Annotated in this window: 39 protein-coding genes and 2 pseudogenes; 14 read left to right on the top strand and 27 right to left on the bottom strand. The window is 72.5% G+C overall.

From position 1 onward, the window contains the following. The 13 genes and pseudogenes from FGF04_RS42115 to FGF04_RS26220 form a co-directional block, all read right to left on the bottom strand. A pseudogene (locus FGF04_RS42115) lies at positions 1–128 on the bottom strand (FHA domain-containing protein); the annotation flags it as partial. Between the two features lie 115 nt (positions 129–243). After that, the gene (locus FGF04_RS26280; protein ID WP_149513699.1) at positions 244–1590 is read right to left on the bottom strand and encodes a vWA domain-containing protein; all 1347 of its coding nucleotides are present in this window, start codon (positions 1588–1590) and stop codon (positions 244–246) included. A gap of 163 nt (positions 1591–1753) precedes the next feature. Next, the gene (locus FGF04_RS26275; protein ID WP_149513698.1) at positions 1754–2950 is read right to left on the bottom strand and encodes a PP2C family protein-serine/threonine phosphatase; all 1197 of its coding nucleotides are present in this window, start codon (positions 2948–2950) and stop codon (positions 1754–1756) included. Positions 2951–3416: 466 nt separating this feature from the next. Further along, entirely contained in the window at positions 3417–6239 is a 2823-nt protein-coding gene (locus FGF04_RS26265; protein WP_149513696.1) for a serine/threonine-protein kinase, read from the bottom strand. Continuing rightward, positions 6236–7558, bottom strand: a complete 1323-nt coding sequence (locus FGF04_RS26260) for a hypothetical protein (protein WP_149513695.1) — start codon at positions 7556–7558, stop codon at positions 6236–6238. The genes FGF04_RS26265 and FGF04_RS26260 overlap by 4 nt, the downstream gene beginning before the upstream one ends. A 44-nt stretch (positions 7559–7602) precedes the next feature. Next, entirely contained in the window at positions 7603–8511 is a 909-nt protein-coding gene (locus FGF04_RS26255; RefSeq protein ID WP_328596408.1) for a glutamate ABC transporter substrate-binding protein, read from the bottom strand. Positions 8512–8608: 97 nt separating this feature from the next. Continuing rightward, on the bottom strand, positions 8609–10057 hold the full coding sequence (locus tag FGF04_RS26250) for a hypothetical protein (RefSeq protein ID WP_149513694.1): 1449 nt from the start codon (positions 10055–10057) through the stop codon (positions 8609–8611). Between the two features lie 362 nt (positions 10058–10419). Next, the gene (locus FGF04_RS26245; RefSeq protein ID WP_149513693.1) at positions 10420–11427 is read right to left on the bottom strand and encodes an N-acetylglucosamine kinase; all 1008 of its coding nucleotides are present in this window, start codon (positions 11425–11427) and stop codon (positions 10420–10422) included. Continuing rightward, a complete protein-coding gene (locus tag FGF04_RS26240; protein WP_149513692.1) occupies positions 11418–12683 on the bottom strand; it encodes a 6-phospho-beta-glucosidase in 1266 nt (421 codons plus the stop codon). Before FGF04_RS26240 ends, FGF04_RS26245 begins: the two co-directional genes overlap by 10 nt. A 2-nt stretch (positions 12684–12685) precedes the next feature. Beyond that, complete coding sequence (locus tag FGF04_RS26235) at positions 12686–13588, bottom strand: carbohydrate ABC transporter permease (protein ID WP_149513868.1); 903 nt, start codon at positions 13586–13588, stop codon at positions 12686–12688. A gap of 5 nt (positions 13589–13593) precedes the next feature. Continuing rightward, on the bottom strand, positions 13594–14562 hold the full coding sequence (locus FGF04_RS26230; protein ID WP_149513691.1) for a carbohydrate ABC transporter permease: 969 nt from the start codon (positions 14560–14562) through the stop codon (positions 13594–13596). 6 nt (positions 14563–14568) lie between these two features. After that, positions 14569–15906, bottom strand: a complete 1338-nt coding sequence (locus FGF04_RS26225) for an ABC transporter substrate-binding protein (RefSeq protein ID WP_149513690.1) — start codon at positions 15904–15906, stop codon at positions 14569–14571. A 126-nt stretch (positions 15907–16032) separates the two neighbouring features. Continuing rightward, positions 16033–17247, bottom strand: coding sequence for an ROK family transcriptional regulator (locus FGF04_RS26220; RefSeq protein WP_149513689.1), 1215 nt, complete (start codon positions 17245–17247; stop codon positions 16033–16035). Positions 17248–17743: 496 nt separating this feature from the next. Between FGF04_RS26220 and FGF04_RS26215 the strand changes: the two genes are divergently transcribed. The 3 genes from FGF04_RS26215 (at position 17744) to FGF04_RS26205 (ending at position 19100) form a co-directional block, all read left to right on the top strand. Beyond that, complete coding sequence (locus tag FGF04_RS26215; protein WP_149513688.1) at positions 17744–17959, top strand: DUF6243 family protein; 216 nt, start codon at positions 17744–17746, stop codon at positions 17957–17959. A 125-nt stretch (positions 17960–18084) separates the two neighbouring features. Next, positions 18085–18612: a DUF6584 family protein gene (locus tag FGF04_RS26210; RefSeq protein ID WP_149513687.1), complete on the top strand. Its 528-nt coding sequence runs from the start codon at positions 18085–18087 to the stop codon at positions 18610–18612. Between the two features lie 62 nt (positions 18613–18674). Continuing rightward, positions 18675–19100: a hypothetical protein gene (locus FGF04_RS26205; RefSeq protein ID WP_235882495.1), complete on the top strand. Its 426-nt coding sequence runs from the start codon at positions 18675–18677 to the stop codon at positions 19098–19100. Positions 19101–19342: 242 nt separating this feature from the next. On the opposite strand, the gene FGF04_RS26200 is transcribed toward FGF04_RS26205, so the two are convergent. Both FGF04_RS26200 and FGF04_RS26195 read right to left on the bottom strand, forming a co-directional pair. Beyond that, positions 19343–19969: a Uma2 family endonuclease gene (locus FGF04_RS26200; protein ID WP_235882494.1), complete on the bottom strand. Its 627-nt coding sequence runs from the start codon at positions 19967–19969 to the stop codon at positions 19343–19345. Positions 19970–20281: 312 nt separating this feature from the next. Beyond that, complete coding sequence (locus FGF04_RS26195; protein WP_149513686.1) at positions 20282–21409, bottom strand: mechanosensitive ion channel family protein; 1128 nt, start codon at positions 21407–21409, stop codon at positions 20282–20284. Positions 21410–21638: 229 nt separating this feature from the next. On the opposite strand from FGF04_RS26195, the gene FGF04_RS26190 reads away from it, so the two are divergent. After that, on the top strand, positions 21639–22175 hold the full coding sequence (locus tag FGF04_RS26190) for an HNH endonuclease (protein ID WP_149513685.1): 537 nt from the start codon (positions 21639–21641) through the stop codon (positions 22173–22175). Positions 22176–22232: 57 nt separating this feature from the next. Here FGF04_RS26190 and FGF04_RS26185 read toward each other — a convergent pair whose 3' ends face one another. Then, positions 22233–22415, bottom strand: a complete 183-nt coding sequence (locus FGF04_RS26185) for a hypothetical protein (RefSeq protein WP_149513684.1) — start codon at positions 22413–22415, stop codon at positions 22233–22235. Between the two features lie 243 nt (positions 22416–22658). Here FGF04_RS26185 and FGF04_RS26180 point away from each other — a divergent pair, with 243 nt between their 5' ends. The 4 genes and pseudogenes from FGF04_RS26180 (at position 22659) to FGF04_RS26170 (ending at position 25252) form a co-directional block, all read left to right on the top strand. Further along, positions 22659–22928 carry a hypothetical protein gene (locus FGF04_RS26180; protein ID WP_149513683.1) on the top strand — a complete coding sequence of 90 codons (270 nt, stop codon included), beginning with the start codon at positions 22659–22661 and terminating at the stop codon, positions 22926–22928. Further along, a pseudogene (locus tag FGF04_RS42110) lies at positions 22928–23140 on the top strand (4-alpha-glucanotransferase); the annotation flags it as partial. The gene FGF04_RS26180 and the pseudogene FGF04_RS42110, both read left to right, overlap by 1 nt. A 43-nt stretch (positions 23141–23183) precedes the next feature. Further along, positions 23184–24884 carry a 4-alpha-glucanotransferase gene (gene malQ / locus FGF04_RS26175; RefSeq protein ID WP_235882492.1) on the top strand — a complete coding sequence of 567 codons (1701 nt, stop codon included), beginning with the start codon at positions 23184–23186 and terminating at the stop codon, positions 24882–24884. A gap of 68 nt (positions 24885–24952) precedes the next feature. After that, a complete protein-coding gene (locus FGF04_RS26170; protein ID WP_149513682.1) occupies positions 24953–25252 on the top strand; it encodes a hypothetical protein in 300 nt (99 codons plus the stop codon). 202 nt (positions 25253–25454) lie between these two features. Here the strand turns inward: FGF04_RS26170 and pepN (FGF04_RS26165) are convergent, their stop codons facing one another. Further along, on the bottom strand, positions 25455–28040 hold the full coding sequence (pepN, locus tag FGF04_RS26165) for an aminopeptidase N (protein ID WP_149513681.1): 2586 nt from the start codon (positions 28038–28040) through the stop codon (positions 25455–25457). A gap of 231 nt (positions 28041–28271) precedes the next feature. On the opposite strand from pepN (FGF04_RS26165), the gene FGF04_RS26160 reads away from it, so the two are divergent. Beyond that, entirely contained in the window at positions 28272–29096 is an 825-nt protein-coding gene (locus FGF04_RS26160; RefSeq protein WP_149513680.1) for a DUF7537 family lipoprotein, read from the top strand. A 96-nt stretch (positions 29097–29192) separates the two neighbouring features. Here the strand turns inward: FGF04_RS26160 and FGF04_RS26155 are convergent, their stop codons facing one another. After that, entirely contained in the window at positions 29193–30233 is a 1041-nt protein-coding gene (locus tag FGF04_RS26155) for an aspartate-semialdehyde dehydrogenase (protein ID WP_149513679.1), read from the bottom strand. A gap of 215 nt (positions 30234–30448) precedes the next feature. Here FGF04_RS26155 and FGF04_RS26150 point away from each other — a divergent pair, with 215 nt between their 5' ends. Both FGF04_RS26150 and FGF04_RS26145 read left to right on the top strand, forming a co-directional pair. Then, on the top strand, positions 30449–31009 hold the full coding sequence (locus FGF04_RS26150; RefSeq protein ID WP_188114228.1) for an RNA polymerase sigma factor: 561 nt from the start codon (positions 30449–30451) through the stop codon (positions 31007–31009). A gap of 1 nt (position 31010) precedes the next feature. Continuing rightward, complete coding sequence (locus FGF04_RS26145) at positions 31011–31829, top strand: hypothetical protein (RefSeq protein WP_149513677.1); 819 nt, start codon at positions 31011–31013, stop codon at positions 31827–31829. A gap of 97 nt (positions 31830–31926) precedes the next feature. On the opposite strand, the gene FGF04_RS26140 is transcribed toward FGF04_RS26145, so the two are convergent. Continuing rightward, positions 31927–35247, bottom strand: a complete 3321-nt coding sequence (locus tag FGF04_RS26140) for a S8 family serine peptidase (RefSeq protein ID WP_149513676.1) — start codon at positions 35245–35247, stop codon at positions 31927–31929. Between the two features lie 231 nt (positions 35248–35478). Here FGF04_RS26140 and FGF04_RS26135 point away from each other — a divergent pair, with 231 nt between their 5' ends. Together FGF04_RS26135 and FGF04_RS26130 are read left to right on the top strand one after the other, a co-directional pair. Then, positions 35479–35949 (top strand): NUDIX hydrolase, encoded by a 471-nt coding sequence (locus FGF04_RS26135; protein WP_149513675.1) that lies wholly within the window; start codon positions 35479–35481, stop codon positions 35947–35949. Between the two features lie 264 nt (positions 35950–36213). Continuing rightward, complete coding sequence (locus FGF04_RS26130; protein ID WP_149513674.1) at positions 36214–37977, top strand: TIGR03767 family metallophosphoesterase; 1764 nt, start codon at positions 36214–36216, stop codon at positions 37975–37977. 115 nt (positions 37978–38092) lie between these two features. Here FGF04_RS26130 and FGF04_RS26125 read toward each other — a convergent pair whose 3' ends face one another. Both FGF04_RS26125 and pepN (FGF04_RS26120) read right to left on the bottom strand, forming a co-directional pair. Next, positions 38093–39139, bottom strand: a complete 1047-nt coding sequence (locus FGF04_RS26125) for a hypothetical protein (RefSeq protein WP_149513673.1) — start codon at positions 39137–39139, stop codon at positions 38093–38095. A gap of 284 nt (positions 39140–39423) precedes the next feature. Beyond that, entirely contained in the window at positions 39424–42033 is a 2610-nt protein-coding gene (gene pepN, locus FGF04_RS26120) for an aminopeptidase N (protein ID WP_149513672.1), read from the bottom strand. A 176-nt stretch (positions 42034–42209) separates the two neighbouring features. On the opposite strand from pepN (FGF04_RS26120), the gene FGF04_RS26115 reads away from it, so the two are divergent. Beyond that, a complete protein-coding gene (locus FGF04_RS26115; RefSeq protein WP_149513671.1) occupies positions 42210–42866 on the top strand; it encodes a mycothiol-dependent nitroreductase Rv2466c family protein in 657 nt (218 codons plus the stop codon). 70 nt (positions 42867–42936) lie between these two features. Here FGF04_RS26115 and FGF04_RS26110 read toward each other — a convergent pair whose 3' ends face one another. From FGF04_RS26110 to FGF04_RS26085, 6 genes are all read right to left on the bottom strand, one after another. Then, the gene (locus FGF04_RS26110) at positions 42937–43842 is read right to left on the bottom strand and encodes a TauD/TfdA dioxygenase family protein (RefSeq protein ID WP_149513670.1); all 906 of its coding nucleotides are present in this window, start codon (positions 43840–43842) and stop codon (positions 42937–42939) included. A 26-nt stretch (positions 43843–43868) separates the two neighbouring features. Continuing rightward, positions 43869–45176, bottom strand: coding sequence for an LLM class flavin-dependent oxidoreductase (locus FGF04_RS26105; protein ID WP_149513865.1), 1308 nt, complete (start codon positions 45174–45176; stop codon positions 43869–43871). Between the two features lie 35 nt (positions 45177–45211). After that, positions 45212–46123 carry an ABC transporter ATP-binding protein gene (locus FGF04_RS26100; RefSeq protein WP_235882491.1) on the bottom strand — a complete coding sequence of 304 codons (912 nt, stop codon included), beginning with the start codon at positions 46121–46123 and terminating at the stop codon, positions 45212–45214. Further along, the gene (locus FGF04_RS26095; protein ID WP_408055660.1) at positions 46099–47034 is read right to left on the bottom strand and encodes an ABC transporter permease; all 936 of its coding nucleotides are present in this window, start codon (positions 47032–47034) and stop codon (positions 46099–46101) included. Before FGF04_RS26095 ends, FGF04_RS26100 begins: the two co-directional genes overlap by 25 nt. A gap of 5 nt (positions 47035–47039) precedes the next feature. Further along, positions 47040–48107, bottom strand: a complete 1068-nt coding sequence (locus tag FGF04_RS26090) for an ABC transporter substrate-binding protein (RefSeq protein ID WP_149513668.1) — start codon at positions 48105–48107, stop codon at positions 47040–47042. Between the two features lie 332 nt (positions 48108–48439). Next, the gene (locus tag FGF04_RS26085; RefSeq protein ID WP_149513667.1) at positions 48440–49684 is read right to left on the bottom strand and encodes an ROK family transcriptional regulator; all 1245 of its coding nucleotides are present in this window, start codon (positions 49682–49684) and stop codon (positions 48440–48442) included. Between the last annotated feature and the right edge of the window lie 212 nt (positions 49685–49896).

Genomic DNA, 49896 nt, shown 5'->3' with positions numbered 1-49896 from the left:
GGGTAGCCGTAACCGGCCGCCGGGGGCGGCGGCGGAGGCGGCGGGGGTACGGCACCGGCCATGCGGTGACCGCAGACCTCGCACCAGTCGTCGGAACCCGACTGGTGTCCGTTCGGGCAGGTCGGCATGTCGGCGCTTCCCCCTCTCCTCGTCCGGCCCACCGGGGACCGTAAGTCGTGCAAAAAGTCGTACGGAACGCGCGCTCGGTGCTCGCGTACCGCTACGAACCGTGTACGTAACGCTCTACTTCTTCACGCGGACGGTCTTCGTGGACCGGGTTTCGAGAGTCATCTCGTCGGCCTCCTCGACCTTCGCCTTCAATCGCACAGTACCTGCCGCGGCGTCGACCACGTCCACCACCTTCGCAAGCAGTTTCGCCGTATCCGCGTTTCCGGAGGCGCTCGCGAGCTGGACCGCCCGTCCCAGTTTGGCCGTCGCCCCGTCCGCGTCCCCCGCTTTGCGTGCGTCCAGGCCCTGTTGGATGACTTGTGCCAGTTCCGCCTGACCCGTGTAGTGCGCGACCTGCGGATTGATCGACGTGGACGCCACCATGTCGTCCGTCCACACAGCCCGTACGAGCCCCTGCGCGCCCAGCGTCCGCGCGGTGCCGTCGTCCTGCGGGATCACCAGGGAGACCCGGGCGGCGAGCATCTCCTGCCCGATGCCGGCCTCGGGGACCTCCACGCACACGTGGTAGTCGCGGGACTCGTCCCCCCAGGAACCGGTGGGGTAGTCCCCGGCGCGCGGGCCCGCCTCGGTGCGGCGGCCGGTCAGCTCCTCGACCGTCGGCGCGACCTGCTTGACGAACTTGACGGAGGTGTCGACCGGGGTCCACAGCCGCAGCGCGACGTCCGCGACCTCCTTGCCCATGGCCGTCTCCATCATCTGCGTGAAGTCGGCGGCCAGGCCCGCCGGGTCGGCCACGATGTCGGCGGTGCCGAGCAGCGCGGACGCGATGCCAGTGACCTCCTTCACCTCCCAGTCCGTGCCGACGCCCCGCGCGTCGGCGGTGAAGCGGCCGGCGGCGGCCTCCAGGGCCGCCTTCAGGTCCTCGGGCGACTCGTGTTCGTTGCGGCCGTCGGTGAGCAGGATGCCGTGCCGGATGGTGACGTCCGCCGAGGACAGCAGGTGGTCGGCGAGCCGCAGCCAGGTGCCGATCGCGGTGCCGCCGCCCGCGCTGAGCTTGCGCAGCGCCTGCTTCGCCTGCTCACGGGTCTGCGCGTTCGCCACCGCGAGGGCGCCGCCGCCCGGATAGACCTCCTTGGCCACGTGCGTCCCGCCGATCACCGCGAAGTGCACGCCGTCGCGCAGCGCGTCGATCGCGGCGGCCGTCGCGTCCCTGGCGCCGCGCATCTTGGTCGGCGGGTAGTCCATGGACCCGGAACAGTCGACCATGATCGCCACGGCCGCGTCCGGGCCCTGTCCCGGTGTGTAGAGGTGGGGCGCCGCGACGGCGCTCCCCACCGTGCCGCCACCCGTGGAGGTGACGGTCACGATCGCGTTGACCTCGCGGCCGCCTTCCGGCAGGTACTCGTTCTGGTAGACCTCCACCGAGAACTGCGGCACGTTCGACTTCGAGAAATTGGCCATGCCTTCTCTGCTCCCCCTCAGGACTCCCACAGGACGTGGGTGATGGCGGTAGGCGGACCGGTCCCCTCCGGTCCAAGCCGCGCCGAGGCCGTCACGGTCTCCGCCGTCACTCTCGCCTCTGCTGTTCCTGCCCGTCCCTACCGTTTCGTACCGCTTGGGCCTCTTAGGCCGATCCTGCCCCCTGCGACGGCGCCGGGAACGGAAGGACGGCCACTGTTACGTTGTCGTGGCCCCCGCCGTCCAGGGCGTGGCCCACCAGGACCCGGGCACTGTGCAGCGGCCGCTGCGCGGCGTCGTGCGGGACGACCTCGGCCATCTCGTCCGCGCCCTCCGCGTAGTTCCACAGCCCATCGGTGCACACGATCACCACACCGGGCCGGTCCGGCTTGAAGGACGCGGTGTGCGGCTCCAGTTCGTACGCGTCGGCGCCGAGCCAGCCGGTGATGGCGTGGGCGCGGTCGTCGGCGTACGCCTCCGCCTCGTTCATCAGGCCCGCGGCGACCATCTGGGCCGCCCAGGAGTCGTCCTCGGTGAGCCGGGCCGGCGGTGCCGAGCGGTCCACCGGCACCCAGTAGGCGCGGCTGTCCCCGACCCAGCCGACGACCAGCAGGCTGGGGGTGACGACGGCGCCGACGATGGTGCAGGCCGGGGCGTTGACGTGCGGCTGGTGCTCGTGGTCCGCCGGGGCGTGGTCCGCCAGGGAGTTGACCGCGTCCGAGGCCGCGAGGATCGCGTCGTGCATGGCCTGCTGCGGGTGCGTACCGCGGGGCAGGGCCGCCAGGAGCGACTCGCCCGCCGCGCGGGAGGCGGCCAGGGAGGCCTCGTCGGGGCGGGTCGCCGAGGAGACGCCGTCGCAGACGACGGCGACGACCGCGGGGGAGTCGTCGGACAGCGCGGTCGAGGACACGGCGAACGCGTCCTCGTTGCGGTGGTGGCGCAGCCCGCGGTCGCTGACCGCGGCGACCGCGTCCAGCTCCTGCTCCATGTGGTCGCGCTCGCGCGGCTGCGCGTGCCCGCAGTTCTCGCAGTAGCCGTCCCGGTCGACCTGTCCGGCCCGGCACGCCACGCAGAACTTGAGCCCCGCGGGGGGTGTCGCGAGGTCGGCCGTCCGCGGATCGGCGGGCGGCGCCTCGGGCGGCAGCGGGGCGGCGAGCGGGTACTCGTCCGGCTCCGCCGCGGGCCGGGCCGCCGGGGCCGGCGCCTGGACCTGGGCCTGGGTCTGGACTTGGGCCTGGGTCTGGACTTGGGCCTGTGTCGCGTCCTGGTCCGGTGCGGGGGACGGCGGTTGTGGTTGCGGCTGGGCGTGCGCGTGGGGCGCCGGCGGGGCGTGCGGCGGCGTGGGCGGCTGTGCGTGCGGCACGGCGGACGCCTCGGTGTGCGGCGCCGACTGCTGGGCGTACGGCGGGCCCTGCGGGGCGTGTTGCGGGGGCTGCGGGGCGTGCGGTGCCGCCGGGCGGTCGAAGCGTACGCCCGGGCCCTCGGGGCCGGACGGCGCGCCCGGACCGCCCGGACGCGCGTCCGGGCTCTCGGAGCCGCCCGACTGGGCTCTCGGAGCCGCCCGACTCGCGGCCCTCCAGGTCCGTCGGCAGCACCATGGCCGCCGGAGTGTCCGTGCCGGCCGGCTCGGGCGCGKCCGGCCACTCCACGGAGGCAGCGGCCGAAGGGGGCCGCGGCGCCGAGCCGTTCATGGTGATCGTGGGCTGGTCGTCGGGCGGTGCGGGCACGGCCGACAGGTCGTATCCGCACGCACCGCAGAAGCGGTCTCCCGACTCCAGCGGTTCCTCACAGCTGGGGCAGGCGGCCAGTTGGGGCATCTGCGACATGAATTACACCCACGTCCGGGGGCGGTAGCGGTTGGCGCGCTCCACCAGATCGATCCTCTCCTCGCCACCTGTGGCGAGCCTGGCCAGTGTCCGGTACGACCGCTCCAGACCGAAGCGCAGGCCCCGCTCGTCCAGGTCGCTGCCGAGCAGCACGGTCCGCCCACCGGTGGCCGGCGGGGCGGAACCCTGGCTACCGGAGAGTACCCAGTCCAGGGCGCAGCCAAGGACCTCTGTGGACAACTGCTCGCGGCGCACCGCGTCCAGGCCGTACCCGTCCAGCGCCTCGACCTGGGCCGCGGCCGAGGTCAGGTCGTCCAGGAAGGGCGTCCCGGGCGGTCCCGCCGCCGTCGGGGCGGGCGGTGGCGCGGCATGGGCCAGGCGCTGCCGCAGCCGGGCCCGGACGGCGGCGACCCGCGCCGCCGTGTAGTGGATGGAGGACTCCGGCACCGACTCCAGCGTCCGTACGGCGCCGGGGCGGTCGCCCGCCGCGAGCTGGACGCGGGCCAGCCCGAACGCGGTGCTCACGTAGCTCGGGTCGGTCGTCCACACCAGCCGGTAGTACTCGGCGGCGTTGTCCAGCTGGCCGAGGACCTCCGCGCACAGGCCGAGGGCCAGCTTGGGCGCGGGCTCGCCCGGGAAGGCGTCGTAGATCGCGTCGAAGGACACCGCCGCGACCTCGTGGTCCCCGGTGGCCAGCGCGGTCACGCCCCGGTACCAGACCACCCGCCAGTCGTCGGGGTGGTCCCTCTCCAGGGCCTCCAGCGTCGCGGTCGCCTCGCCGAACCCGCCCATCTCCAGGCGGGCCCGCAGCTCGCGCAGCCGCAGCTCCAGGGAGCCGGCCGGCGCCGCGCCCAGGGCGGCGATCAGCTCCGCGGGCGCGGAGGTCATGAGCCCCGCCAGGAAACCGGCGTTCGGGTCGGCGGGGTCGACGTGGGGGACCGGCAGGGCGAGCGCGGCGGTCGCGGTGTCCAGCGGCTTGACGAGGGCGTCCGGAGCGGGGGCGAGGGCCACGGCCCCGCCCGCCCCACCGGCCTGCGCCACGACGCCGCCGGCCGTGCCCGCCTGCGCCGCGCCAGCACCGGCCACGCCCGCCTGCGCCACGGCACCGTACGCCGTACCTGCCTGCGCCGTGCCCGCCTGAGCCACCGCGCCGTACGCCGTACCCCCCTGCGCCAAGACGCCGTTCGCCCCGTTCGCCCGGGTCACGGCCCCGTTCGGTCCGGCGGTCCGCGGCCCGGCGCCGTTCGCGCGGCCGGTCGGCGAACCGTTCCTCCGTGTCGCCGCGAACCGGCCTCTTCGCGCCCGCACGGGCACGGACCGCACGCCCAGGCGGGACACGTCGCCGGTCAGCCGGCCGAACAACTCGGTGTCGGTGACCCGCAGTTCGGGCCCGAACAGGGTGGACAGCGCGGGCCGCGGACGCCCCGTCTGGACGGCGACGACCTCGCGCAGCACCCCGGTGAGCTGCTCGGACATCTCCTGCGCGGAGGCGAACCGGCGGGCCGGGTCGGGGTCGGTGGCCCGTACCAGCAGCCGGTAGAACGACTCGTAGGTGCGGAAGACCTCGATGTTGTCCGGGTCGGGCAGGGAGTCCACGAACACGTTCGTGTAGCCCTGGAAGTCGAAGGACAGGACCGCCAGCGTACGGGCGACGGTGTAGAGGTCGGAGGCGACCGACGGGCCGACGTCGGCGACCTCGGGCGCCTGGTAGCCGACCGTGCCGTAGATGGCCGACTCGTCGTCGTCCATCCTGCGCACCGCGCCCATGTCGATCAGCTTGAGCTGGTCCTCGGTCTGTATCGCGTTGTCGACCTTGAAGTCGCAGTACAGGAGGTTGCGGCTGTGCAGGTGGCCCAGCGCCTCAAGGGCCTCGATGCCGTACGCGCACGCCTGCTCCACCGGCAGCGGGTCGCGCTTGCCGGCCGCGGTGCGGCGGCCGTTGGCGATCTCCTTGAGGGACTTGCCGCCGACGTACTCCATGACGATGTAGCCGTCGAGGGAGCCGGTGCGCTGGTCGAGGTGCTCCACGAAGTTGTAGATCCGCACGATGTTCGCGTGCTCGATCTCGGCGAGGAAGCGCCGCTCGGAGATCGCGGCGGCCATGGCGTCCTGGTCGCCCGTGTCGAGGAGGCCCTTGAGGACCACCCAGCGGTCGGACACCGCCCGGTCGACGGCGAGGTAGACCCAGCCGAGCCCGCCGTGCGCGAGGCAGCCCACGACCTCGTACTGGCCGTGCACGATGTCCCCGGCCCGCAGCTTCGGCACGAACGAGTACGGGTGGCCGCACTTGGTGCAGAACCCCTCCGTGCGCCCGGGCCGCTCACCGCGCGAACGCCCCACCGGGGCCCCGCAGTCGGACTTCGAGCAGAACCGCTTGCGCTCCGGGACCTCGGGGTTCTCCTGCACCATGGCGCGCGGATCGGGCCGCGGCACGCCGGGCACCTGCACCAGCCCCACGCCGAGCCGGCTGCGGGCCGAGCTCCCGGCCGCCGAGCCGGAGCTGCGCACCGACACCGAGCGGCTGGACGTCCGCCCCGAGACGGAGCGCGACAGACGGCCCGACACCGAACGCCGGGACCGGTCCGAGCGCGAGGAGGAACGGGACGACGCCCGCGAACTCCCGCTGGCGGAACCGCGCGAGCCCTTGCCGCCCGCGGTCATCCCGGTCGGCGGGGAGCCGACCGCGCCGGTCGACGAGACGACCGGCGCCAGGCCGCAGGTGTCGCAGTACAGCTCACCGCCGCCCACGTCCTCGTACGCCCCCGGGCAACCGGGCCGCTGGCACGGCTTGGGTCCACCGTCCCGACTCCCGTCCGGCTGACTCATGACTCCCCCCTCCGGTCCTGTGGCCCGCCGTGACCGGGGACCCTCGGCACCAGTACTTCGGCGGCGGCCTGCTGGTAGCGCAGCACCGCCTGTTCCGCCACGCGCAGGTCGCAGGGCGCGCTCCACAGCATGCGGCGCGCCGCGTCGTACCGCTCCACGAGCAGCGGGTCCTCGGCGAAGCCGTGCCGGGCGACCTTCGCCCGGTAGGCGTCGAGCCGGCCGCGCAGCTCCGCGCGGACCGCGAGCGGCGCGGTGACCGCGGACAACGACTCGCGCGCCCGCAGCAGTTCGTCCTCGGCCTTCTCCTCCAGCGACTCCAGCAGCGGCGACAGGCGGTGCCACTGGGCGTGCCTGCGGTACTCGGCGGCCGTCGCCAGCTGTTCCTGCAGCGCGGTGGGCGGCCCGCTCACCGCGGGCACCTCGGACGCGGCGATCTTCGCCAGCACCTCGCCGCGCGCGTTCCGTGCCTCGGACAGCGTGCGGTCCGCGCGGCTGAGCACGTCCCGCAGCCGCACCAGCCGCGCCTCCGCGTCCTGCCGCACGGTGAGCACGGCGTCGATCTCGCGGCGCACCTCCTCCAGGGCGCGCGCCTCCCGGTCGTAGCGCGTCGTGTCGGGACGGCCGCCGCCCGGCGCCGAACTGCCCTGCGCCGGGCTCCAGAAGGCCAGCGGGTCGGACACCACCTGCTCGCGCAGCGACGTCAGGGCGCGGGTGATGCGCTCCAGGTCGTCCCCCGAGGGGTGCTCACCGGGCCGTACGCCCACGGAGTGCGCGAGCCGCCGGGTGCGCTGCAGCTCCGCGGCGAGTAAATCTATCCGCGCGGGCAGCGCCGACCACACCGCGTCGGCCGCGACCACCATGTCCAGCGACGACGCGTACAACTCGTTCATGCGCTCCACGAGTTCGGCGAGGGTGAAGCGCTCGCTCAGCCGGCCCGTGCCCGCCATCGTGGGCGCGGCCGCCGTGGCGGAGGCGCTGCCGGCGACCGTGACGCTCTCGCCGCGCAGCAGTTCCGTCAGCTCCACCAGGTCCTCGCGGCTCGACCAGCGTCTGCGGGAGCGGATCTCGCGCGCGGAGCGCAGCGCGCCCGCGTACGCGTCGAAGTACGCCCACAGCAGGGTGATCGACGCGTCGGTGGTCTCCCAGCGCTCCTTGGTCGTGCCGGTGAGCTCGGCGCCTTCGAGGAGTCTGCGGCCCGCGTGGTCCTGCAGGGCGAGGAGCGAGGTCTCGATGGCCTCGTGCTCCGCGCCGAGCCGCGCCAGCGCACGGTCCACCTCGTCCCGGTCCAGTACCGGCCCGGATGGTCCCGTGACGCCCATCGATCACCCCTCGTTTCGTGTTGCCTGCGCTGCGTGTGCCGTCCCTACTCGTACGTGACCGCGGGCGGCCCGTCGGACCGCCCGAGCGTCCCGAGGAGCCAGGTGTCGTACGACTTCTGCCACTCGGACTTGCGGTAGTCCACCAGTATCGCGTTCACCCGCCGCACCAGGTCGTCGGCGCCCCGCTTCATCGCCACGCCGTAGTACTCCTTGGTGAACGGCTCGCCCTTGAGCGTGACCGTCGGGTCCTGCGCGGCCTGGCTCGCGGCGAGGGCGCCGTCGGTCACCACCGCGTCGACCTCGCCCAGCTGGAGCCGTACCAGGCAGTCGAGCTGGTTGGGCACCACGGTGACGGCGGTGGAGGCGGAGAGGTCCCCGTCGGTCCTGCCGTCCGTGAGGGTGTCCTCGGCGATGGACTTCTTCGCCGCGCACACGCGCCTGCCCGACAGCGAGTCGTATCCCTCGATGTCGGAGCCCTTCGGGGCGAGCACCTGCTGGCCCGTCCGGAAATAGGGCGAGGAGAAGGCCACCTGCTCCAGACGGTCGCAGTTGATCGTCATGGTGCGCACCACCATGTCGACGTCGCCCTTCTGGATCGCCGTGATGCGTTCACTGGTCGGGACGGCACGGAAGACGATCTTGTCCTCGTCGCCGAGGATGTCCTTGGCGATCGCGTGCGCCAGGTCGATGTCGAAACCCTCCAGCTCCGCCGTCTTCGACTCGCTGTTCGGATCGCGGTAGCCCCAGCGGTAGCTGTTCTGGTCGACGCCCACCACCAGGGAGCCACGCTCGACGATCTTCCGTACCGCCGGGCCGTCCCGGGGGCCGGAGTCCGGCGCGGGACTCCGGTTCTGGGCGTCGGCGTCGGTGCAGTCCCCGGCCGCGGTCCGGTCGCCCCGGCCCGCACCCCGTCCGGCGGTCTGCGCGGCGGCGTCCTCGCGCGACTGGGTCACCGGTAGCAACAGGGCCAAGACCACCGCCAGGGCGCAGACGACCGCCAGCCCCTCAAACTGGCCCGCAGACGCCGTACGTTCATCGTCACGCCCCCTCTCACCRGTACTCCGACAGCCTGCGCCCGATGCCGAGCACCGCACCGGCCGCGGCCAGCACGGCGAGCACCGCGGCGCCCACCACGAGGCCGTTCATCGCGCCCCGGCCGTCACCGGCCGCCTTCTCGAACTCGGCCCGCTCGTGCGTGAGCGCGAGCGCGAGGTTCTTGTCCACACTCTCGAAGCACTCGCCGGTCGGCTTCTTGTCGGCGGTGCCGATGACCTTGTCCAGCGCCGCCTGGTAGTTGCCCAGCTTGTCCTGGTCGCGCGCTTGCGCGTGCCGTTCCTTCCAGACCTTCATGCTGCCCGTCGCGGTCTCGACCGGCTTGACGCCCGCACCGTCGTCGGCGAGGTCCTCCGCGGCGGCCAGCTTCGCGGTGAGCTCCTTCATCTGCCGTTCGAAGTCGTAGTCGTACACGTCCACGACCGTGTCCTTGTCCAGCTGCTTGGTCTCCGCGCCGCGGGAGATCAGGGTGAGGTTCTCGTTGGCGCGCGCCTTGAGCGAGGCGATCCGGGCGTCGTTCAGCGTGTTCAGCGAACGGACCCCGTGGTCGTACGAGTCGTTCAGCCCGGCGCGCGCGACGGTGTGGCCGACGGCCAGCCAGAGCAGGACGACCGTGGTGGCGGCCGTGGCGGCGGCCAGGCCGTGGTTCAGCACGCGGTTCGTACGGCGGTAGTTGCGGCGCTGGGTCCACACCAGGCCGCCGATCGCGAGGACCCCCGTGCCGATCGCGATCCACGGGTAGGGCGTCGCGTCGTCGTAGTCGGAGCGCAGCCGCTGGTTCTCCACCGTGTAGAGCTGCTCGGCCTTCTTGAGCATCGTCTGCATCTTCGAGTTCGCGTACCGCAGGTAGGCGCCGCCGAGCGGGTAGCCCTGGCGGTTGTTGGCGCGGGCCCGCTCGACCAGGCCCTTGTACTCGGGAAGCATGGCGTTCAGCTCGGTGATGGTCTTCGCCGAGGTGGAGCCGGGCCGCGAGTTGGAGGCCGCCGTCACCAGTTTGTCGGCGGCCTGGTGGATGTTCCTCTCGTAGTCGTCGCGGGACCGTTTCGTCTCCTGGCCGCCCGCGAGGAAGCCGCTGGAGGCGGCCGTGTTGGCGTCGGCGAGCGAGCGGTAGATGTCCGCCGCGTCGGCGCTCAGCGGCTGGCTGCTGTGCAGCACGTCGTCGGCGGCGGCCGAACGGTCCGTCATCTCCCAGGCGGTGGCCGCGCCGAACGCGACGACCAGGACGGCGAGGACGGCGCCGATGATGCGCAGGCGTCCCGGCTCGGTGACCGCCGCGGCCCTCAGCCGGTCGACGCCCTCCGCCCATGCGGTGCGCCGCGGGGGCTCGGCGCCGGGGCCGCCCGGCCGGCCCTGCGGGCCCGGTGGCGGCGCCTGCGGCGGGACCGTCGGCGTCACCACGGCCGGCGTGCCCGGTGGTGCCGCGGTGCCCTGCTGCTCCTGTGTCACCTGACCTCCCCCATGGTCGACGCCGGCACCTCAGCCCGGCGTCAGGAGCACGGGAAGAGCTGCACGGCCGCAAGTATCGCCGCCGGGACCGGTATCCGCACAGGCCTTGACTGGATCTTGTGCGGAATGCGGCACGGCGAAGATCCCGCATCACCCCTGCTCTTGAATACGCCAACTCGAACAGTTCGGTTCCCGGTGCGGGCCCGTGAGCCGACCGGCGGCACGGCACGGACCCGTCGAACGGGTGAAGCCGGACACCGGTGAGAGGTACACACGGGGGACCGGCAGGTACGGGAACGCGGCCGTCCGGGGCCGGGGCCCTGTTGGACCGCGGCCCCGGACGGCAGGGCCGCCGGACGGCCTCAGGCGCTCTCGTAGAACTCCCGCACCCGGGCCTGCGCCCCCGCCGGGGCACCCTCGTGGTCGAGGCCGAGGAGCGCGGCCCCGAGGACCGGCCGGACGGTGACGACCCGGGGCACGGCCTTGGGCGCCCGCTCGGCCAGCAACTCCCGTACCCGGGTGTCGAGCTGGGGGTGGCGGGCGGCCAGGACGCCGCCGCCGAGCAGCACCGGCGTCTCCTCGCCCAGCAGGTCGATCCGGGTCAGGGCGACGACGACCATGGCCACGATCTCCTCCGCCAGCCGGTCGACGAGCGCGCGGGCGACCGGGTCGCCGGCCGCGGCCGTGGCGAACAGCACCGGCGTCAGCTCGTGGCGCCGCACCTCCTCGACGTGCCCCAGGTGCAGGGCCTCGATCAGCGCGTACATCGTGGACAGCCCGAAGTGCGCGGGCAGGGCGCGGGCCAGCCCGGTCGCCGGGCCCCGGCCGTCCTCGGCCCGCGCCGCGTGCCACAGGGCCTCCTCCGCGAGGCCCGAGCCGCCGCCCCAGTCGCCGGAGAGGCGGCCCAGGGCGGGGAAGCGGGCGACCCGGCCGTCGGGCCGCATGCCCACGCAGTTGATGCCCGCCCCGCACACCACGGCGACGCCCCGCGGCTCCTCCACCCCGGCCCGCAGGATCGCGAAGGTGTCGTTGCGGACCTCCACCGTCGTCCCCCACGCGCGCGCGTGCAGCGCGGCGGCCAGCTGCTCCTCCTCCACCGGGAGGTCGGCGTTGGCCAGGCACGCGGAGACGTGGCCGACACCGGTCACGCCCGCCGCGGCGAACGCCCGGTCCACGGCGTCCGCGAGCACGTCCACCGCCTGCCGCACCCCGACCAGCGGTGGCTGGAACCCGCCGCCGCGCGCCGTGGCGAGCACGCTCCCGTCGCCCGCCACGACCGCGACGTCGGTCTTGCTGTTGCCCGCGTCGACGGCGAGGACGCTCCCGCCGGTCCCCGCGCCGGCGCCGGGCACGGTTGCCGTCACGCCCACGCCAGGTGCTCCCGGTTGTGCGCGATCAGCCGGTCGGTGAGGCCGTCGGCCAGCGCGTACTGGCCGATCAGGGGGTGGGCGAGCAGCGCCCGGAACACCCGCTCGCGGCCCCCGCGCAGCGCCGCCTCCAGGGCCAGGTCCTCGTACGCGGTGACGTTCGCGATCAGCCCCGCGAACAGCGGGTCCACCGGCGCCACCGGCAGCGGGGCGGCCCCGTCCCGCCCGACCGCCGCCTGCACCTCGACCACGGCGTCGTCGGGCAGGAACGGCAGCGTCCCCCGGTTGTACGTGTTCACCACCTGGTGGGGACTGCCGCCCCCGCCCAGCAGGGCCGCGGCCAGGTCGACGGCGGCCTCCGAGTAGTACGCCCCGCCCCGCTTCGCCAGCAGCGCCGGCTTCTCGTCGAGCGCCGGGTCGCCGTACATCTCCAGCAACTCCTTCTCCATGGCCGCCACTTCGGCCGCCCTGGACGGCTTCGTGCCCAGCTCCCGCACGACCTCGTCGTGCGCGTAGAAGTAGCGCAGGTAGTAGGACGGCACGACGCCCAGCCGGTCCAGGACGCCGCGCGGCAGCCGCAGGTCGCCGGCGAGGGCGTCCCCGTGCTCGGCGAGCAGCTTCGGCAGGACGTCCTCGCCCCCGGGGCCGCCCAGGCGCACCCCTGTCTCCCAGGTGAGGTGGTTGAGGCCCACGTGGTCCAGGTGCACGTCGGTGGCGGCGACCCCGAGGAGCGCTGCGAACTTGCGCTGGAAGCCGATCGCCACGTTGCACAGCCCGGCCGCCTTGTGACCGGCCTGGAGGAGGGCGCGGGTCACGATGCCGACGGGGTTGGTGAAGTCGATGATCCAGGCGTCGGGGTTGGCCCGCCGTACGCGCTCGGCGATGTCCAGCACCACCGGCACCGTGCGCAGCGCCTTGGCGAGGCCGCCCGCGCCGGTCGTCTCCTGGCCGACGCAGCCGCACTCCAGCGGCCAGGTCTCGTCCTCGTTGCGGGCCGCCTGGCCGCCGACGCGCAGCTGCAGCAGCACGGCGTCGGCGCCCTCGACCGCCGCGTCCAGGTCGCCGGTCGTGGTGATCCGCCCGGGGTGCCCCTGCCGGGCGAGGATGCGCCGGGCCAGCCCGCCGACGAGCTCCAGCCGGTCCGGGGCCGGGTCGACGAGGACCAGCTCCTCGACGGGCAGCGTGTCGCGCAGCCGCGCGAACCCGTCGACCAGTTCAGGGGTGTAGGTGGAGCCTCCGCCCACTACTGCGAGTTTCATTCTCAGCCCTTCACTCCGGTGAGCGTGACGCCTTCGACGAACGCCTTCTGTGCGAAGAAGAACACGAGGATCACGGGGGCCATGACCAGGACGGTCGCGGCCATCGTCAGGTTCCAGTCGGTGTGGTGCGCGCCCTTGAAGGACTCCAGGCCGTAGCTCAGGGTCCAGGCGCCGGGGTTCTCGGACGCGTAGATCTGCGGCCCGAAGTAGTCGTTCCAGGCGTAGAAGAACTGAAACAGCGCGACGGCCGCGATGCCCGGTTTCGCCATCGGCAGCACGACCTTCAGCAGGGTCCGCAGCTCCCCGCAGCCGTCGACCCGCGCCGCGTCGAGGTACTCGTCCGGGATCGTCGTCAGGAACTGCCGCAGCAGGAAGATGGAGAACGCGTCGCCGAACGCCATCGGGACGATCAGCGGCCACAGCGTGCCCGACAGGTCCAGCTGCTTCGCCCAGAACAGGTACATCGGAATGATGATCACCTGTGGCGGCAGCATCATCATCGAGATGACCAGCATCAGCGACAGGTTCCGGCCACGGAAGCGGAACTTGGCGAGCGCGTACGCCACCGGGACCGAGGAGGCGACCGTCAGCGCGGTGCCGGCGCCCGCGTACAGCAGGGTGTTGCGCCACCAGGTGAGGAAGCCGGGCGTGTCGAGGACCTTCGTGTAGTTGCCCCACTCCCAGGTGTCCGGGACCAGGTCCCGGGTGAGCGTCTGGTCGTCGCTCATCAGCGAGGTCAGGACGACGAACACGAAGGGCAGTACGAAGAACAGCGCGGCCGCGACGCCGAGCGCGTGCACGGCGATCCACTCCAGGAGCGCCCTGCGGCGGGCGGTGCGCTCGGCGGGCGTGACGGGCGGCTTCGCGGGCGCCGGCCGCACGGGTTGGTCGAGTGTCTGGGTCACCTGCGTCATGGCCGGTCACCTGCCTGGACGAGGCCGCCGCGGCGCCGCATCAGGAACGCGGTGAACGCCATGGACAGCGCGAACAGCACCAGCGCGACCACGCAGGCGGAGCCGTAGTCGAAGCGCTGGAAGCCGAGGTTGTAGACGAGCTGGGGCAGGGTGAGGGTCGACTTGTCCGGGTACCCCGGCTCGAACTGCTGCCCGGAGCCGCCGATGATCCCGGAGGCGACCTTCCCCGCGACCAGCGGTTGCGTGTAGTACTGCATCGTCTGGATGACCCCGGTGACCACCGCGAACATCACGATCGGCGAGATGTTCGGCAGCGTCACGAACCGGAACCGCTGCCAGGCGGACGCGCCGTCCAGCTCGGCGGCCTCGTACTGCTCCTTCGGTACGTCGAGCAGCGCGGCCATGAAGATGACCATCAGGTCGCCGACGCCCCACAGGGCCAGCGCGGTGAGCGCGGGCTTGGACCAGGCGGCGTCGGTGAACCAGCCCGGTGTCGGCAGGCCCAGCTCGCCGAGGACCGAGTTGACCGGCCCCGTACCCGGGTTGAGCAGGAACACGAAGGCCAGCGTGGCGGCGACGGGCGGCGCGAGGTAGGGCAGGTAGAACAGCGTGCGGAAGACACCCGTGCCGGTCCTGATCCTCGTGATCAGCAGGCCGATCCCCAGGCCGAAGACGACCCGGCAGCCGACCATGACGAGCACCAGCCACAGGGTGTTGCGCAGCGCCGGCCAGAACATCGGGTAGTCCTGGAAGACGTAGCTCCAGTTGGCGAGCCCCCTGAACTCGGGGGCGCCGAAGCCGTCGTACTTCATGAAGGAGAAGTACACGGTCGAGACCAGCGGGTACGCGAAGAAGACGCCGAAGCCGATCAGCCACGGCGACATGAACGCGGCTGTGCGCAGGGCCTGTTTCCTGCGTTTCGTGCGCAGGGTCGGTGAGGCCGCGGATGCGGGGAGCGTGGCCATGGGACGCTACTTCGCCTGCTCGATGTCGCGGTCGATCTGCGCGGCGGTCTTCTCCAGACCGGCCTTGAGATCCTTCGCCTTGCCGGACTCGTACTGGAAGCCGAAGTCCTGGAGCGTCGTCTGGTACGTCGAGCCGTTGACGGACGCGGGCGGGGTGTTCGACCGCGGGTGCTGGGCGATGTCCACGAAGGTCTTGAAGCCGTCCTCGGCCTTCAGGTCGGGCGACTTGAGCGCGTCGAACGTCGACGGCACGTTGTGGATGGCGTTGGCGAACGACACGACGGCCTCGGTGTCGGTCGTCATGTACTTCACCAGCTCCCAGGCGGCGTTCTGCTTCTTGCTCTGCGGGGCGATGCCCATGATCGTGCCGGACAGGAACCCCTTGCCGTACTCGTCGACCTCGTCGTCGGCGACGGGCATGGGCGCGGTCCCGATCTCGAACTCCACCCCCGCGTCCTTCGCCATCCCGAGCCGCCACTCGCCGTCGAGCTGCATCGCCACCTGGCCGGTGTGGAAGGGGTGCTTGGCGCCCCACTCGTCGCCGAAGGTGTTGCGGTACCTCTCCAGCTTCTCGAAGCCGCCGAGGTCGTCGACGAGCTTCTTCTGGTACGTGAACATCTCGGCGAAGGCCGGGTCCTTCGCGATGTTCGACTTGCCGCCCTTGTCGAAGTAGGCGTGGTCCCACTGCGCCATGTAGTGGTCCACGACGGTCTCGTAGCCGTGGTAGTTCGGCATGAAGCCGAGCTGTTCGTACGAGTCGCCCTTGGCCTTGGTCAGCTTCTTCGCGTCCTTCGCGAACTCGGACCAGGTCTTGGGGGGCGCCTCGATCCCGGCCGCCTCGAAGGCGTCCTTGTTGTAGTACAGCCCGTAGGCGTCGCCGAGCAGCGGCAGCGCACACCGCGTGCCCTCGAACTGCGTGTACTCCAGCATCGGCTTCGGGATGATCGCGTCGAGGTCGAGCTCCGACTTCTCGATGAACGGCTTCAGGTCGGCGAAGGCGCCGGAGGAGCAGAACTTGCCGACGTTGGACGTGGTGAACGAGGACACCACGTCGGGGCCCTTCGAACCGCCCGCGCGCAGGGCCTGGTTGAGCTTGTCGTCGTTGATGTTGCCGACGACCTTCACCTGGATGTTGGGGTGCGCCTTCTCGAAGCGGGCGATGTTCTCCTGGATCGCCTTCACCTCGGCGGGCGCGCTCCAGCCGTGCCAGAAGGTGATCGTGGTCTCGGCGTTCGGGTCGTCGGAGGCACCGGAGCCGGACGAGCCGGTACAGCCGGTGGCGAGCAGGGCGACGGAGGCGGAGGCGGCGAGCACGGAAGCCGCTTTCTTGGATATTCCGGGCATGGCGAGGTCTCCCTAGGGCGGGATCGACAGGATCTGAGGGATCTGAGGGATCTGAGGGATCTGAGGGATCTGCGGAATCGGCGGGACGGGTCGGGGCGGGGCGGTGTCGGACCTGGTGCGGGCTGTTCAGCGGGCCGAGGTGTCGAAGACCTCGTCGCGGGTGGCGGCGAGCGCGCTCTCCAGCGCGCCGCGCAGGACCGGCTGTTCACGGACGTCGCCGAGGACGAGGCGCGGCCGGGACGCGGCCAGCTCCTCCAGCTCGGCCTGGACGAGGGCGCGCAGGGGTTCGCCGCCCCTGCTGAGCGAGGCGCCGCTGAGGACGACGAGTTCGGGGTCGAGGACGGAGACGAGCGAGGCGAGACCGGTGGCGAGCCCGGTCGCGTACGTCTTCAGGAGCTCGCGGTGGGGGCCGCTGTCGATCTCCGCGGCCTGCTCGACGAGGGCGGCGGCGACCTCGGTGTACGGGCCGGTGGGGAGGGGCTTGATGCCCAGCTCGCGGGCGAGCTTCGGAACGGCCTGGGAGCCGGCCAGTTCCTGGTAGCCGCCGCTGTTGGCCTTGGTGACGTGCCGGACGAGCGGGGCGCCGGGCACGGGCAGGAAGCCGACCTCGCCCGCACCGCCGGTCCAGCCGCGGTGCAGCCGCCCGCCGATGACCAGGGCGGCCCCCAGGCCCCCCTCGTTCCACAGCAGGACGAAGTCGTCGTGGCCCCGGGCGGCGCCGAGGCGCTGCTCGGCCATGGCGGCGAGGTTGACGTCGTTCTCGTACTCGACGGGCATCGGCAGCGCCGCCGCCAGCTCGTCGAGCAGGGCGGGGGAGTGCCAGCCGGGCAGGTGGGAGGCGTAGCGCAGGCGTCCGGTGTTCGGGTCGAAGGCGCCCGGGGTGCCGATGACGAGCCGCCGGAGGTCGGCCCGGGTCAGCCCCGCCGCCTTCACCGCGCCGTCGAGGGCGTCGGTGACCTGCCGTACGACGCCGTGGGCCGGGCGGCGGCCGGGGGTGGGCAGCTCGTACTCGCCCACCGTCCGCCCCGTCACGTCGGCGACGGCGGCGAGGATCCGCTCGGGCGTCACGTCGAGCCCGGCGGCGTGGGCGGCGGCCGGATTGACCGCGTACAGCTGGGCGTTGGGCCCGGGCCGCCCCTCGCTGGTGCCGGTGACGACGACGAGCCCAGCGGCCTCCAGTCGGGCCAGCAGCTGGGAGGCGGTCGGCTTCGACAGCCCGGTCAGCTTGCCGATCCGGGTCCGGGAGAGCGGGCCGTGTTCGAGGAGCAGGTCGAGCGCGGCCCGGTCGTTCATGGCGCGCAGCACGCGCGGGGTGCCCGGTGTACCGGAGATTCCTGCCATGTCTGCGACACCTGCCTCTCGGCCGCCCAGTTTCCCAGCGTGATCACCGGGAAGTCCACCGGCGGGCCACTGTTAGGAAACTTTCCTGTTGGATGGGAGGAAGGTAGGCCGGGGGTGGGGGAGGCGTCAACAGATTGCTCGCGCGGCAACGGAGTCGTTACGCACGGGCGACGTTCCCGGGGCCCGGGCGGCGGCTCTGAGGCCCGGGCGGCGGCCCCGCGCCCCGGGCGGTGGCCCTGCGATCCGGAGCCCTGGGCGCTCGCCGGAGGTCCGGGCGCTAGCCGAATGTCCGGTCGGCTCCGGCAGGCTTGTTGCCCCCGGGGACCGGACAATCGGGTGGGCGGGACCGACGGGGCCGGGTAACGTCCTCGTCATGTTCTTCCAGACGCCGATTTACGAGTGAGAGCGCGACGGGCCCGCCGACGTCCTCCGACGCGGCCGCCCGTCCCCCACCGGCGAATCCGTAGATCACTCCACCTCAGCACCGGGAGAACCCGTGACCGTGAGCAAGAACATCAACAACCCCGTGGGCCAGGGCGGCGGCCAGCGCAAGAAGCAGTCCCGCACCGAACGCCAGAACAACGGCCCGTACCGCAACCTCGACCGTCAGAGCGCGGCCGACCGGAAGGCGGAGTTGCTGCGCAAGATGCGCGAGAAGACGAGCACGACGGAGACCGCCGCCCAGGCGACCGACGACACCGCCCAGGGCTGACCCATCGCCGCCGCGGGGCGGCACCGTACGGAACAGGGCCCGGACCGCGACGCGCGGCCCGGGCCTCTCCTCGATGGAGGAAAACCAGGTCGACGTGGGTCGGTGCCGGACTCGATCATGTGTTCATGCCCCTGAGTGAGACCCTTGCCCGAGTCGACGCGGACCTGGCAGCCGGCCGGATCCCGGTCGCGCGCCAGCGCCTGCGCGGTCTCGTCTCGTCCTTCCCGCGCGACCTGACGCTCCGCCGCCGGCTGGCCGAGGTGTACCGGTTCTACGGCGACGCCGCCGAGGCGGGACGCTGGATGTACCTCGAAGGGGACCGGGGCGCCGAGGAGACCGCCGCCTTCGAGGCGCGGTACGGGACTCCCGGGCGGCGGATGAAGGCCCTCGCCTGGCACGGCCCCGAGACGCAGGCCGCAACCGCCTTCGCGGAGGAGCAACTGGCCGCGGTGCGGACCGCCTGTGCCGAGAAGCTGGGGCACCCGGTCGACTGGGACGCCCCGGCCTCCTACGGGGACGACCTGGAAGGGGAGTCCGAGGGGCCCTCCGAGCCGTGGACGATCGGCGGTGCGCTGACGGGCATCGGCTGCCTGATGGCGCTCCTCGCGTTCCTCGCGATCTGGGTGAACGGACTCATCGCCCTCTTCGACTGACCCGGACCGCCAGGTCCCGGTACTACGGCAGGATCGGGTGGATCGACATCGCAGGAGGATGAGTGATCACCGTCACCCAGGGGGCGAAGACCACTTCGTCGTGCGGGACCTGCGGTGGCGTGCTGGTCTGCGACGTCGGGCAGTTCATCGAGCAGGGACGGTTGCGCTGGGGTGTCGAGGGGCGGTGCCGGGACTGTCCCGACGCATGGTGCGAGACGGGCGAAGGCCCGGCTCCCGAGGAGATCAGACAGGCACTGCTGGCCGAGCACGGGTCCATTCGGCTCCGTCTGGAGACCGGGGAGACCTGTCTCGTCCCTGTGTTGCGGGCCTTGCGCGGGATGTGGGACCTGTCCCTGGACGAGGCTCGACTGGCAGCCACCGATCTGAAAGGCACCGGTTTGGTCGGCACGTCCGTGGAGATGGCGCACCTGGCGGAGGGACTTCGCGAGAGGTCCGTCACCACGACCCTCGTACCGTCACCTGCCTGACCGCTCTGAGGGAATCACGAGGCGCCTCCCGCCGGAACGCTCGCGACCGCTGACGGGATACGGGACCACCTCGTCGGTCGGCCGAACCTCGCTCTGCGCCGTCCCGGGACATGGTTCCGGGACGGCGCGACGACTGCTTCATGGCCTCGGTCCACGCCGAGTTCGCCCATCGGCGTGGCCGGCTCGCGCCCGGCCGTGTTCCGGTGCCCGGAGACGGTAGCTGCTTTCCCCGGCCACCCCGACTACTCCACCGGCTCCAGGAAAGGAGCGGTCCCGAGTGTCGGGTACGGGGCGGGGAGCGGAAGGGGGCGGCCCAGTTCGGCTTTGACCTCGGTGGCGTAGTACGCCTCGGTGGGATCGTCGCCGGGAGTGATCGGGTCCGAGTAGCAGTGGGCCGTCCTCCGGCGACGGTTGACCAGGACGTAGACGGGGACGCCCGCTGCGGCATAGGTACGCAGCTTGGGGCCGGTGTCCGTCTCGTGGTTGGTCGAGGTCACCTCGCCGACCAGGGAGATCATGTCGATGGGGTACCAGCCCTTGTGGGCCCTGCGGTACGACTCGTCGAGTTCCGTCGCCTTGCGGCGGCGCACGTAGAAGTCCGGGATGAGCAGGGCCATGGTCCGGCCGTCCTTGTGGGCTGCCCGGTAGCCGTTGCCCATGCCCACCAGGTCGAATCCGGCGACGCGGAACTGGAAGGACAGCTCGAATGCGCCTTCGTTGTGGTTGTCGTTCGGTGCCGGCGGCACGATGACCGTCCCCTCGACGTACTCGGGTCGAATGGGCGTCTCGGACGCCTCTTCGAACGCGATCAGCAGATCGATGGGGTCCTGCTGCGTCATGACCGGCTCCATGATGAGTTCGGCACTCACTGATGCTTCTCCCTCGCCACGCTGTCGCCAGGCTACGCCCGTTCTGGGTGCCCCGGCAGAACCATGAGGCACTCGGACCCCGTCCGACCTGGGAACCCTGCGGGCCTTCACTCGAACGAGCGTGCCGAACCGTCACGGTGACCCGGCGGATCGGGTTCAGTCCCCCATGGACCGACCCGGTTCGCGAGGCGTCTGCCGCAGGGCGGCCATCTACGCGAGCAGGGCGTCGGCGTGAACCCGTGCGGGGCGGCGTCAGGATCACTCCGGATGCCGCCCCGCGGTGGGTGGATGTGTATGAAAAAGGTCTCCCCGCTACTTCGTCACATTTGACGGGACGACCGCCGGTGGGGCTATCGGGGATGCCGCCTGGGACTGCGGGGAGCCCGTGTTGGCGTAGGCCGACGGGGCCGCCATGCCCGCCGTCGGGTCGGCGGCCGGGGTGTCCTCCGCCGGGGCCGGCAGGCCGCCCACGATGCGGATGCCCGCGGCGTCGAAGGCGTGCTTGATGCGCCAGCGCAGTTCGCGTTCCACCGACAGGGCCTTGCCCGGCATCGTCTTGGCGCTGACCCGGACGACCATCGAGTCCAGCAGGACGCTGTCCAGGCCCAGAACCTCTATCGGGCCCCACAGACGCTCGTTCCAGGGCTCGTCCTTGCTCATCGTCTCGCCGACCTCCGCGAGGACCGAACGGACGCGGTCCAGGTCCTCGTCGGAGCGGACCGTGACGTCGACGCCGGCCGTGGCCCAGCCCTGGGAGAGGTTGCCGATGCGCTTGACCTCGCCGTTGCGGACGTACCAGATCTCGCCGTTGTCGCCCCGGAGCTTGGTGACCCGCAGGCCCACCTCGATGACCTCGCCGGAGGCCACGCCCGCGTCGACCGTGTCGCCCACGCCGTACTGGTCCTCCAGGATCATGAAGACGCCGGAGAGGAAGTCGGTGACCAGGTTGCGGGCGCCGAAACCGATCGCCACGCCCGCCACACCGGCGGAGGCCAGCAGCGGCGCCAGATTGATCTGGAACGTGCCCAGGATCATCAGCGCGGCCGTGCCCACGATCAGGAAGGACGCGACCGACCGCAGGACGGAGCCGATCGCCTGGGAGCGCTGGCGGCGGCGCTCGACGTTGACCAGCAGACCGCCCAGCGCCGTGCCGTCGACGGCCTGCGCCGTGCGGTTCATGCGTTCGATGAACTGCGTGATGGTCCGCCGGACGGCGATTCTCAGGGCCACGGCTATGACCACGATGAGCAGCACCCGCAGTCCGATGCTGAGCCAGGTGGACCAGTTCTGCTCCACCCAGCTGGCGGCGTTGGTCGCACTCTCCTGGGCGTCCTGGAGCGTCGGGGACGTCGGTTCCTCGGTGGGATCGGCGACCGGCAGGACGGACGGGAACACGGCAGGTACCTCCAGGCGTAGCGGCCCGCCCGTGGCAGGGGACATCGGATGGGGTGCCGATGGGCGGAAACACCACACTAACGGGGCACCGTGTGCGGATCGTTGCAATGTTCGAGGGAGAGACTGTGCTCACGTGGGGATGAAGGAGGTGTGGTCGAAAACACTCCCAGCCCGTTACCGGGACATGGTGGCGCTTCCACCAGGCATGAGGGGAGACTGACTACGGATCGTCCCGGCGCGAGCCACGCGCCGCCGGCGTACAAGGAGGCCATCCGTGCCGCATGTCCTGGTCCTCAACGCGTCGTACGAGCCCCTCGGCGTCGTACCGCTCCGCCGCGCGCTCGTCCTCGTCCTGGAGAACAAGGCCGTCTCCCTGGAGGAATCCGGCGCCTTCATGCACAGCGCGACCGTCACCGTTCCCGCTCCCAGCGTGGTCCGGCTGAAGAGGTTCGTGCGCGTCCCGTACCGGGGGCCCGTCCCGCTCACCCGCCGCGCTCTCTTCGCCCGTGACGGCGGACGGTGCATGTACTGCGGTGGCGTCGCAACCAGCGTCGACCACGTCGTCCCGCGCTCCCGCGGGGGTCAGCACGCCTGGGACAACGTGGTGGCGTCCTGCCGGCGCTGCAACCACACCAAGGCCGACCGGCACCTGGTGGAGATCGGCTGGCGCCTGCGCCACAAACCGGCCCCGCCGACGGGGCTCGCGTGGCGCATCATCGGCACCGGCCACCGGGATCCGCGCTGGCTGCCGTACCTGCAGCCGTACGGCGCGGAGGATGCGATGGCCCGGATCGACGGCATCTCCGCCTGACGATCCGGGCCTTTGGTTTGCCCGGGACCCGACCTCGCCCCCGACCCGGCCGCGGGGCTACGCGAAGCGCAGCTCCGTCGGGGCGGTCGAGCGTCGCAGCAGCGGGAGCGAGGTCGCGGCGGCGAGCAGACAGGCCGCGTACACGGCCACGGGCACGAGCAGCGGCACCGCGAGCACCACCAGGGCGAAGCCGGCCCAGGCCGCCACCGGGAGCCCCCGCTCCAGCAGGCCTGCCAGCACGAGCGCGCAGGACACCGTGGCGATCGCCGTCCCCAGCCAGCAGGCGGTGAAGAGTGGATCCCCGATGTCCGCCGGACGCGTCCGGACTCCTACTTAGGGTGTCCGGGCGGGCGCTCTTGGTGATAACGCCCGGTCGGGACAGAATGTGACCGGACGCACCTTGTCCGTTCTGTCACGTCTGCGGGCCCGCCCGCTGGGTAGGGGCTGCCCTGACCCGCACGCACGACCACCAAGGAGGCCCTTGTGGCCGCATCGGCACAGCTCCTGCTCTCGGCCCTCTCCAAACGCCCGGCGGACGTGTCCGCCGGCTCCGATCCCGACCCCGACCTCCACCCGCTCCACTGCATCTTCAGCGCCGAGGGCTCCTGTGCCGAGACGCCGCTCACCAGCGAGCCGCCGCTGCCCGATGCCGCACCCCTCACCAGCGAACCTCCGCTTGCCGACGCCGCACCCCTGACGAGCGAACCGACGTCCACGGGTGCCGCCGCCGGCCCGGATCCATCGGGGGCCTGATGCCGCTCTCCCGGCTCGCCGCGCTGCACGGCGTCGCCACGTCCTACAGTCCGTCCCCCGGCCGCACGGTCGACGCCTCGGACGCGGCGGTCGTCGCCGCGCTCGCCGCGCTGGGCGTCCCCGCGGGCACGCCGGACGCGGTCCGCGCCTCGCTCGCCGCGCGCGAGAAGGAGCTGCGCGAGCGCCTGCTGCCACCGACGGTGGTGTGCTGGGCCGACACCGGCACCGGCACCGACAGCGACAGTGACAGCGACGGTGGCCYCGATCTCGGTGTCCGCGTCGGCGCCGGCGGTGGCGCGGACTCCGCTCGCGACGACCGCGGGCCCGGAGCCGCCTCCGGCGGCGGTGGCGCGGACGCCGCCCCCGCGCCCGGCCCCGGCGGGTCCTCCCTCGCCGCCCTCCCCGTACCGGCCCTCCTCGCGCCGCTACCCCGACCCCGTCTACCTGAGGGTCGAGGACGTCCCCGAGTTCGCGTACGTCGACGAGGACGACCGCGAACGCCTCCTCGGGCTCCTGGAGCGGGCCCGCCGGCTGCGCGGGTCCGTGCTCGACAAGGACGCCCTGATCGACCGCGACGCCGTGTGGGAGCTCAAGCGCGAGGCCCTGGAGCTCGTCCGGGACGTACCGCTGGGACCCGGCCGCCGGGCCGCCTACTGCGACTTCCTCGCCGGGGAGGGCGAGGCGCTGGAGGACCACGCCACGTACTGCGCCCTCGCGGAGGTGCACGGCTCCGACTGGACGAAGTGGCCCCCCGGTCTGCGCGACCCCCGCTCCGCCGAGACCGCGCGGGCCCGCGCCGAGCTGATGGACCGCGTCGACTTCCATAGCCGGCTCGCCTGGCTGACGGACGCCCAGCTCACCGCCGCCCAGCGCGCCGCCCGCGACGCCGGCATGCCCGTCGGGCTCGTGCACGACCTCGCCGTGGGGGTGCACCCGGAGGGCGCCGACGCCTGGGCGCAGCAGGAGTACTTCGCGGCCGGCATGTCGGTCGGCGCGCCCCCGGACGCGTTCAGCGTGCAGGGCCAGGGCTGGGGGCTGCCGCCCTGGCGCCCGGACCGCCTCGCCGAGTCCGGCTACGCCCCCTACCGCCGCCTCCTGCGCGCCCTCTTCCGGTACGCGGGCGCGCTGCGCATCGACCACGTCATGGGCCTGTTCCGGCTCTGGTGGATCCCGCAGGGCCGCCCCGCCACCGAGGGCACGTACGTCCGCTACGACGCCGAGGCCATGCTCGCCGTCCTGGCCCTGGAGGCCTCCCGCGCCGGGGCCCTGGTGATCGGCGAGGACCTCGGCACCGTCGAACCGGGCGTGCGGGAGACCCTCCAGGAGCACGGCGTGCTGGGCACCTCCGTGCTGTGGTTCGAGCGCGACTGGGACGGCACGGGGCTGCCGCTGCCGCCGGAGAGCTGGCGCGCCGACTGCCTCGCCACCGCCACCACCCACGACCTGCCGCCCACCGCGTCCCGGCTCACCGGCGACCACGTCGAGCTCCGCGACCGGCTGGGTCTGCTGACCCGCCCGGTGGCGGAGGAGCGGGCCGAGGCGGCGGCGGACGTCGGGGAGTGGCTGACGGTGCTCTCCCGGCTCGGGCTGCTCCAGGGGGCGGCCGGCGGGGTCTCCGAGCAGTCGGAGGAGGCGGAGATCCAGGCCGTGCACCGCTTCCTGCTGCGCACCCCGGCCCGGCTCGTCGGCGTCTGGCTCCCGGACGCGGTCGGCGACCGCCGCCCGCAGAACCTGCCCGGGACCTGGGACCAGTACCCGAACTGGCGGCTGCCCGTCGCCGACGCGGAGGGGCGCCCCGTCACCCTGGAGGACCTCGCCGCCTCGCCGCGCCTGCACGCCCTCATGGAGGTGCTCCGCGAGGGCGACGCGGCCGGCGGCCCGGAGTCCACGGCCGGCGCGGAGTCCGCGTCCGGCGCCCCGGAGTCCGCGTCCAGCGACCCGGAGCCGGCCGCGTGAGGCCCGGGACGGCGTCCGTACGGCACCCCGGGCGCGCGGCCGTGAGAGGAGTTCGCTACGTTTGCACCGTGGACAAGAAGAACGCCCTGCGCGCCGGCGCCCTGGCTGCCGGTACGACGCTGATGATGCTGATGATGTCGTCCCCCGCGCTCGCGCTGACGCGCGACGACGGCGACGACCCCGCGCAGAAGCTGAGCGTCATCGAGACGCTGGGCCTCTACGTCGTGGCGCCGATCGGGCTGTTCCTGCTGATCGCAGGTCTGGTCTGGGTGCTCGACCGGTCGACCGACCGCGAGCCGAAGCTCAAGCCGGGAGGCAGGGGCCAGGGCAAGATGGAGGGCAAGGACCAGGTGCACGCCGGCGCCTGACCCCCTCCCCGAAAGTCTCACCGAGGGCACCGTCCTTGCGCACGTGCGCAAGGACGGTGCCCTCCGGCGTCCCGCAGGGGCGCGTCCCCTAGGGGCGCGGGGAACTGCGCGACAAGCCCCCACCGAACCCGCACGGAACCGCGAACGGCACGTACCCGCCCATGCGGTGTACGTGCCGTTCGCGGGTGCACGACCGGTACGGCTACGCGCCCGCCGCCGTGTCCGCCGCCTGTGCCTTCAGTGCGCGCTCGACCCCGGAGCGGGACTCCGAGATCAGCCGGCGCAGCGCCGGGGCCGGCTCGGCCGAGGCCAGCCACGCGTCCGTCTTCGCCAGGGTCTCCGCGTCGACCTGGACCGACGGGTAGAGACCGACCACGATCTGCTGGGCCATCTCGTGCGAGCGCGCGTCCCAGACGCCCTTGACCTCCGCGAAGTACTTGTCCGTGTACGGGGCGAGCAGTTCGCGCTGGCCGAACTGGACGAAGCCGCCGATCACGGCCTCCTGGATCGCGTTCGGCAGCTTGTCGGACTCGACGACCGAGGCCCAGGCCTCCGCCTTCGCCTCCGCGGTGGGCCGGGCGGCCCGGGCGCTCGCCGCGTGGCGCTCACCGGCGGCCGTCCTGTCGCGCTCGTACTCGCCCGCGATCTCGGCCTCGTCGAAGCGCCCCACCGCCGCGAGCCGCTGCACGAACGCCCAGCGCAGCTCGGTGTCCACGGCCAGGCCCTCGATGGTCTCCCGGCCGTCCAGCAGGCCCTCCAGGAGGTCCAGCTGCTCAGGGGTGCGGGCGGTCGCCGCGAAGGCGCGCGCCCAGGCCAGCTGGTGGTCGCCGCCCGCCTCGGAGGAGCGCAGGTGGGCCAGCGTGGCGTCCGTCCAGCGGGTCAGCAGCGCCTCGCGGGCGTTCGGGTCGGCGTACAGCTCGACGGCCGTCTTCACCTGCCGCTGCAGCGACTGCACGACGCCGATGTCCGACTCCTTGCCGATGCCCGACAGCACCAGCGAGAGGTAGTCGCGGGTGGCCAGCTCGGCGTCGCGGGTCATGTCCCAGGCCGAGGCCCAGCACAGGGCGCGCGGCAGGGACGCCTCGAAGTCGCCGAGGTGCTCGGTGACGAAGGCGAGGGACTGCTCGTCGAGACGTACCTTCGCGTACGACAGGTCGTCGTCGTTGAGCAGGATCACGGCGGGGCGCCGCTTGCCCACCAGCTCGGCGACCTCGGTCAGTTCGCCGTCCACGTCCAGCTCGACGCGGTCCCCGCGCACCAGCTTGCCGCTGCCGCCCGCGGCGTCGTCCAGGTCGTAGAGGCCGACCGCGATGCGGTGCGGGCGCAGCGTCGGCTCGCCCTTCGCGCCCGCGGGCAGGGCCGGGGCCTCCTGGCGGATCGCGAAGGAGGTGATGACGCCGTGCGCGTCCGTCTCGATCTCCGGGCGCAGGACGTTGATGCCCGCGGTCTGCAGCCACTTCTGCGACCAGGTGCCCAGGTCGCGCCCGCTGGTCTCCTCCAGCGCGCCGAGCAGGTCGGACAGGCGCGTGTTGCCGAACGCGTGCGCCTTGAAATACGCCTGCACGCCCCGGAAGAACTCGTCCTCGCCGACGTACGCGACGAGCTGCTTGAGGACGCTGGCGCCCTTGGCGTACGTGATGCCGTCGAAGTTGACGAGCACGTCGTCGAGGTCGTTGATCTCCGCCATGATCGGGTGCGTGGACGGCAGCTGGTCCTGCCGGTACGCCCACGTCTTCATGGAGTTGGCGAAGGTGGTCCAGGAGTGCGGCCAGCGCGAGCCGGGGGCGTAGGCCTGGCAGGCGATGGAGGTGTAGGTCGCGAAGGACTCGTTGAGCCAGAGGTCGTTCCACCACTCCATCGTCACGAGGTCGCCGAACCACATGTGGGCCAGCTCGTGCAGGATGGTCTCCGCCCGCACCTCGTACGCGGCGTCCGTCACCTTCGACCGGAAGACGTACTGGTCGCGGATGGTCACCGCGCCCGCGTTCTCCATCGCGCCCGCGTTGAACTCCGGCACGAACAGCTGGTCGTACTTCTCGAACGGGTACGCGTAGTCGAACTTCTCCTGGAACCAGGCGAAGCCCTGCCGGGTGACTTCGAAGATGGCGTCCGAGTCGAGGAACTCGGCGAGCGAGGGCCGGCAGTAGATGCCCAGCGGCACGCTCTGCCCGTCCTTCTCGTAGACGCTGTGCACCGAGTGGTACGGGCCGACGATCAGCGCCGTGATGTACGAGGAGATGCGGGGCGTCGGCTCGAACTCCCAGACGTCGTCCTTGGGCTCCGGCGTCGGCGAGTTGGAGACGACGGTCCAGCCGTGGGGCGCCTTCACGGTGAACTGGAAGGTCGCCTTCAGGTCGGGCTGCTCGAAGCTCGCGAAGACCCGGCGGGCGTCCGGCACCTCGAACTGCGTGTAGAGGTACGCCTGCTGGTCGACCGGGTCGACGAAGCGGTGCAGGCCCTCACCGGTGTTGGTGTACGCGCAGTCGGCCACGACCCGCAGGACGTTGCGGCCCTCCAGGACGTCCGCGAGCGCGATCCGGGAGTCCTGGAAGACCTCCGCGGGATCGAGGGCGTCGCCGTTGAGGACGACCTCGTGGACGGCCGGGGCCACCAGGTCGATGAAGGACCCGACACCGCCCTCGGCCGCGTCGAAGCGCACCGTGGTCACGGACCGGTAGGTGCCGCCCTCCTGCGCGCCGGAGAGATCGAGGTCGATCTCGTACGAGTCAACGGTGAACAGCTTCGCCCGCTGCTGCGCCTCTTCGCGGGTGAGGTTTGTGCCAGGCACGCGGTCATCTCCTCGTTATGTGTGGGTTGCGTCATCCTTCCACGGCGGGTCCCGCAGTGCGATGTCCGTTTCCCGCCGGTCTCCCGCGCGCCGCGGCACCGCTCCTGACCGCGCTGGATACCGGACGGAACCTGCCCGGATGCGTACAGCGGGAGTGGGACGTGCCGCACGGGGCACCCGGTTCCGAGTCAAGTGGACCGGCTATGAACCGAGTTGTGGGGGAACGTCCTGATGGCAGCGAAGCGTGTCCTGGGAGTCGCGACCGTGCTGGTGCTCACCGCGGGGGTGGCCGGCTGTTCCGACGGCGGGGACGGCGGCGACGGGAAGACGAAGGGCGGGGCAAAGGGGGCGTCCTCGACCCAAGGTGCGTCCGAGTCCCAGGTGGTGCGGGCCGCCCACCGCAAGACGACCTCCGCGGAATCGGCGAGGATGAGCCTCGTCTCCGAGGCGACCGCCGACGGCAAGACCGCGACGGTGCGCGGCACGGGGGTGATGGACCTGGAGGACGGCGACAGCACGATGACGATGACGGCCCAGGGCCAGAAGATCGAGCAGCGGATCCTGGACGGCGTCGTCTACCAGAAGGCGCCCGCCGGGCAGCGCGCCCGGCTCGGCCTGCCCGACGGCAAGACCTGGATGAAGATCGACCCGGCGAAGCTGAACGGCTCGGGCGGACAGGTCAACGACCCCGCCGAGTCCTTCGGGTTCACCGAGGGCGTGACCGACCGAGACGTCACGAAGGTCGGCACGGAGACGATCGACGGCACCCGCACCACGCACTACCGCGTCAAGGTCGCCGTGAAGGACCTGGCCAAGGGGGATCAGGCCAAGGCCGACCAGCTGGAGAAGCAGCTGGGCACCTCGACGCTGCCGCTGGAGATGTGGCTCGACGACGAGGGCCGCCTGCGCCAGGAGACCATCGAGCTCACGCTGGCCCCGCAGAAGGTCACCAGCACCACGACCCTCAAGTTCACGGACTTCGGCACCGAGGCGAACGTCGAGGCCCCGCCGGCCAAGGACACGGCCGACGTCACCAAGAAGCTCGCCAAGGCCTAAAAGATTGCGCAGTTCCCCGCGCCCCTGAAAAGGGGCGCGGGGAACTGCGCGAACGGCCCCCACCGGGCCGCACCCGACACCCGACCCGGTGGTCCGTCAGACGGCAGGACCAGCGCTGAGCTCCGCCGCAACCAGCTCCGCAACCTGCACCGCATTCAGCGCAGCCCCCTTGCGCAGGTTGTCGCTGGAGACGAACAGCGCCAGCCCGTGCTCCACCGTTTCGTCGGCGCGGATGCGGCCCACGAAGGACGGGTCCTGCCCGGCGGCCTGCAGCGGGGTCGGGACGTCCGAGAGGACGACCCCCGGCGCGCCGCCCAGCAGCTCGGTGGCACGCTCCACGCTCAGCGGCCGCGCGAACCGCGCGTTGACCTGCAGCGAGTGGCCCGAGAAGACCGGGACACGCACACAGGTGCCGGAGACCTTGAGCTCCGGGATCTCCAGGATCTTGCGGGACTCGTTGCGCAGCTTCTGCTCCTCGTCGGTCTCGTGCAGACCGTCGTCGACGATGGAGCCGGCCAGCGGCAGGACGTTGAAGGCGATGGGCTGCTGGTAGACGCCCGGCTCGGGGAAGTCGACCGCCGAGCCGTCGTGCGTCAGCTTGTCCGCGTCGGCGACGACCTTCTGCGCCTGGCCGTGCAGCTCGGCGACCCCGGCCAGCCCGGAGCCGGAGACCGCCTGGTAGGTGGCGACGACCAGGGCCTCCAGGCCCGCCTCCTCGTGGAGGGGCTTGAGCACGGGCATCGCGGCCATCGTGGTGCAGTTCGGGTTGGCGATGATCCCCTTGGGCCGGTCCGCCACGGCGTGCGGGTTGACCTCGGAGACGACCAGCGGGACCTCGGGGTCCTTGCGCCAGGCCGAGGAGTTGTCGATCACGACCGCGCCCTGGGCGGCGACCTTCTCGGCGAGGGCCCTGGACGTGGCGCCGCCCGCGGAGAACAGCACGATGTCGAGGCCGGTGTAGTCGGCGGTGGAGGCGTCCTCCACGGTGACCGGCTCGCCCTTGTAGTCGATCGTCGAACCGGCCGAACGGGCCGAGGCGAACAGCCGCAGGGTCTCCACCGGGAAGTCGCGCTCGGCGAGGATCCTCAGCATGACCGTGCCGACCTGACCGGTGGCTCCGACGATTCCTACCTTCACAGCGACTCCTTCTGCCTGTTCATGCTGGTTGCGTGGCCAGTGCGGGCCGACCCTCCCATCATGCGTCCCCCACCGGCTCGTGTGTCCAATCCATTGCCCGCGCACTGAGACGGTGTGACGTACGCCTCCACCGGAGCCGGGCCGAAGTCGGGCCCGAGTCCGCCGAACGTTTTGCACGCCCCCGGCGTCCTAGGGGAAACGCGGCGAGGGGAGGGGTGGCTGTGCTGCGCAGAAAAGCCCGCCGCGTCCAGGGGAGCGGGGAGGCGGCCGGGGGGCCGCTCGACGACCCCCTGGACGCGGCCCAGGAACGCCGGGTGCGAGCCGTGCTCGCGCTCGGAGGGGTGCCGCAGGCGGACCTGCCGGACGGGGTGCAGCAGGTCCGGCTGCGGCTCCTGGAACGGGCGGCGAGCGGGGCCGAGGCACCGCGTGACGTGTCGGCGTGGGCGGCGGTCGTCGCCTCGAACCTGGCCGTGGACTGGCACCGGGCCAGGCGCCGGCAGGAGCGGATCGGCGAGCGCCTCGCCTCGCTGCGGCCCGCGGAGCACACCGCGGACGTCTCCGGCGAGGACACGAAGGTGCTCTCCCTCGCCGTGGCCCGGGGCCTGGACGAGCTGCCCGACGCCCAGCGGCAGATCCTCGTGCTGCGCTTCTACGCCGACCTGCCCGTGCGCGGCATCGCCGAGGAGCTCGGCATCCCGGAGGGCACGGTCAAGAGCAGGCTGCACACGGCGGTCCGCGCACTGCGCACCCGCCTGCACGAGGACGAGGTGGTGTGACGTGTCCGGGTACGAAGGAGCCGAGTACGACGGTGTCGACGCGCTGCTGGCCGCGCTCACGGACGAGCCGCTCCCCGAGGGGGCCCGGCAGGACGCCGCGTTCCTGGCGGAGCACCGCGCGGCGGTCGCGGACGTCGCCCTGCTCAGGGACCAGCTGCGGCTCATGGGCGACGCCCTGGCGGCGGGGGAGGAGCCGCCCGCGGGCCCGCGCGCGCCCGAAGCGGTGCCCCGGGCCTCGCGCACGTCCCCGCCGCCGGGACCGCCCGGACGGCCGAAACCCGCCGGACCCCGCCGCCCGGGCCGCTACCGGCACTACGCGAGGGCGGCCGCGGGCGCCCTCGTCCTCACGGGGGGCACGGCACTGCTCGGCGGGCTGGTGTGGCTCGGTGTGCAGGGGAGCGGCGGCGACGACGCGGCCTCCGGCAAGAGCGCGGCGGGCTCGCAGCAGGAGAGCAGCGCCGACCTCGACGCCGGACGGGAGACGCACCTGGCGTGCTCGAAGGTCCTCGTCGAGGGCACCGTACGGAGCATCGCGTCCGCGGGCGGCGGGAACGTGCGGGTCGTGCTTGAGGTGAAGCGCTCCTACCGCCCCGAGCGGCCGGCGACGGACCACCCGACGATCACCGTCACCCTGCCGGAGAGCGCGCGGGAGGACCTGGGGCCCGGCACGTACACCCTGGTACGGGTGCCCGTGCACGCGCAGGACCGGACGGACTGGGAGACCGGCCCGGGGGTCGCCGACGCCCGCCGCGACATCCTCCAAGCCCTCCCGGGGGCCCGCGGCATGACGTGCCCGGACCCGGAGGAGGGCCGCGGCTGAACGGAGCCGGACGGAACCGGACCGGGCCGTACGGAGCCGGAACGGAAAGGGCGGGCGCCCGGTGCCCCGGACGCCCGCCCTCCTCACTGCCCTCCGGTTACGGCACGACCTTCTCGATCAGGACGTTGCCGGTGCCGGCCGCGGTGCCGCGGGCGTTCACGAGCTGCACGCGCCCGAAGAACGTGCGGCCCTCCGGCGGCGCCGCGTTCGCGACGACCTTCGCGGTGACCGACGTGGACGCCCCGGTGGCGAGCTTCACGGGCGTCGCGTCGACCTCGATCTGCCCGAGCGAGGGCGCGAAGTACACGTCCAGGTAGTCGTACGCGGTGGTCCCGGCCGGGACCGCGTAGCCGATGACCTGCACGGTGTACGTGCCGGCCGCGGGCGACGGGACCGAGACGGCCTCCTCGGAGTCGCCGTCCGCGGACGAACCGACCTCGTTGCCCTGCGCGTCGTAGACGGCCAGGTCCAGGTCGGCGGCGGCGTCCGAGACGTTGCCGATGGACACGTCGAGCGACTCGGCGCCCGCGGGCACGTCCACCGTGACGGTGTCCGTGGCGCCCTCGGCGATGCTCGGCCGCGTGCTCTTGGAGGAGCCGAGCGGGCCGCCCTTGAGCGAGCCGTTGACCGCGGCGAGCTTGTTCGTCACCTTCCAGGAGGCCGGCGTCGGCGTACCGACCTTGGCCTCGGGGACGGTCACGACCGCCGGGTCGAACTCGGCGCCCAGCACCTCGACGCCCAGCTTGTACGGGTTGTCCAGCAGCGGCGACGTACGGCGGGACTCGACCTCGATCTCCCAGACGCCCGGCTGCGGGTCGCTGTAGGAGCGCAGGTCGGGGCGGCAGCCGTTGCCGTCGAGGTAGTTGTTGTAGCAGTACGGCGTGGACGTGTTGTCCACCGGGACGCCGTACGGGTGGATGGCGATGAACCGGGTCTGGCTGCCGGCCTTCAGCCCGCCGATCGCGACCTCGAGGTTCTTGGCGCCCTCGGGGACGGTCACGTAGTACGAGGTGCTGGAGTTGCGCTGCACCGTGCCGGACGCGGAGTAGGCGTACTTCTGCGCCGCGGCCAGCGGGGCGGAGACGACCACGGTGGTCAGGACCTGCTTGTCGACACCCTCGGTGCGCGGGTCGTCGACCTCCAGGACGGCGCTGCTCAGCCCGGCGTTCTCGGGCCTGGCCTCGACCTTCACCGTCACCGGCTTGTTCAGCGGCAGCGACACCTCGTCCTTGCCGACGATCCGGAAGGTCTTGTCCCGGTTGTTGGCCAGGTGCAGCTCGTGCCGGACCGCGCGGTCCGCGCCGGTCGTACGGGTCACGGTGACGTCGTACGTCTTCTTCTGCCCGGCCTTGAGGCCGCCCTCGCGGTCGTAGAGGCCGGTGCCGAAGCCCGGGGTCTTGAGCGCGAAGTCGATCGCGGTGTCGACCGGGGCCTTCACGGTGTACTCGTGGGCGGTGGCGCCGCGGCGGATCGACTTCCAGGCGTCCTCGATGTCGATGAGGCCCGCGCCCTCGGCGTACGCCTGCGTGCCGCTGATGTGGTCGGCGGTCGAGGTGAGCGCGGTGCGCAGCTTCGCGGGCGTCAGGTCGATGTGCTTCTGCTTCGCGGCGCTCAGCAGCAGCGCGGAGGCGCCCGCGGCCTGCGGGGACGCCATCGAGGTGCCCTGCAGCATCGAGTAGCCGGGCGGCAGGGAGTAGCCCGCCTCGGCGACCGGGCCGCCGGGGAACCAGGTCTGCGTGGTGTTGATGGCCGCGCCGGGCGCGGTCAGGGTCGGCGTGAAGCCGCCGTCCTCACGCGGGCCGCGCGAGGAGAAGGGCATCATCGCGTACTTCTTCTCCACCGCCGAGCCGTAGTTGGCGGCCCAGGTCTGCTTGGAGATGGACGCGCCGACCGAGATGACCTTGTCGGCGAGGCCGGGGTCGCCGATGGTGTTGGCGCCGGGTCCGGAGTTGCCGGCCGAGATGACCAGCTGCACGCCGTAGGTGTCGATGAGACGCGTGTAGAGCTCGGCGCGCGCGTTGTTGCCGTCGTTGAGCGCGGGCAGGCCGCCGATGGACATGTTCACGATGTCCACGCCGCGGTTGGCGACGAGGTCGATCATGCCCTCGGTGAGCGCGACGTTGGTGCAGCCGCCGCTCCAGGTGCAGGCGCGCGAGGAGACGAGCTTGGCGCCGGGCGCCGCGCCGTTCATCTTGCCGCCGAACAGCTTGTGGGCGGCCGTGATGCCGGCGACGTGCGTGCCGTGCTCGGACTCGATGATGCCGATGTTGACGAAGTCGGACTTCTTGCCGACCCAGGTGCCGCCCAGCGGGTCCATCGGGACGTCCTTGCGGATCTCCACGACGAACGGCACGCGTTCGGCGACGGCCGTCGCCGGGTCGTCGGTGCCGAAGTAGCCGATCTGGTAGCGGTCCTTGTACGGCTTCATCGGGGTGTCGTCGGTGAAGTCGTTGTTGTCGTTCAGGTCCACGCGCACGGTGCCGGCGGCGGCGTCGTAGAGCACGCCCCAGCTGTCGGTGGTGTCGCCGTCGCGGTTGAGGTCGCCGTTGGCGTCGCCGCCGGTGGACGCGGACTCGCGGAAGCGGCTGACCGCGAAGTTCCCGGCCGGGGCCTTCCAGCTCTCGCCGTCGAAGGTGAAGGCGGGGCCCGAGCGGGCGTTGGTCATGGCGCGCCAGGTGGCGTCGCCGTCGACCAGCGGGTCGGTCGCCGTGACCCAGTCGACGATCTTGCGCTCGCCGGTGGTGGTCTTCTGCAGCGCGGGGTGCGCCACGTCGACGCCGGAGTCGAGGATGCCGATGGTGATGCCGCGGCCGTCCGCCTTCGGGTTGTCCTCCACGAAGTCGACGGCGCCCGTCTCGAAGGACGGGTTGTACGGGTTCTCGGCGGGGGTGTTCTTCCCCGGCGCCGGGTAGGTGCCGGCGGTCGGGCTCTTCCTCGCACCCTCGGCCCGGTCGCCCGACGGGGTCGGGTCGTCCAGCGCGATCTCCTGGCGCAGGTCGATGCCGTGCACGGAGGAGAGCTTGGCGGCCGCCGCGATGGCCGCTTCGGCCCTGGCGGTCGGGACGGTGGCGCGGACGTAGCCGAGCTTGTCGTAGGTGCGGCCCACGGAGCCGCCCTTGACCGCGTCCAGCTGCCCCGCGACCTGCTCGGTCCGCCCGGGAGCGGTGGCGATCATCATCGTGACGTTCTTGTCGCCGGCCGCCTGCGCCTCGGCGAGGAGGTCGGCGTCGGCCGAACCGAGCTTGCCGCCCGCGGACTTGACCGGCGCGTCGGCGGCGGGGGTGCCCGGGTCGTCCGCGGCGAGGGCCATGGGTATCGGGCCGGCCGCGGAGAGGGCGGCCACGAGGCCGGCGGCGACGGCTATGCGTGCCGCACGTCTCGCGCCGCTGATCGGAGCGCGCTGAGAGTGGAGGGTCATCAGCATCCTTGGAGGTAAAGGAAAAGTCCGTTCACGATCGGATCGACATCGAATCGATCGCGTCAGTCCGGAATGTGAACCCGGAAGACCGCTCAGCTTTACCCACGAGACGGACGTTTGGGGAGAGGTGACCGGGTCGTGAAGTGTTCATGGCGTAATTCCGCCATACGTCATGCGGTCGATCTCGGGCCAAACCGGTACGGCCGGACGCCCCTGACGTACCGTGCCGCCATGCACAAGCAGTTGCGGGTGGCGGCCTACGCCGTATGCGTGCGGGACGGGCGGATACTCCTCGCGCGCTGGGTGGCGAGGGACGGCAGCCGGCGCTGGACCCTGCCGGGCGGCGGCATGGACCACGGCGAGGACCCGTACGCCACCGTCGTCCGGGAGGCCGAGGAGGAGACCGGGTACACGGTCGAACCCCTCGCCCTGCTCGGCGTCCACTCCAACCGGCGGGCCCGTCCGCGCCGCTTCGGCGGCACCGACTTCCACGCCCTGCGCATCGTCTACGAGGCCCGCGTCACCGGCGGCGAACTGCGCCACGAGACCGGCGGCTCCACCGACATGGCGGCCTGGCACCCGCTCGACGCGGTGCCCGCGCTGGAACGCGTGGGACTCGTCGACGTGGGGCTCACGCTCTGGCGCGAACGCCCCGCGGCCGGCCGCGTGACGGGCATCCCGGAACACCCCGCGGACGCCTGAGACCCGGCCCTCGGAACGGACGGCGAAACCCACCCCCTACCCCGTCAGATGAACATGGAGTGACCGGTTCACCTCCGTTCGAGGAGGGTCCGGTGGACGCGCAGGGTAGTGCAAGATCCACGTACGGTGAACTGCGCTGCCCGTTGCCGCCCAGTTAACGCGCAGGCCATCCCCGGTGCCAAGCATCCAGTAGGAGCGGGAAGTTCGTGCGAGCGAGCCGCCCGCGACCTCTGCCGAAGCGTCCGCACCCGGGGAGACCGCGCCATGTCGCGCATACGCTCTGTCGCCACCGCCGCCCACGACCGCCGCGCCTTCCTGGCCGCCACCGGGGCGGTGTCCCTCTCCGCGGGCATCGGCCTCGCACTGCGGCCGGGCACCGGCGAGGCCGCCGCCGGAACCGCCGCCACCACCGCGCAGGGCCGGCCCGTCGCCGTCTCCCGCCGGGCGCCGGCCGCACCCCTGGCCCCGTACACCCGGGGCACCACCCTCTCGACGCTCGCGACCGCGCGCCCGGGGTCCGGGTACCGGCGGCTCGGCGACGGGCCCGCCTGGCCGCGCGTCGTGCGCGGCGACCTCGCCGCCCCGAAGGACGGCCGGGCCGCACGGCGCACCGCGCTCGCCGCGTTCGTGCAGTTCACCGACCTGCACCTGGTCGACGTGCAGCACCCGCTGCGGTACGAGTACCTGCGCGCCCAGACCGCCAGCGCCTGGCGCCCCCAGGAGTCCCTGTCGGTGGCCGGCGCGGTCTCGCTCGTCGAGCGGGTCAACGCGCTGCGCGGCGCCCCCGCCACCGGCTCCCCGCTGCACTTCGTGATGACCACCGGCGACAACACCGACAACAACGCCAGGACGGAACTGGACTGGTTCCTGAAGGTGATGAGCGGCGGCCGCATCACCCCGAACTCCGGCGACCCGGCGCGCTACGAGGGCGTCCAGAACAGCGACCTCAAGCTGTACTGGCAGCCCGAGGCGGCCCTGCGCGACGCCGACAAGCAGCTCGGCTTCCCGCGCATCGAGGGCTTCCTCGCCGCCGCGATCCGCGAACTGCGCAGCCCCGGCCTCGACCTGCCCTGGTACTCCACGGTCGGCAACCACGACTCCCTGCCCGGCGGCTGCTACGCGCCCGGCGACTCCTTCTTCGCCGAGTTCGCCGTCGGCGGCAGGAAGCTGATGACGCTCGACGAGTCGGTCGGCACCGCCCTGTGGAAGAACGTGAAGAAGGGCGGCGACCCCAAGGGCGCCGGCTTCAAGGAGATGCTCAGGTCCCAGGGCCGCGCCCTGCGCCCGGTCACCCCGGACGAGGCCCGCGCCCCCTTCACGCCCGCCGAGTACCTGCGGGCGCACCTCGACCCGGCCCACGCGGGCGCGGGTCCCGTCGGGCACGGCTACTCACAGGCCAACCTCGACGCCGGCACCCAGTACTACACGTTCCGGATCGCCGACGGCCTGCTCGGGATCAGCCTCGACACCACCGACCCGGGCGGCCACTACGAGGGCTCGCTCGGCACCGCGCAACTGCGGTGGCTGGAGCGCACGCTGAAGACGGCCGGGAGGGACGGGGACCACGTCATCGTCTTCAGCCACCACACCAGCAGGACCATGCGCAACCTCCGCGAGGACCCGGCGCACCCCGGGGAGCGGCGGCACGGCGGTGACGAGGTCCTGTCCCTGCTCGGCGCCCACCGCCCGGTGCTGGCCTGGGTGAACGGCCACAGCCACAAGAACGCCGTCACCCCGCACTCCGCCCCGGACGGCCGCTCCTTCTGGGAGGTCTCCACCGCCTCCCACGTCGACTTCCCGCAGCTCGCCCGAGTGATCGAGATCGCCGACAACCACGACGGCACGATCTCCCTGTTCACCACGCTCATCGAGTCCGCGGCCCCGCACGGCACGAACTACGAGGACCTCTCCCAGACGGGCCTGGCGGCCCTGTACCGGGAACTGGCCTTCAACGCCCCGGGCGCCCGCACGGACCTGAGCGGCTCCCCGCAGGACCGCAACACGGAACTCGTCCTGAAGAAGAACTGAGCGCCCGCCCGCAAGGGGCGCGGGGAACGGCGCAATCTTTTGCTTTTAGGGGCGCGGGGAACTGCGCGACCAGCCACAGCGCACCCGCACCCGACACACGACCCGGCGCCCACCCCTACCGGGGCAGCACGACGACGTACGCGGCCGGTTCGCGGTCCCCGGACGCCATCAGAGCCGTCCGCACCACCGTCGCCTGCTGCGCGAGCGAGTCCCGCAACTTCTTCGGCGTGACGTGCACGACGGTGATCCCGAGCCGCTCCAGGTGCTCCCGCTTGCGCGCGTACTCGGACCACATCGCGTCGTCGTCGTGACGGGGCGCCCGCGTGTCCAGTTCGAGGGCGACGGCGTGGTCGGGCCAGTACGCGTCGAGCCCGCCGAGCGGCGGTCCGCCGGGCAGCCGCAGCTCCACGTTCCAGACCGGGTCGGGCAGGCCGTGCTCCGCGACCATCCGGTAGAGCCGGTCCTCGGCGATGGCCCGCCCCTCGGCGAGCAGCGAGTCGACCGCGTCCACCACGTGCGGCCGGCTCAGCAGCCGGGCCTGCGCCAGCTCCCGTACGACGGACGCCGGTTCGCAGTGGCCGCCGCGCACCGCCTCGGTCAGCAGCCGGCGCACGATCCCCGCGTCCGTGAGGTCGGCGACCGCGTCGGCCAGCGCGCGCGGGACGGGCGCCACCGGGACGCCGGCGATCTCCACGGGCTCCGGCAGGGCGGGCGTACGGAGGATGCGGACGCAACCCGTCGAGCGCAGCCGGCGCAGCCGCGGGACGAGGACGTCGACCCGGTCCAGGGACGCCGGCGGGGGAGCCGACGGGAAGCCGTGCAGGGCGAGCGCCGCGAGACCGGTGACCAGCACCTCGGCGTACCGCTGCGAGGGGCGCTGCCCGGGGCCCGCGGGCTGGAGGGGGACGCCCGGCTCGGTGGCGGAGGAGCGGGCCGCGTACAGCAGGACCGCGTGCAGCCGCTCCTCGGCGGTCACGGGGCCCGGACGGAGCAGGAAGACTCCCGGCAGGAGCTGCTGCCAGGAGCCGCCGGGCCGGCACTGCGCGGTGACGTCGGCGCCGCTCACGCCCTGCGCCCGCAACTGGGCGGTGGTCAGAACACGCTGCTGCACGTCGGCCAGGTGACGGAGGGGCCGGGGGGAGAGCGGGGTGTTGTGGTTCATGACGTCGAATCTGCCGCGCCCGGCCGCCCCGCTAACCGCTGTTACAAGCCCGTCGTCAAAACCGGACAACCCTGTCCTAAAGTCCAGCCCCCGAAGTGCCGAAACCCCCTGGTCCAGAGGGGGACACGGCACCGATTACCCACATTCGGTAACTGTTCCGAAAAACCCCGGCGTCAACACCGAGCGCGCCGTCCCCCATTAGGGGTGCGGGGAACGGCGCAATCTTTTGCTTTCAGGGGCGCGGGGAACTGCGCGACCAGCCACAGCGCACCCGCACACGAAACTCAACCGGCGGCAGCCCCGTCACACGCCTGCCCCCGCAACGCCCGAGCCAAATCGTCCCGAGCCTCAAGCACCAACCTCCGAAGCGCAGGCGCAGCCTCCCCATGGGAGGCAAGCCACGCATCGGCGGCCGCCACCGTCCCGGAGGAGTCCTGCAGCGACGGGAACAGCCCCCGCACCACATCCATCCCGATCTGGATGGACCGCTCCTCCCACACCCGCTCGATCGCGTCGAAGTACTTCGACGCGTACGGCGCGGACAGCTCCCGGTGCGACGGCTGCGCGAACCCGGAGATCGTCGCCTCCACCAGCGCGTTGGACAGCGCGTCCGACTCCACCACGGCGGCCCACGCCTGCGCCTTGACCGCCGCGGACGGCCGGGCCGCCAGGCACCGCACCTGGTGCCGCTTGCCGGACGCGGTGTCGTCGCGGGCGAGCTCCGCGGCGAGCGCGTCCTCGTCCGCCACCCCGTGCGCGGCGAGCGGCTCCAGGAACGCCCACCGCAGCTCCTGGTCCACCTCAAGGCCGTCGATCTTCTCCGTGCCCGCCAGCAGCCCCGACAGCAGCCGGAGGTCGCCCTCGCCGGTGGCGACCGCCGCGAGGAACCGCGCCCACGTCAGCTGGTGCTGGCTGCCGGGCGCGGCGGACCGCAGCTCCCGCAGCGCGCCCTCGGCGAGCAGCCGCCCGCCGGTCTCCCGCCACCCGGGCGCCGCGTAGAAGGTGAGCGCGGAGTTCGCCCACGCGTGCAGCGTCTGCAGCACGCCGATGTCCGACTCGCGGCCTGCGAAGCGCAGCACCAGGTCGACGAAGTCCCGCGCCGGCATGAGCGCGTCCCGGGTCAGGTTCCACAGCGCCGACCAGCACAGGGCGCGGGCCAGCGGGTCGGTGAGGTCGCCGAGGTGGGCGCGCAGCGTGTCCAGCGACCCTTCGTCGAAGCGGATCTTGCAGTACGTGAGGTCGTCGTCGTTGACGAGGACCAGCTCGGGCGCGTCGGCGCCGGCCAGCTCGCCGACGACCGTGCGCGGCCCGTCGACGTCGATCTCGGCGCGCGCGTACCGCACGAGCGCACCGCTGCCCGCGGCCCCGTCCGGACCATCCGCGCCCTCCCGCCGGTAGAGACCCACCGCGACCCGGTGCGGCCGCAGTTCGGGGTGCGACTCGGCGGCCTCCTGCAGCACCGCCAGCTCGGCGACGCGGCCCTCCTCGTCGAGGAGCACCTGCGGGGTGAGGGAGTTGACGCCCGCCGTCTGCAGCCAGGACCGCGACCAGGCCGTCATGTCGCGCCCGCTGGTCTCCTCCAGCGCCGCCAGCAGGTCGCCCAGGCGCGTGTTCCCGTACGCGTGCCGCTTGAAGTAGCGGCGGGCGCCCTCCAGGAACGCGTCCCGTCCGGCGTAGGCGACCAGCTGCTTGAGGACGGCGGCGCCCTTGGCGTACGTGATCCCGTCGAAGTTGAGCTTGGCGTCCTCCAGGTCGCGGATGTCGGCCGTGACCGGGTGCGTGGAGGGCAGCTGGTCGGCGCGGTACGCCCACGCCTTGCGGTTGTTGGCGAAGGTGACCCAGCCGTTCGTGAAGCGGGTCGCCTCGACCAGCGAGAACGCGCCCATGAAGTCCGCGAAGGACTCCTTGAGCCACAGGTCGTCCCACCACACCATGGTCACCAGGTCGCCGAACCACATGTGGGCCATCTCGTGCAGGATGACGTTCGCCCGGCGCTCGTACGACGCCTGCGTGACGTTGCCGCGGAAGATGTACTCCTCGCGGAAGGTCACGCAGCCCGGGTTCTCCATCGCGCCGAGGTTGTACTCGGGCACGAACGCCTGGTCGTACTTGCCGAAGGGGTACGGGTAGTCGAAGTGCTCGTGGAAGAAGTCCAGGCCCTGCTTGGTCACCAGGAAGACGTCGTCGGCGTCGAAGTACCGGGCCAGGCCCTTGCGGCACAGCGCGCCGAGCGGGATCTCCAGCCGGGTCCCGTCGTCCAGGACGCGCTCGTAGGTGTCGGTCACGTAGTGGTAGGGACCGGCGACGACCGCGGTGATGTACGTCGAGATCGGCTTGGTCTCCGCGAACCGCCACACCCCGTCCGTCAGCTCGCCCACGCCGTTGCTCCACACGACCCAGCCCTCGGGGGCCCGCACCTCGAAGCGGAACGGCGCCTTGAGGTCGGGCTGCTCGAAGTTGGCGAAGACGCGGCGGGCGTCGGCCGGCTCGTACTGCGTGTAGAGGTAGACCTCGCCGTCCTCCGGGTCGACGAAGCGATGCATGCCCTCGCCGGTGCGGCTGTACGCGCACTGCGCGTCGACCACCAGCTCGTTGTCCTCGGCCAGGTCCTCCAGGAGGATGCGCGTGCCGTCGAAGACCGCGCCCGGGTCGAGGTCCCGGCCGTTCAGCGAGACGGCCGTGACGGCCGGCGCGACCAGGTCCGCGAAGCTCGTGGCGCCCGGCTCGGAGCTGCGGAACCGGATGGTCGTCACCGACCGGAAGGTACGCGGCCCGGTCCCGGTGTCCGTCCCGCCGACCGCGGAGCGCAGGTCCAGGGACACCTCGTACTCCTCGACGGACAGCAGTGCCGCCCGCTCGCGGGCCTCGTCGCGGGACAGATTCTCACCGGGCACGGTCGGCACTCCTTCGTGGCGTCATGGGTACAGGTCACCTGCGTGTGAACAGGACCGATCCTGCCATGCGCCCCTGACGCGGGACACCCGGGAATGGCACGGCGGACCGATCGCGTTGACGCTGGGAGCAGTACCCAGGGCTCCTGACACCCGACAGCCCCCGACCGAGGAGAAGCATGTCCGAGCAGACCTCCGCCAAGACCCCCGTCGACTTCTGGTTCGATCCGCTGTGCCCCTGGGCGTGGATGACCTCCCGCTGGGTCCTTGAGGTGGAGAAGGTCCGCGACATCGAGGTCCGCTGGCACATCATGAGCCTCGCGGTCCTGAACGAGCCGAAGCTGGACGAGCTGCCCGAGGAGTACCGCGAGATGCTGGCCACCACGGCCTGGCAGCCGGTGCGCGTGGTGACGGCCGCCTGGCAGAAGCACGGCGACGACATCCTCGGCCCGCTCTACACCGCGCTCGGCAACCGCATCCACAACGACGGCCTCGGCCCGACCAAGGAGGCGATCGCCGGCGCGCTGGAGGAGGTCGGCCTGCCCGCCGACCTGATCGACTACGCCGACCAGGAGGACTTCGAGTTCGACGCCGAGCTGCGCGCCTCGCACAAGGAGGGCATCGACAAGGTCGGCCAGGACGTCGGCACGCCCGTCATCGCCGTCCCCGGCGCCGACGGCGGCCAGATCGCCTTCTTCGGCCCGGTCGTCACCCCGGCCCCCAAGGGCGAGGAGGCCGCCAAGCTCTGGGACGGCACGCTCCTGGTCGCCTCGGTGGAGGGCTTCTACGAACTGAAGCGCACCCGCACGAAGGGCCCGGACTTCAGCAACCTGTAGGCACCCGCGCAAGCCCGCCGGAAAGCCCCGGTCCGAACGGACCCGGAGGCTCCCCGGCGGGCTTTCCCGTTCACGCGGCGGCGCTCACCACCGGTGTGTAGTGCGAGGCATCGCCTGTGATCGAGTAGCTCTCCTTGCCCTCGATGCCCACCGGGACGTCGCCCGCGACCGTCACGCGGTTCAGGCGGCGCGGCAGGCCGTCGTAGTTGTCGACGGCGTAGTGCTGGGTGATCCGGTTGTCGAACAGCACCAGCTGGTTCGGCGACCAGCGGTGCCGCAGCACGTTCTCGGGGCGCACCACGTACGCCTGGAGCAGGTCGAGGACCTTGCGGGACTCGGTCGCCGACAGGCCGACGATCCGCTGGGCGAACCCGCCGATGAACAGCCCGCGCTCACCGGTCAGCGGGTGCACCCGGACCACGGGGTGGACGGTGCGGTACGTGATGGACGTGAACTGGGCGCGCTGCGCGGCCTGTACCTCGTCGACCTCCTCCTCGGGCACCGCGTAGTCGTAGTCGTTGGTGTGCTCGGCCCACAGCGTGTCCGCGAGCAGCCGCAGGGGCTCGGGCAGGTTCCGGTAGGCCGCGGCGGAGCTGGCGATCAGCGTCTCGCCCCCGTACGGCGGCAGCGTGATGCTGCGCAGGGTGCTGGCCTGCGGCGGGTTGAGGACGAACGTGACGTCGGTGTGCCAGTGGTTGGCGGCCCGGCCGCGCTCGCTGTCGACGGGCAGCACGTTCGGGGCGCCCGCCACGGCGGGCACGGTCGGATGGGCGGTGGTCAGGTCGCCGAAGTGCCGGGCGAACGCCTGCTGGCCCTCGTCGTCCAGGTCGACGTCGTCGAAGACCAGCGCCTTGTGCTCGTCCAGGGCGGCCCGCAGCGCGGTGACGGTCCCCTCGTCGAGCGGTTTGCCGATGTCGACGCCGGAAACCTGCGCGCCGATCCTCGCGGTGACCTTGCGGATCTCGATGCCGGTCATGGTGGTTCCTCTCGGGTGCGTACGGGTCAGGTGCGGGCGAGTGCCGGGGAGACGTGCTGGTTGGCGGGGCGCGGGAGGCCGTAGCGCTCGCGCAGGGTCTGCCGCGGGCCGTACTCCTCGCGCAGCAGCCCGCGACCGCGCAGGATCGGGACGACGTGGTCGACGAAGGCGTCCAGGCCGGACGGCAGGACCGCGGGCATGATGTTGAAGCCGTCGGCGGCGCCGTGCGTGAACCACTCCTCGACGGCGCCGGCGACCTGCTCGGGCGTCCCGGTGAAGGTGAGGTGCCCGCGCCCGCCGCCGAGCCGGCCGATCAGCTGCCGCACGGTGAGCCGTTCGCGCCGGGCGAGCTCCACCACGAGCGCGTACCGGCTCCTGGCGCCCTCGACGGCGCTCTCCGGCGGCAGGTCGGCCGGCAGCCGCCCGTCCAGCTCCAGGGTGCCCGGCGGCAGTTGCAGCAGTCTCTCCAGCCGGTCCACGCCGTGCGCGTACACGATGTGGTCCTCCAGGACCTGCTCGTGCGCGCGGGCCTCCGCCTCCGTCGAGCCGATGACCGGGACGATGCCGGGCAGCACCTTGACGCGCTCCGGGTCGCGGCCGGCCGCCGCCGTGAGGGACTTGAGGCCGACGTAGAAGTCCTGCGCGTCCCGCAGGGTCTGCTGGGCGGTGAACACCGCCTCCGCGTACCGCGCCGCGAACGCCTTCCCGTCCTGCGAGGAGCCCGCCTGCACCAGCAGCGGGTAGCCCTGCGGGGAGCGCGGCACGTTCAGGGCGCCCTCGACGCTGAAGTACGTGCCCCGGTGGCGGGGCGGATGGATCTTCGTGTCGTCGCCCCAGACGCCGGCCGCCTTGTCGGCGACGACCGCGTCGTCCTCCCAGCTGTCCCAGAGCTTGAGCGCCACCTCCAGGAACTCCGCGGCCCGCGCGTACCGCTCGGCGTGCGCGGGCTCCGCGTCCAGGCCGAAGTTGCGGGCCGCCTCGGCGCCCGCCGTGGTGACGATGTTCCAGCCCGCCCGGCCGCCGCTGACGATGTCCAGCGAGGCGAACCTGCGGGCCAGGTTGTAGGGCGAGTTGTACGAGGTGGAGGCGGTGGCGATGAGGCCGATGTGCTCGGTGGCCGTCGCCAGCGCGGTGAGCAGGGTGAGCGGCTCCAGGGCGCCGGCCGGGCGCTGCGCGAGGTTGCTCCACAGCTGCGGCCCGTCGGCGAGGAAGAGCGAGTCGAAGGTGCCGCGCTCGGCGATCCGGGCCAGGTGGACGTAGTGGTCCAGCTCCACGTGGGCGTACGGGTCGCTCTCCGGCAGCCGCCAGGACGCCTCGTGGTGGCCGGTGTTCATGAGGAAGGCGTTGAGGTGCAGCAGGCGCCGGGTCGTCACTGGCGGTCCTCCTGGTCCGTGGGGGCTTCCTGGCCCGCGGGGCCGCCGACCGCCGGTGTCAGTGCCGACGCCGGTGCCTGTGCCGACACCGACACCGGCGTCGGTGTCGGTGTCGGTGCCGGATCGTGGTCCGTGCGGTCCTCCGTCACGCCGAGCGCGGCCAGCAGCCGTTCGCGGTACTCGCCCAGCAGCGGATCGCGGTACGAGCGCGGGTGCGGGCGGTCGACGGTCAGGTCGAGGCCGATCCGCCCGCCGTCGAGCACCAGCACCCGGTCGGCCAGCACGATCGCCTCGTCCACGTCGTGCGTGACCAGCAGGACCGAGGGCCGGTGGCGCTGCCACAGCTCGCGCAGCAGGCCGTGCATCCTGATCCGGGTGAGCGCGTCCAGGGCGCCGAACGGCTCGTCGGCCAGCAGCAGTTCGGGCTCCCGGACCAGGGAGCGGGCCAGTGCCGCCCGCTGGGCCTCCCCGCCGGACAGCTCGTTGGGCCAGGCCCGTTCGCGGCCGGCGAGCCCCACCTCGGCGAGGGCGGCGCGGCCCCGCTCCACCGCGTCCTTGCCGTCGGTGCCGAGCAGGACGTTGTCGAGGACGCGGCGCCAGGGCAGCAGCCGGGAGTCCTGGAAGACCACGGACACCCGGTCCGGGGCGCTCAGCGTGCCGCTGCCGGCGACCTCGTGGTCCAGGCCCGCGACGGCGCGCAGCAGGGTGCTCTTGCCGGAGCCGCTGTGCCCGAGCAGGGCCGTGAGCTGTCCGGCCGGCAGGTCCAGGTCGACGCCGTCCAGGACGGTCCGGCCGTCGAAGGAGCGGGTCAGCCCCCGGAGCCGGACGGCGGGCGCCGCCTGCGACGGCGCTCGTCCGGCGGGCGCCGGCCGCCCGGTGTGCGTCAGCTGTTCAGTGTGCGTCGCCATGACAGCACCCTCCGTTCGACGATGCGGACCGCGCTGTCGGAGACCAGGCCGAAGACGCCGTAGATCAGCAGGCCGACGAGGATCACATCCGTCTGGCCGTAGTTCTGGGCCTGGAACATCATGTAGCCGAGCCCGCTGGTGGCGTTGATCTGCTCCAGCACCACCAGGCCGAGCCAGGAGCCGGTGACGCCGAGCCGCAGTCCCACGAAGAAGCCGGGCAGCGCGCCGGGGATCACGATCTCCCGGACGAACCGGAACCTCGACAGCCCCTGGACCTCGGCGAGTTCGACGAACCGGTGGTCGATGCCGGACAGCGCGGAGTACAGGTTCAGGTAGATCGGGATGTAGACGACGATGGCGATGATCGCGACCTTGAAGGTCTCGCCGATGCCCAGCCAGAGGATGAACAGCGGGATCAGGCCGAGGGTCGGGATCGCCCGGTTGAGCTGGACCGTCCCGTCGACCAGCGCCTCGCCGACGCGGCTGAGCCCGGACACCAGCGCCAGGGCCACCCCCGCGGTCAGCCCGAGGGCGAACCCGGAGCCGGCGCGTTGCAGCGAGGTGAGGACGTCCGTGGGCAGCGTGCCGTCGCTCCACAGCCGCCCCATGGTGCTCAGGACCGTCCAGGGCGCGGGGATCGCGTTCGGGTCCAGCCGCCCGGCGGCGGAGGCGGCGGCCCACAGCGCGAAGAACAGGGCGGGACCGATCAGCCGGGACGCGGGCAGCCGCTTGCCGAGGGCGAGCCCGCGGCGCCGCCGGCCGCGCCGGGCCGGCCGGACGGCGGTGGAGCTCCCGGTGCCCTCGGCGACCGCGGCGTCACCGATGTCGGCGGCGTCCGCGGTGTTCGCAGCGTCCGCGGCGTCCGCGGCGGTCTCCGGGCCGACGGTGGTGGTGGTCGCGGCGCTGGACACGGCGCTCACCTCCGGTACTCGGCGGGGACGGCTTTCGCCGCGATGCCCTCGAAGCGGCGGTCGAAGAGCTGATCGACCTCGAACTCCTTCACGAAGCCGCCCTCCGCCAGCAGGTCGGCGGTCTCCTGCTCCCACTGCACGGCCTCGTCCCAACGGGGCGGGAACAGCGGCTTGTTGGCGAGTTCGGTGATCGACTCGGCCTGGGCGAGGCTCAGGTTCTGGGTGCCGACGTAGAACTCCCTGTTCCATTCGTCGGGGTGCTCGTACGCCCACACCTGGCCCTTGGCCCAGCGCGGGATGTACGCGGCGACGGCGGCGGCCTTCGCCCGGTCGGCCAGCACGGAGGTGGGCGCCCACAGCAGGCTGAGGAGGTCCACCACGTCGGTCGGGATGGTGCGGGCGCCCTTGGACCCGTACTGCTTGAGGTAGGCGGGGGACTGCTGGTTGGCGAGCGGCGCGATGTCCACCTGCCCCGCCTGCAGCGCGGTGAGGAACTGGTTGCTGGTCAGCGGCACCAGCTCCACGTCGTCGTACGCCAGCCCGGCCTGCTTGAGCGCCCGCAGCAGGACGACGCCCTGGGCCTGTCCCTGGGAGAAGGCCAGCTTCCGGCCCGCGAAGTCCTTCACCGACCGGATGTCGCTGCCCGGCTTGGTGGCGAAGAGGTAGTTGGGCCTGCGGGTGAGGTTGATGGCGACGATCTTCGCGTCGAAGCCCTGGTAGTGCGCCTGGATGGGCGGGATGCCCGCGTTGTTGGCGACGTCCAGGGACTTGGCGCGGAAGGCGTTGATGACGTCGGGCCCGGCGCCGATGTTCGCCCAGGAGGAGACCTCGAACGGCAGGTCGGTCAGCCCCGCGAGCTTGAACTGCAGCTGCTGGACGCCCTGGTACGAGGAGATCTTCAGGCTCGTCCCCGCGGGGACCTTGCCGGACAGCGGGGCGTTCGCGGCCCCCTTGCTCCCGCTGTCGGCGGCGCTGCTGCCCGCGCAGCCGCTGAGCCCGGCAGCGGCGGCGACGCCGAGCAGGGAGGAGAGGAAGAGCCGCCGGTCGGCTCCGGACGCGGACAGAGGTGGCATGGGAGGACTCCCTGATGTCATGGGGCGGGGCACGGCGGAGCACCGCGACGGCCCGCAAAGAGGGCACGCCGAAGAAGCGGAAGAATCCGGACAAGCCGAACAAGCCGGAGAAGCCGGAAGGCGGAGAGAACGGGGGAGAGCGAGCAAGCGAGCGGAGGAGAGGCGGACACGGGCCCGGAGCGCGGCGGGAGGTGACCGACGGACGCGGACGGATCGTCAGCGCGTCGACGTCGTGTCGGCGCTCCGGTGTGTCAACAACAGAAGGTGCGGCAGCTCATGGACACGATGCTCCTGGCCCGGTGGAGAGCCTGTCAACATTCGGATTTTCTGAATTAAATCGGTGCCGGTGACGGGGCCGGGAACCCCTGCGGCGACATGCCGAGCGGATCCCGGTAGAGCACGTCCAGGGCCACCGAGCCGCCCGCGACGGCCAGGACCGAGTCCGGAAAACTGGTCGGCACGACGGCCGCCGCCCGGTCGGTCCCGACCTCCTCGCGCAGTGCGGCGAGGCAGTCCTCCCGGTGGATCGAGCCCACCTCGGTGACGACCACCGTGTCCGGGTTGAGGACGTCGAGCAGCAGCCCGACCGCCCGGCCGGTCATCCGGGAGCGGTGCAGCAGCAGACGGACGGCGTCCGCGTCGCCGCCGGCCGCGGCGGCCAGCACGTGCAGGGGGTTCGCGGTGTGCACGACCCCCGCCTCCCGGGCCCGCCGGCACAGCGTCCGCTCGCTGAGCTCGGCCTGCAGGCACCCGGTCCGGCCGCAGTCGCAGGGCTCGGTGCCGCCCGCGAGGGGCAGGTGGGCGATCGACCCGGCCTGCGAACGGGGACCGTGGTGGACCTCGTCGTGGGTGGCGAAGGCCGCGTCGACGACGTTGCCGGCGAAGAGGTGCAGCACGCTCAGGCTGCCGCGGGCCGCCGCCCCGAAGAGCCGCTCCCCGTTGACCAGCGCCCGTGCGTGGCCGTCCACGTGGACCGGCAGACCGGTGTGCGCGCGCAGCGGTTCGCGCACCGGCACGTCGCGCCAGCCCAGGAGCGGATGCTCCACGACGCTCCCGGAGTCCCGGTCGACCCAGCCGCCGGCCGCGACGCCCACGGCGAGCGGCGTACGGGTCCGGTGGCGGGCCAGGAGCGCCCGCAGGCCGGCCGCGGCGTCGGCGAGGACCCGGGCGGGCTCCACGACGGCGCCGCGGTGGTCCAGCCGGCGCTCGGCGACGACCCGGCCGCGCAGGTCCAGGAGGGCGACCGTGGTGTACGGCACCGCCACGTGGACGCCGCCGACCACGAAGCGGGAGCCGTCCAGGTCGACGGGGACGTGCGGGCGGCCGACGCGGCCGGTCCCGGCCGGCGGCCGGGGTTCGGGGACCTCCCGGAGCAGACCGAGTCCGGTGAGCCGGGCGCAGTGGTCGGTGACCGACGCGGGGGAGAGGCCGGTCAGACGGGCGATGGTGCTGCGGGCGACCGGGCCGTGGTCGAGGACCGACCGCAGGACGGCGCTGGCGCTGGTCCTGCGGCGGTCGCCGTCGACGGCACCGGGGCGGGGACGTGGGCGTACGGGGGCGAGGGAGGAGCTGGGCATGGGGAACTTCCTCGGGGGCCGGTCCGGCACGAGGCCGACATCTGTCCTGTCCGTCTCGGCGGGCCGGAGAGTTCCGCCCGCCTCAGCGGCGGCGACAGGTGGCCGTGCCCTGGCGTCGCAGGTCGACATAGCGACGCGACGCGAAGTTCCGGGCCTGGGGGACCATGGCACGAGGGTAAGGGCTACACCCCCACCCGACCAGACCGACCTCA

This window comes from Streptomyces apricus, assembly GCF_008369065.1.
Lineage (GTDB): Bacteria > Actinomycetota > Actinomycetes > Streptomycetales > Streptomycetaceae > Streptomyces > Streptomyces apricus.
The sequence above is the reverse complement of the archived record's forward strand: the minus strand, read 5'-3'. Positions and strand labels throughout refer to the sequence as shown.

What these genes read in the sequence shown, in the direction of transcription:
- FGF04_RS26130 (WP_149513674.1), top strand. Translation starts at nt 36,214, where the DNA reads ATGTCGCGCATACGCTCTGTCGCCACCGCCGCCCACGACCGCCGCGCC.
- FGF04_RS26195 (WP_149513686.1), bottom strand. Translation starts at nt 21,409, where the DNA reads ATGTCCCCTGCCACGGGCGGGCCGCTACGCCTGGAGGTACCTGCCGTG.
- FGF04_RS26280 (WP_149513699.1), bottom strand. Translation starts at nt 1,590, where the DNA reads ATGGCCAATTTCTCGAAGTCGAACGTGCCGCAGTTCTCGGTGGAGGTC.
- FGF04_RS26225 (WP_149513690.1), bottom strand. Translation starts at nt 15,906, where the DNA reads ATGCCCGGAATATCCAAGAAAGCGGCTTCCGTGCTCGCCGCCTCCGCC.
- FGF04_RS26265 (WP_149513696.1), bottom strand. Translation starts at nt 6,239, where the DNA reads ATGAGTCAGCCGGACGGGAGTCGGGACGGTGGACCCAAGCCGTGCCAG.
- FGF04_RS26125 (WP_149513673.1), bottom strand. Translation starts at nt 39,139, where the DNA reads ATGAACCACAACACCCCGCTCTCCCCCCGGCCCCTCCGTCACCTGGCC.
- FGF04_RS26090 (WP_149513668.1), bottom strand. Translation starts at nt 48,107, where the DNA reads ATGCCACCTCTGTCCGCGTCCGGAGCCGACCGGCGGCTCTTCCTCTCC.
- FGF04_RS26140 (WP_149513676.1), bottom strand. Translation starts at nt 35,247, where the DNA reads ATGACCCTCCACTCTCAGCGCGCTCCGATCAGCGGCGCGAGACGTGCG.
- FGF04_RS26115 (WP_149513671.1), top strand. Translation starts at nt 42,210, where the DNA reads ATGTCCGAGCAGACCTCCGCCAAGACCCCCGTCGACTTCTGGTTCGAT.
- FGF04_RS26230 (WP_149513691.1), bottom strand. Translation starts at nt 14,562, where the DNA reads ATGGCCACGCTCCCCGCATCCGCGGCCTCACCGACCCTGCGCACGAAA.
- FGF04_RS26160 (WP_149513680.1), top strand. Translation starts at nt 28,272, where the DNA reads ATGGCAGCGAAGCGTGTCCTGGGAGTCGCGACCGTGCTGGTGCTCACC.
- FGF04_RS26260 (WP_149513695.1), bottom strand. Translation starts at nt 7,558, where the DNA reads ATGGGCGTCACGGGACCATCCGGGCCGGTACTGGACCGGGACGAGGTG.
- FGF04_RS26100 (WP_235882491.1), bottom strand. Translation starts at nt 46,123, where the DNA reads ATGGCGACGCACACTGAACAGCTGACGCACACCGGGCGGCCGGCGCCC.
- FGF04_RS26085 (WP_149513667.1), bottom strand. Translation starts at nt 49,684, where the DNA reads ATGCCCAGCTCCTCCCTCGCCCCCGTACGCCCACGTCCCCGCCCCGGT.
- FGF04_RS26110 (WP_149513670.1), bottom strand. Translation starts at nt 43,842, where the DNA reads ATGACCGGCATCGAGATCCGCAAGGTCACCGCGAGGATCGGCGCGCAG.
- FGF04_RS26220 (WP_149513689.1), bottom strand. Translation starts at nt 17,247, where the DNA reads ATGGCAGGAATCTCCGGTACACCGGGCACCCCGCGCGTGCTGCGCGCC.
- FGF04_RS26240 (WP_149513692.1), bottom strand. Translation starts at nt 12,683, where the DNA reads ATGAAACTCGCAGTAGTGGGCGGAGGCTCCACCTACACCCCTGAACTG.
- FGF04_RS26135 (WP_149513675.1), top strand. Translation starts at nt 35,479, where the DNA reads ATGCACAAGCAGTTGCGGGTGGCGGCCTACGCCGTATGCGTGCGGGAC.
- FGF04_RS26210 (WP_149513687.1), top strand. Translation starts at nt 18,085, where the DNA reads ATGCCCCTGAGTGAGACCCTTGCCCGAGTCGACGCGGACCTGGCAGCC.
- FGF04_RS26105 (WP_149513865.1), bottom strand. Translation starts at nt 45,176, where the DNA reads ATGAACACCGGCCACCACGAGGCGTCCTGGCGGCTGCCGGAGAGCGAC.